The 53,774-nt window shown below is 71.3% G+C and carries 58 protein-coding genes and 1 pseudogene (2 of these 59 running past the window's edge); 30 read left to right on the forward strand and 29 right to left on the reverse strand.

All coding sequences use genetic code 11. The features are described from left to right. Positions 1–406, reverse strand: partial view of an AlkA N-terminal domain-containing protein gene (locus ACT2CW_RS30115; RefSeq protein ID WP_445518895.1) — the 5' end (the start) only. The gene continues 1,100 nt to the left of window position 1, outside the view; 406 of the gene's 1,506 nt are visible here — the first part of the coding sequence; its start codon is at positions 404–406; the stop codon falls past the left edge of the window. A 369-nt stretch (positions 407–775) separates the two neighbouring features. Here ACT2CW_RS30115 and ACT2CW_RS30120 point away from each other — a divergent pair, with 369 nt between their 5' ends. The 3 genes from ACT2CW_RS30120 (at position 776) to ACT2CW_RS30130 (ending at position 2,022) form a co-directional block, all read left to right on the forward strand. Then, on the forward strand, positions 776–1,204 hold the full coding sequence (locus ACT2CW_RS30120; RefSeq protein ID WP_182472789.1) for a VOC family protein: 429 nt from the start codon (positions 776–778) through the stop codon (positions 1,202–1,204). 85 nt (positions 1,205–1,289) lie between these two features. Then, positions 1,290–1,703 carry a hypothetical protein gene (locus ACT2CW_RS30125; protein WP_445518896.1) on the forward strand — a complete coding sequence of 138 codons (414 nt, stop codon included), beginning with the start codon at positions 1,290–1,292 and terminating at the stop codon, positions 1,701–1,703. A gap of 79 nt (positions 1,704–1,782) precedes the next feature. Beyond that, complete coding sequence (locus tag ACT2CW_RS30130; protein WP_138913007.1) at positions 1,783–2,022, forward strand: hypothetical protein; 240 nt, start codon at positions 1,783–1,785, stop codon at positions 2,020–2,022. A 99-nt stretch (positions 2,023–2,121) separates the two neighbouring features. Here ACT2CW_RS30130 and ACT2CW_RS30135 read toward each other — a convergent pair. Then, positions 2,122–3,040 (reverse strand): annotated as a pseudogene (locus ACT2CW_RS30135) (LysR family transcriptional regulator); the annotation flags it as partial. A gap of 131 nt (positions 3,041–3,171) precedes the next feature. Between ACT2CW_RS30135 and ACT2CW_RS30140 the strand changes: the two are divergent. Together ACT2CW_RS30140 and ACT2CW_RS30145 are read left to right on the forward strand one after the other, a co-directional pair. Beyond that, positions 3,172–4,293, forward strand: a complete 1,122-nt coding sequence (locus tag ACT2CW_RS30140) for a diaminopropionate ammonia-lyase (protein WP_445518897.1) — start codon at positions 3,172–3,174, stop codon at positions 4,291–4,293. An 11-nt stretch (positions 4,294–4,304) separates the two neighbouring features. After that, the gene (locus tag ACT2CW_RS30145) at positions 4,305–4,592 is read left to right on the forward strand and encodes a M20/M25/M40 family metallo-hydrolase (protein WP_445519006.1); all 288 of its coding nucleotides are present in this window, start codon (positions 4,305–4,307) and stop codon (positions 4,590–4,592) included. A 12-nt stretch (positions 4,593–4,604) separates the two neighbouring features. Here the strand turns inward: ACT2CW_RS30145 and ACT2CW_RS30150 are convergent, their stop codons facing one another. After that, positions 4,605–5,345: a type 1 glutamine amidotransferase domain-containing protein gene (locus tag ACT2CW_RS30150; RefSeq protein ID WP_445518898.1), complete on the reverse strand. Its 741-nt coding sequence runs from the start codon at positions 5,343–5,345 to the stop codon at positions 4,605–4,607. A gap of 79 nt (positions 5,346–5,424) precedes the next feature. After that, positions 5,425–6,252 (reverse strand): endonuclease I family protein, encoded by an 828-nt coding sequence (locus tag ACT2CW_RS30155; protein WP_445518899.1) that lies wholly within the window; start codon positions 6,250–6,252, stop codon positions 5,425–5,427. A 226-nt stretch (positions 6,253–6,478) separates the two neighbouring features. On the opposite strand from ACT2CW_RS30155, the gene ACT2CW_RS30160 reads away from it, so the two are divergent. Next, positions 6,479–7,192 (forward strand): ribonuclease H family protein, encoded by a 714-nt coding sequence (locus ACT2CW_RS30160; RefSeq protein ID WP_445518900.1) that lies wholly within the window; start codon positions 6,479–6,481, stop codon positions 7,190–7,192. Positions 7,193–7,205: 13 nt separating this feature from the next. Here the strand turns inward: ACT2CW_RS30160 and ACT2CW_RS30165 are convergent, their stop codons facing one another. Then, positions 7,206–8,063, reverse strand: coding sequence for a maleylpyruvate isomerase family mycothiol-dependent enzyme (locus tag ACT2CW_RS30165; protein ID WP_445518901.1), 858 nt, complete (start codon positions 8,061–8,063; stop codon positions 7,206–7,208). 85 nt (positions 8,064–8,148) lie between these two features. Further along, positions 8,149–9,111 (reverse strand): zinc-dependent alcohol dehydrogenase family protein, encoded by a 963-nt coding sequence (locus ACT2CW_RS30170; RefSeq protein ID WP_445518902.1) that lies wholly within the window; start codon positions 9,109–9,111, stop codon positions 8,149–8,151. A gap of 148 nt (positions 9,112–9,259) precedes the next feature. Between ACT2CW_RS30170 and ACT2CW_RS30175 the strand changes: the two genes are divergently transcribed. Then, a complete protein-coding gene (locus ACT2CW_RS30175) occupies positions 9,260–9,895 on the forward strand; it encodes a TetR/AcrR family transcriptional regulator (RefSeq protein ID WP_445518903.1) in 636 nt (211 codons plus the stop codon). Positions 9,896–9,976: 81 nt separating this feature from the next. After that, positions 9,977–10,885 (forward strand): squalene/phytoene synthase family protein, encoded by a 909-nt coding sequence (locus ACT2CW_RS30180; protein WP_445518904.1) that lies wholly within the window; start codon positions 9,977–9,979, stop codon positions 10,883–10,885. A 45-nt stretch (positions 10,886–10,930) separates the two neighbouring features. Here the strand turns inward: ACT2CW_RS30180 and ACT2CW_RS30185 are convergent, their stop codons facing one another. After that, positions 10,931–11,581: a hypothetical protein gene (locus ACT2CW_RS30185; RefSeq protein WP_445518905.1), complete on the reverse strand. Its 651-nt coding sequence runs from the start codon at positions 11,579–11,581 to the stop codon at positions 10,931–10,933. A 202-nt stretch (positions 11,582–11,783) separates the two neighbouring features. On the opposite strand from ACT2CW_RS30185, the gene ACT2CW_RS30190 reads away from it, so the two are divergent. The 3 genes from ACT2CW_RS30190 to ACT2CW_RS30200 all read left to right on the forward strand — a co-directional run bounded on the left by ACT2CW_RS30190 (position 11,784) and on the right by ACT2CW_RS30200 (position 14,939). Further along, positions 11,784–13,019, forward strand: coding sequence for a cytochrome P450 (locus tag ACT2CW_RS30190; RefSeq protein WP_445518906.1), 1,236 nt, complete (start codon positions 11,784–11,786; stop codon positions 13,017–13,019). A gap of 24 nt (positions 13,020–13,043) precedes the next feature. Then, the gene (locus ACT2CW_RS30195) at positions 13,044–13,691 is read left to right on the forward strand and encodes a TetR/AcrR family transcriptional regulator (RefSeq protein WP_250852674.1); all 648 of its coding nucleotides are present in this window, start codon (positions 13,044–13,046) and stop codon (positions 13,689–13,691) included. Positions 13,692–13,829: 138 nt separating this feature from the next. After that, positions 13,830–14,939, forward strand: a complete 1,110-nt coding sequence (locus ACT2CW_RS30200) for a zinc-binding dehydrogenase (protein WP_445518907.1) — start codon at positions 13,830–13,832, stop codon at positions 14,937–14,939. Positions 14,940–14,970: 31 nt separating this feature from the next. On the opposite strand, the gene ACT2CW_RS30205 is transcribed toward ACT2CW_RS30200, so the two are convergent. After that, positions 14,971–15,768, reverse strand: coding sequence for an aminoglycoside adenylyltransferase domain-containing protein (locus tag ACT2CW_RS30205; protein WP_445519007.1), 798 nt, complete (start codon positions 15,766–15,768; stop codon positions 14,971–14,973). A gap of 117 nt (positions 15,769–15,885) precedes the next feature. Here ACT2CW_RS30205 and ACT2CW_RS30210 point away from each other — a divergent pair, with 117 nt between their 5' ends. After that, on the forward strand, positions 15,886–17,262 hold the full coding sequence (locus ACT2CW_RS30210; protein WP_445519008.1) for an MFS transporter: 1,377 nt from the start codon (positions 15,886–15,888) through the stop codon (positions 17,260–17,262). A 39-nt stretch (positions 17,263–17,301) separates the two neighbouring features. Here ACT2CW_RS30210 and ACT2CW_RS30215 read toward each other — a convergent pair whose 3' ends face one another. The 4 genes from ACT2CW_RS30215 to ACT2CW_RS30230 are packed head-to-tail and all read right to left on the reverse strand — an operon-like array spanning position 17,302 to position 21,909. Continuing rightward, positions 17,302–18,069: a hypothetical protein gene (locus tag ACT2CW_RS30215; RefSeq protein ID WP_445518908.1), complete on the reverse strand. Its 768-nt coding sequence runs from the start codon at positions 18,067–18,069 to the stop codon at positions 17,302–17,304. A gap of 52 nt (positions 18,070–18,121) precedes the next feature. Next, entirely contained in the window at positions 18,122–20,350 is a 2,229-nt protein-coding gene (locus ACT2CW_RS30220) for a xanthine dehydrogenase family protein molybdopterin-binding subunit (protein WP_445518909.1), read from the reverse strand. Positions 20,351–20,359: 9 nt separating this feature from the next. Beyond that, positions 20,360–21,343, reverse strand: a complete 984-nt coding sequence (locus ACT2CW_RS30225; protein WP_445518910.1) for an FAD binding domain-containing protein — start codon at positions 21,341–21,343, stop codon at positions 20,360–20,362. Further along, positions 21,340–21,909 carry a 2Fe-2S iron-sulfur cluster-binding protein gene (locus ACT2CW_RS30230; RefSeq protein WP_445518911.1) on the reverse strand — a complete coding sequence of 190 codons (570 nt, stop codon included), beginning with the start codon at positions 21,907–21,909 and terminating at the stop codon, positions 21,340–21,342. Before ACT2CW_RS30230 ends, ACT2CW_RS30225 begins: the two co-directional genes overlap by 4 nt. 306 nt (positions 21,910–22,215) lie before the next feature. Between ACT2CW_RS30230 and ACT2CW_RS30235 the strand changes: the two genes are divergently transcribed. Both ACT2CW_RS30235 and ACT2CW_RS30240 read left to right on the forward strand, forming a co-directional pair. Beyond that, positions 22,216–24,765 carry an ATP-dependent Clp protease ATP-binding subunit gene (locus tag ACT2CW_RS30235; protein ID WP_445518912.1) on the forward strand — a complete coding sequence of 850 codons (2,550 nt, stop codon included), beginning with the start codon at positions 22,216–22,218 and terminating at the stop codon, positions 24,763–24,765. Between the two features lie 291 nt (positions 24,766–25,056). Further along, positions 25,057–25,227: a DUF6480 family protein gene (locus ACT2CW_RS30240; RefSeq protein WP_445518913.1), complete on the forward strand. Its 171-nt coding sequence runs from the start codon at positions 25,057–25,059 to the stop codon at positions 25,225–25,227. Positions 25,228–25,379: 152 nt separating this feature from the next. On the opposite strand, the gene ACT2CW_RS30245 is transcribed toward ACT2CW_RS30240, so the two are convergent. Next, on the reverse strand, positions 25,380–25,613 hold the full coding sequence (locus ACT2CW_RS30245) for a hypothetical protein (RefSeq protein WP_445518914.1): 234 nt from the start codon (positions 25,611–25,613) through the stop codon (positions 25,380–25,382). A gap of 153 nt (positions 25,614–25,766) precedes the next feature. Between ACT2CW_RS30245 and ACT2CW_RS30250 the strand changes: the two genes are divergently transcribed. From ACT2CW_RS30250 to ACT2CW_RS30265, 4 genes are all read left to right on the forward strand, one after another. Next, entirely contained in the window at positions 25,767–26,285 is a 519-nt protein-coding gene (locus ACT2CW_RS30250) for a DUF6328 family protein (RefSeq protein ID WP_445519009.1), read from the forward strand. 40 nt (positions 26,286–26,325) lie between these two features. Continuing rightward, positions 26,326–27,804, forward strand: coding sequence for an aminotransferase class I/II-fold pyridoxal phosphate-dependent enzyme (locus tag ACT2CW_RS30255; protein ID WP_445518915.1), 1,479 nt, complete (start codon positions 26,326–26,328; stop codon positions 27,802–27,804). A gap of 193 nt (positions 27,805–27,997) precedes the next feature. After that, positions 27,998–28,975 carry an iron-containing redox enzyme family protein gene (locus tag ACT2CW_RS30260; RefSeq protein ID WP_445519010.1) on the forward strand — a complete coding sequence of 326 codons (978 nt, stop codon included), beginning with the start codon at positions 27,998–28,000 and terminating at the stop codon, positions 28,973–28,975. A gap of 136 nt (positions 28,976–29,111) precedes the next feature. Continuing rightward, the gene (locus tag ACT2CW_RS30265) at positions 29,112–30,164 is read left to right on the forward strand and encodes an acyl-CoA dehydrogenase family protein (RefSeq protein ID WP_445518916.1); all 1,053 of its coding nucleotides are present in this window, start codon (positions 29,112–29,114) and stop codon (positions 30,162–30,164) included. 9 nt (positions 30,165–30,173) lie between these two features. Here ACT2CW_RS30265 and ACT2CW_RS30270 read toward each other — a convergent pair whose 3' ends face one another. From ACT2CW_RS30270 to ACT2CW_RS30280, 3 genes are read right to left on the reverse strand one after another with little or no spacing between them, the layout of a single operon-like run. Further along, entirely contained in the window at positions 30,174–30,302 is a 129-nt protein-coding gene (locus ACT2CW_RS30270; RefSeq protein ID WP_445518917.1) for a hypothetical protein, read from the reverse strand. A gap of 32 nt (positions 30,303–30,334) precedes the next feature. Further along, a complete protein-coding gene (locus tag ACT2CW_RS30275; RefSeq protein WP_138913024.1) occupies positions 30,335–31,210 on the reverse strand; it encodes a sugar phosphate isomerase/epimerase family protein in 876 nt (291 codons plus the stop codon). Beyond that, positions 31,207–31,377, reverse strand: a complete 171-nt coding sequence (locus ACT2CW_RS30280) for a hypothetical protein (protein WP_445518918.1) — start codon at positions 31,375–31,377, stop codon at positions 31,207–31,209. Before ACT2CW_RS30280 ends, ACT2CW_RS30275 begins: the two co-directional genes overlap by 4 nt. A gap of 261 nt (positions 31,378–31,638) precedes the next feature. On the opposite strand from ACT2CW_RS30280, the gene ACT2CW_RS30285 reads away from it, so the two are divergent. After that, complete coding sequence (locus tag ACT2CW_RS30285) at positions 31,639–32,634, forward strand: LacI family DNA-binding transcriptional regulator (protein ID WP_445518919.1); 996 nt, start codon at positions 31,639–31,641, stop codon at positions 32,632–32,634. A gap of 12 nt (positions 32,635–32,646) precedes the next feature. Here ACT2CW_RS30285 and nac read toward each other — a convergent pair whose 3' ends face one another. Further along, positions 32,647–33,546 (reverse strand): nitrogen assimilation transcriptional regulator NAC, encoded by a 900-nt coding sequence (gene nac, locus ACT2CW_RS30290; protein WP_445518920.1) that lies wholly within the window; start codon positions 33,544–33,546, stop codon positions 32,647–32,649. Between the two features lie 333 nt (positions 33,547–33,879). On the opposite strand from nac, the gene ACT2CW_RS30295 reads away from it, so the two are divergent. From ACT2CW_RS30295 to ACT2CW_RS30325, 7 genes are all read left to right on the forward strand, one after another. Further along, complete coding sequence (locus ACT2CW_RS30295) at positions 33,880–34,710, forward strand: LamB/YcsF family protein (RefSeq protein ID WP_445518921.1); 831 nt, start codon at positions 33,880–33,882, stop codon at positions 34,708–34,710. A gap of 1 nt (position 34,711) precedes the next feature. Further along, positions 34,712–35,425, forward strand: a complete 714-nt coding sequence (locus ACT2CW_RS30300; protein WP_445518922.1) for a 5-oxoprolinase subunit B family protein — start codon at positions 34,712–34,714, stop codon at positions 35,423–35,425. Then, on the forward strand, positions 35,418–36,398 hold the full coding sequence (locus ACT2CW_RS30305) for a 5-oxoprolinase subunit C family protein (protein WP_182472817.1): 981 nt from the start codon (positions 35,418–35,420) through the stop codon (positions 36,396–36,398). The genes ACT2CW_RS30300 and ACT2CW_RS30305 overlap by 8 nt, the downstream gene beginning before the upstream one ends. A gap of 80 nt (positions 36,399–36,478) precedes the next feature. Next, on the forward strand, positions 36,479–37,795 hold the full coding sequence (locus ACT2CW_RS30310; RefSeq protein ID WP_445518923.1) for an MFS transporter: 1,317 nt from the start codon (positions 36,479–36,481) through the stop codon (positions 37,793–37,795). Positions 37,796–37,861: 66 nt separating this feature from the next. After that, positions 37,862–38,605, forward strand: coding sequence for an SDR family oxidoreductase (locus ACT2CW_RS30315; RefSeq protein ID WP_445518924.1), 744 nt, complete (start codon positions 37,862–37,864; stop codon positions 38,603–38,605). Continuing rightward, complete coding sequence (locus tag ACT2CW_RS30320; RefSeq protein WP_445518925.1) at positions 38,606–39,805, forward strand: aspartate transaminase; 1,200 nt, start codon at positions 38,606–38,608, stop codon at positions 39,803–39,805. 17 nt (positions 39,806–39,822) lie between these two features. Continuing rightward, a complete protein-coding gene (locus tag ACT2CW_RS30325; protein WP_182472821.1) occupies positions 39,823–40,497 on the forward strand; it encodes a 4-carboxy-4-hydroxy-2-oxoadipate aldolase/oxaloacetate decarboxylase in 675 nt (224 codons plus the stop codon). A gap of 50 nt (positions 40,498–40,547) precedes the next feature. Here the strand turns inward: ACT2CW_RS30325 and ACT2CW_RS30330 are convergent, their stop codons facing one another. Beyond that, entirely contained in the window at positions 40,548–40,835 is a 288-nt protein-coding gene (locus ACT2CW_RS30330; RefSeq protein ID WP_137976210.1) for a YiaA/YiaB family inner membrane protein, read from the reverse strand. A gap of 92 nt (positions 40,836–40,927) precedes the next feature. Continuing rightward, the gene (locus ACT2CW_RS30335; RefSeq protein ID WP_164423736.1) at positions 40,928–41,518 is read right to left on the reverse strand and encodes a TetR/AcrR family transcriptional regulator; all 591 of its coding nucleotides are present in this window, start codon (positions 41,516–41,518) and stop codon (positions 40,928–40,930) included. Between the two features lie 166 nt (positions 41,519–41,684). Between ACT2CW_RS30335 and ACT2CW_RS30340 the strand changes: the two genes are divergently transcribed. Continuing rightward, positions 41,685–42,704: an aldo/keto reductase gene (locus ACT2CW_RS30340; RefSeq protein ID WP_445518926.1), complete on the forward strand. Its 1,020-nt coding sequence runs from the start codon at positions 41,685–41,687 to the stop codon at positions 42,702–42,704. Here ACT2CW_RS30340 and ACT2CW_RS30345 read toward each other — a convergent pair. From ACT2CW_RS30345 to ACT2CW_RS30355, 3 genes are read right to left on the reverse strand one after another with little or no spacing between them, the layout of a single operon-like run. Further along, entirely contained in the window at positions 42,687–43,322 is a 636-nt protein-coding gene (locus ACT2CW_RS30345; RefSeq protein ID WP_445518927.1) for a hypothetical protein, read from the reverse strand. The genes ACT2CW_RS30340 and ACT2CW_RS30345 overlap by 18 nt on opposite strands. Then, positions 43,319–44,059 (reverse strand): MerR family transcriptional regulator, encoded by a 741-nt coding sequence (locus tag ACT2CW_RS30350; protein WP_445518928.1) that lies wholly within the window; start codon positions 44,057–44,059, stop codon positions 43,319–43,321. The genes ACT2CW_RS30345 and ACT2CW_RS30350 overlap by 4 nt, the downstream gene beginning before the upstream one ends. A gap of 33 nt (positions 44,060–44,092) precedes the next feature. Further along, positions 44,093–44,443: a hypothetical protein gene (locus tag ACT2CW_RS30355; RefSeq protein ID WP_445518929.1), complete on the reverse strand. Its 351-nt coding sequence runs from the start codon at positions 44,441–44,443 to the stop codon at positions 44,093–44,095. A 77-nt stretch (positions 44,444–44,520) separates the two neighbouring features. Between ACT2CW_RS30355 and ACT2CW_RS30360 the strand changes: the two genes are divergently transcribed. After that, on the forward strand, positions 44,521–45,531 hold the full coding sequence (locus ACT2CW_RS30360) for a methyltransferase (protein ID WP_445518930.1): 1,011 nt from the start codon (positions 44,521–44,523) through the stop codon (positions 45,529–45,531). Between the two features lie 57 nt (positions 45,532–45,588). Here the strand turns inward: ACT2CW_RS30360 and ACT2CW_RS30365 are convergent, their stop codons facing one another. The 4 genes from ACT2CW_RS30365 to ACT2CW_RS30380 form a co-directional block, all read right to left on the reverse strand. Then, on the reverse strand, positions 45,589–46,407 hold the full coding sequence (locus ACT2CW_RS30365; RefSeq protein WP_445518931.1) for a class I SAM-dependent methyltransferase: 819 nt from the start codon (positions 46,405–46,407) through the stop codon (positions 45,589–45,591). Positions 46,408–46,574: 167 nt separating this feature from the next. Next, the gene (locus tag ACT2CW_RS30370) at positions 46,575–47,786 is read right to left on the reverse strand and encodes a globin domain-containing protein (RefSeq protein WP_445519011.1); all 1,212 of its coding nucleotides are present in this window, start codon (positions 47,784–47,786) and stop codon (positions 46,575–46,577) included. Between the two features lie 122 nt (positions 47,787–47,908). After that, positions 47,909–48,358 carry an RrF2 family transcriptional regulator gene (locus ACT2CW_RS30375; RefSeq protein WP_182472830.1) on the reverse strand — a complete coding sequence of 150 codons (450 nt, stop codon included), beginning with the start codon at positions 48,356–48,358 and terminating at the stop codon, positions 47,909–47,911. Positions 48,359–48,449: 91 nt separating this feature from the next. Further along, positions 48,450–49,562: an AI-2E family transporter gene (locus ACT2CW_RS30380; RefSeq protein ID WP_445519012.1), complete on the reverse strand. Its 1,113-nt coding sequence runs from the start codon at positions 49,560–49,562 to the stop codon at positions 48,450–48,452. A gap of 340 nt (positions 49,563–49,902) precedes the next feature. Between ACT2CW_RS30380 and ACT2CW_RS30385 the strand changes: the two genes are divergently transcribed. Further along, a complete protein-coding gene (locus ACT2CW_RS30385) occupies positions 49,903–51,123 on the forward strand; it encodes a cysteine desulfurase-like protein (RefSeq protein WP_182472831.1) in 1,221 nt (406 codons plus the stop codon). 48 nt (positions 51,124–51,171) lie between these two features. Here ACT2CW_RS30385 and ACT2CW_RS30390 read toward each other — a convergent pair whose 3' ends face one another. The 3 genes from ACT2CW_RS30390 to ACT2CW_RS30400 all read right to left on the reverse strand — a co-directional run bounded on the left by ACT2CW_RS30390 (position 51,172) and on the right by ACT2CW_RS30400 (position 53,419). Next, positions 51,172–51,741 carry a TetR/AcrR family transcriptional regulator gene (locus ACT2CW_RS30390; protein ID WP_445518932.1) on the reverse strand — a complete coding sequence of 190 codons (570 nt, stop codon included), beginning with the start codon at positions 51,739–51,741 and terminating at the stop codon, positions 51,172–51,174. 69 nt (positions 51,742–51,810) lie between these two features. Continuing rightward, on the reverse strand, positions 51,811–53,223 hold the full coding sequence (locus tag ACT2CW_RS30395; protein WP_445518933.1) for an amidase: 1,413 nt from the start codon (positions 53,221–53,223) through the stop codon (positions 51,811–51,813). Continuing rightward, on the reverse strand, positions 53,210–53,419 hold the full coding sequence (locus ACT2CW_RS30400; RefSeq protein WP_445518934.1) for a hypothetical protein: 210 nt from the start codon (positions 53,417–53,419) through the stop codon (positions 53,210–53,212). The genes ACT2CW_RS30395 and ACT2CW_RS30400 overlap by 14 nt, the downstream gene beginning before the upstream one ends. Positions 53,420–53,535: 116 nt before the next feature. On the opposite strand from ACT2CW_RS30400, the gene ACT2CW_RS30405 reads away from it, so the two are divergent. Further along, positions 53,536–53,774 carry the start of an MBL fold metallo-hydrolase gene (locus ACT2CW_RS30405; RefSeq protein WP_445518935.1) on the forward strand. 667 nt of this gene lie beyond the right edge of the window, so 239 of the gene's 906 nt are visible here — the first part of the coding sequence; the start codon lies at positions 53,536–53,538; its stop codon lies beyond the right edge, outside the window.

Raw genomic sequence — 53,774 nt, forward strand, 5'->3', positions numbered from 1 at the left:
CGCGCTGGGCGCGGGCGAGCGCCACCGGCCCGGCACCGAGCTCGGCGGTCAGCTGCCGCTGCACCTGCCGGGCGCTGTACCCGAGCCGGGCGGCGAGCCCGGACACCCCCTCCCGGTCCACCACCCCGTCCCCGATCATCCGCATGGCACGGCCGACGGCGTCCGCCCGCGCGTTCCAGTCGGCGGAGCCGGGCACGGCGTCCGGCCGGCAGCGGCGGCAGGCCCGGAACCCGGCGCCCTGTGCGGCGGCCGAGGTCGGGAAGAACCGGACGTTCTTGCGCCGGGGTGTGGTGGCGGGGCAGCTCGGCCGGCAGTAGATCCCGGTCGTGGCGACACCGAAGAAGAACTCGCCGTCGAACCGCGCGTCGCGGCTGCACACCGCCTCGTACCTGCTGTCGTCGCTCATCACACCTCCACTGTGCGCCATGGGAGGGGAGGCGTGCTGGCGGAAATCGGACATGGCGCTCATCGGAGATGGCGCTCGCCCTCCCGGGCGCCGCCGGGGGAGTGACCAGGTGCCCGGGTCGCGGATGGGCTTGTGCGCGGCGCGGAGCCGGCGCGGGTACGGACCGCTGGGGCCGGACACGCGGGCGCTGCTAGAGTTGGCGATGTGACTGCCGGGTCGGCCATGGGCCACGCACGAGTGAGGCGCCCGGCCTCGGCGTGAGCCCGAGGCGGGCCAGAGGCCCGCCCCTTCCTCCGTGTCCTTCCTCCTGGCGCCCGTCCGTGTGGCGCCTGTTCCAACGGATTCCACGATGCGGAGACACCACCACAGATGTCACACCACGCCCAGCCCCAGCACGACTCCGAGTCCACGGCCACCGCCGTCCAGCTGAATCACACCGCCGTCTACGCCCACGACCGGGCGCTGTCCGCCGAGTTCATCGCCGCGATTCTGGGGGTGGAGGCCGGAGCCCCGTTCGGCCCGTTTCTGCCCGTCGATCTCGGCAACGGCGTGACACTCGACTACTACGAGAAGCGCGACGAGCCCATACAGCCGCAGCACTACGCGTTCCTCGTGCCCGATGAGCGGTTCGACGCCATGATCGCCCGCCTGGAAGCGGTCGGCGTCACCTACTACGCCGATCCCCACCACACCGACCCCGGCCGGATCAACCATCTCTTCGGCGGCCGTGGCGCGTACTTCGACGACCCCAGTGGCCACAACATGGAGATCATCACCCGGCCCTACATCCGCCCCTAGCCACCAGCCCGGGCCGCGCGGGGGGATGAGCCACAGGGAGCGTCCGAAAGGGCGCCCCCTGCGGTTCTCGGGCACCGCGCACACGGTGATCCAGGCGCACACCATCCACGGCGGTATCCACTCCAACGAGGGCCACCACCCGTTCACCGGCGGTCGGCTCATAGGCCAGCTGCTGCTCGCGGGCTGCTCGACGGCGGTGGGCGCGAGTCTGCTCCTCTGGACGCGGGATGGCGGCAACGCGCCCGCGCTGCCCGGTCCGACGCTCGGGGCGGTGGGCATCGTACTGGCCACGTACGGCGCGTGGCTGGCGGTGCACGCCATCGTGCGCCACCGCCGGTCCAGGATCCTGTGGGGCGACCGTTCCGGCCCGGAGCTCAACGCGGCGGCCGAGCGGCTCGCGGGCGCCGTACGCGAGCAGTTGGGCCGTGAGGAGCGGCTGCGCCGCCTCCAGGATGTCCCCTTTCCCGCCGCCATCCACCAGGCGTTTCCCCGTGGATGAGCGAATGCCACCCCTGGCCGGGCCATGATCCGGTGCCCCCTAGACTGTCTCGCAATCCTCACGTTGATCGGAGCACGACATGCGTCGCCTTGCCCTTGCCCTCCTGGCATGTTCAGCAGCCCTCACACTCGCCGGGTGCGCACAGGACTTTGATCGGGGCCCTGACGGGACCGTCACCGACAAGGTCAAGGACGGGAAGAAGTTCTACCTGGTCGTGGATCCGGCCAAGGGCGGCGAGGAGAAGAAGTTCCGGGTCAGCAAGTACGACTACCACGACTGCAACCGTGGCTCGAAGTACCCCAAGTGCGTTGACGACTAAGGGCCGTTGAGCCTGAGCGTACTCATCGTCGGCCCCCGACCGTCCGCGGTCGGGGGCCGACGACTTTCGTTTCACCCGTCGGCCGAGGTGGCCACCGTCCGCGGCCGCCTGCCGCAGCGCGTGGCGGCAGGCCATGATCGCTGGGTGCCTGGTGCGGCCCCGGCGTACGGCGGTGAAGACACGGCGGGTGCGCCAGCCCCGGGGGAGCTGTCGCAGCGCGACGGTCGGGGGCGCTCCGTTCCATACGAGGCTGGGGAGCAGGGCGGCGGCGTGGCCCTGCTCGACGAGGCGGAGGTGGATCAGGAGGTCCGTGGTCTCGAACCGCACATCGGGCTCGAAACCGGCGTTCCGGCACAGGGTCATGGCCCAGTGGCGGGCGGCCGTGCCCTCGGGCTCCATGGCCCAGGGATGGCCGGCAAGCGAGCGCAACGAAGCCGTGGGGCCGCCCTTGGGGCCGGGCCCGGTGTCGCTCCGCCCACCGGCCGGTGCGGGCAGTGCGAGGTGGAGGGGGTCATCGAGCAGATCCTCCTGCTCCAGGCCGGGCGGCCGCGGGTTGGGGTTGCCCGGGTACTCCTCGGCGACGACCAGGTCGAAATCGCGGGCGTGAAGCGCGGGGATGGCCGTCTCCGGTGGCATCTGCGTGATGTGCGCCCGCAGGCCGGGATGACGGTCGCGCAGCAGGCTCAGCATGCCGGGCCCTCAGGGCGAGAGTGGCCGTCTGGAACGAGGCGATGCGCAGGGTGCCGGTCAGATCGGTGAGGGAAGTGGCGATGTCCGCCTCGGCGTGCTCCAACCGCTCCAGCACCGCCTCGGTATGGGCGACGAGGATCTCCGCCTGCTCGGTGAGCCGCACCCGCCGGCCCACCGGCTCCAACAGCCGGACACCGACCTCAGCCTCCAGCTGGGACAGCTGCTGGGAGACGGACGACGGGCTGTAGGAGAGGGCCGCGGCGACGGCCGCGAGGGTGCCGCGGTGCTTGAGCTCGCGCAGCAGACGCAGTCGGTGCAGGTCGAACACGGGGCTCCCGCTCTCCTCCCTGTGCAGGGCTCAATTGCCGTGAAGGGCTCACCATTCGTCGGTTCTGCCGATGAATATAGATGGGAAACATTCGCTGGACCGATGGGAGGTGCGGGCCGCACGCTGGCCACGTGTCCGCATACGCTTCCTCCACCGCCGAGCCGCCGTGGTTCGCCCGCCCCGCCGCAAGGGGCTGGACCTGTCCGCCCGCCCCCACCGAGGTACGGGATTTCCACGCCTCCCTGTCCGGTTACGCCCCCACCCCGCTGACCGAACTCCCGCCGCTGGCTGTCGAATTGGGGGTCAGGCGGGTCTTCGTCAAGGACGAGTCGTGCCGTCTGGGCCTGCCCGCCTTCAAGGCCCTGGGCGCGTCATGGGCCGTGCACCGCGCCCTCGCCGCGCGGGCCGCACGCGGCGATGCCACCGCATCCGTCGTCCTGGTGACCGCCACCGACGGCAACCATGGCCGCGCCGTGGCCCGGACGGCGCGTCTGCTCGGCCACCGTGCCCGGATCTTCGTGCCGCGAGGTGTCCATCCGGAGGCCGTGGCGGCCATCGCCGCGGAAGGGGCGGAGGTCTCCCAGGTCACGGGAGCATACGACGAGGCCGTGCGCCAGGCCGCCGAGGCGGCCGCCGAACCGGGTGCGTTCCTGGTCCAGGACACCGCCTGGCCCGGCTATGAACGGATACCGGGCTGGATCGTCGAGGGCTACTCCACCCTCTGTGCCGAAATCGACGAGCAACTCGCGGCCGCCGGAGCGGGGACACCCGGCCTCATCGCCATCCCGATGGGCGTGGGTTCGCTGGCCCACGCCGTCGTCACCCACTACCGCAGCCGTCCGGGCGGGCCGCCCACGGCGCTGCTGTCGGTGGAACCCACGGCCGCCCCCTGCGTCATCGAGAGCCTCACCCGTGGCGAACCGGTCAGCGTCACCACCGGCGAGACCATCATGGCCGGACTGAACTGCGGCACCCCCTCCAGCATCGCCTGGCCCCATCTGCGCGACGGTCTCGACGCGGCCATCGCCATCCCCGACGCCGCGAGCGCCCGCGCGGCGGGTGACCTCGCCCGGTTCGGCATCTCCAGCGGCCCCTGCGGCGCCGCCTCACTCGCCGGGCTGCGCGCCGCGCTCACCGGCGACGGCGCCGACGAGCGCCGCGCCGCTCTGGGCCTCGGCCCCGCCTCCACCGTGGTGCTGCTGAGCACGGAGGGCGCCGCGGCCAACCCCGTCGCCACCACCGCGGACATCTGACCCCCATCCGCATCCGACCCCCATGGGAGAACGAACATGACTTCGACGAGCGCGTCCAGAAGGTCATCGCCCAGGCCGCCGACGACCACGGCCTGGAACACCTCTCCCTGCTCTCCGGCGCCGGACACGACGCCCAGGAGATCGCCGCGCTCTGCCCCACGGCGATGGTCTTCGTACGCGGTGAGTACGACGGGATCAGCCACAACCCCCGCGAGTACTCCACCCCCGAAGCGTGCGCCCACGGTGTCGACGTCCTCGCCACCACCCTGCTCCGGCTGGCCATGCAGGGACCGCCCTGATGGGCGCGCCGGTCAGGCGAGCATCGCGGCGAAGCGCCGCGCGAAGAGATAGGCGTCGCCGGGCCAGCGGGCGGAGAGGTAGTTGCGGTCCCTCACGACGAAGGCGGGGGTGTCGTCGGTGGCCGTGCCACGGCGCCGCAGCTCGATGGGCCCGCGTTCGAACTGGGCGGGGTCGTCGAGAGCGGCCACGACCTCGTCCTGGACGTAGGCCGGGTACGTGCGGTAGTAGCGGCCACGGCGCCAGGCCGTGAGGTAGTACGCGGTCCGCTCCATGTAGCCGGGCAGACAGGTGGTGCGCCGGTCGGCGAGGAGGCCGCGGCCGGTGTCCGGGGCGCGGGTGCGGGCCAGGACGAGGACACCGTGGCATATGGCACCCACCGGGCGGTCCAGCCGCCAGAACTCCGCGACCTTCTCGCGCAGGAGGCCGGAGCCGAGGTACTGGCGCATCCCGGGCGCGTGGCCGCCGGGCAGGATCAGCCCGTCGTACGCCTCGGGCCGGAGGTCCGCCCAGGCCACGGGGCGACGGAAGGCGGCCTCGCCGGTCAGCTGCCCGTAGAACTCCCTGGGCTCGGGCTCCGCGCCGAGTTGCCCGAAGAGCACTCCGGTGAGCAGCAGCGGATCGGCCGCGGGTGGACCGTCGCCGTGTTCGGTGGCGAACACCACCTCATGGCCGAGGTCGGTCAGCAGTTTCCACGGCACGGCCACCTCGGTGACGTCGAAGTCCCGGTCGGGCAGGGGGAGGAGGATACGCACGAGGACTGCCTACCACAGGACCGGCGCCCCCGCCCCGACGCGCCTTCGCACCGGGGCAGGGGGAGGGTCGATTGCTGGACTACTTCCAGATGGAGTCGACCCACTCCGGGTGGTCGATGAACGGGTTCCGGTTGTGCTGGAAGCTGTCGTAGATGACCTCGTTGCGGTTCTTCTCGAAGTCGTCGGGCGGGTCCTCGGCGCTCCACTTCTTCAGTACGGACAGACGGCCGATGTTGGGCGCGGAACCGTTGTCGACCTTGTCGTTGGGCTCGAGGTCGGGGAAGCCGTCGTCTCCGTCGTAGCGGACGGCCATGTAGAGGATCATCCGGGCGATATCGCCCTTGACCTGGTCACGCGGTTCGAAGGAGTCGTCGTCGGTGCGGTTGCCCGGGGCGTCGGGCACCTCCTCGCCGCCGTTGTCGAAGTCCTTGTTGCCGCGGGTGCTGTTCACCTTCACATTGGCCGGGCGCAGATGGTGCAGATCGGTGCCGGGCCCGGTGGCCGTGCCGAAGTCGCCGTGCGACTTCGCCCAGACGTGCTCGCGGTTCCAGTCGTCGGGGTCGCTGCCGTTGGCGTCCTTGGCCTGGGAGCGGCCGGAGTAGAGGAGGATGACGTTCGACGGGTTGTCCGGGTCCTCGTCCGTGGACTTCAGCGCGTCCCACACCTCGTCGTAGGACAGCTTGGTCTGCTCGCTGATGATCGTGTGCAGCGCCGCCTTCAGCTCCGGGCCGCTCTTGCCCGTCGCGTCCTGGTAGTAGTCGTCGGGCGCCTGCACGGCCGTGGGCCGGGTGGTGTCCGCCGTGGCCGGTGTGTTGGCGGCGGCGACCGAAGGGGCGGCCACACCGGCCGCGGCCACGACGGCCAGCAGAGGAAGGCGCCGTGACCGGCGCGCGCGATGAGTGGACATGATGTGGGGGGTGTCCTCTCCGAGACGAGTACCCGGACCGCCAACTGGCGCCGCGGGTACGGATGTTCAAGGCACAAGCTCTCGGAGACTCGCATGTGTGACGCCCGAACGCGTGTACGCGATGTGCCCGTTCCGCGTGAATCCGGTGAACGCCCTGGGGCCGTGGAGGGGGCCGGCCGACGGGTCTGCCGTCGGGCCTGATCGGCGGAGCTGGCAGTATCGGCGTATGGCTGAACAGATCATCGCCGCGTGTGACGGGGCATCGAAGGGAAACCCCGGGCCCGCGGCCTGGGCATGGGTCATCGCGGGTACGGACGGTGAGGTGGAGCGCTGGGAGGCCGGGCCGCTGGGCACCGCGACCAACAATGTCGCCGAGCTGACCGCGCTGCGCGAGCTGCTGGAGTCCACCGACGCGGGCGTGCCGCTGGAGGTGCGCATGGACTCCCAGTACGCGATGAAGGCGGTCACCACATGGCTGCCCGGGTGGCGGAGGAAGGGGTGGAAGACCGCCTCGGGGTCGCCGGTGGCCAACCGCGAGCTGGTGATGCGCATCGACGAGCTGCTGGACGGCCGCACGGTGGAATTCGTGTACGTTCCGGCGCACCAGATCGACGGCGACCCGTTCAACGCCGCCGCCGACCGGGCGGCCAGCCACACGGCCCGTACCCAGCAGCCCGTGGGCACCTCGCTGGGCTCCGCCCTGCCACCGCCCGAGGCCCAGACGGGGACGCGCCCGGCCGGTCGTGGTGGCGCGGCCCGCCCGCGTACGGCGGCGGCGCAGGGGCGGGGGCGGAGCACCGCCGCGAAGAAGAGCACCGGCTCAAAGGGGTCCATCAAGGCGAAGTTCCCCGGCCGGTGCCGCTGCGGTACGCCCTACGCCAAGGGCGAGAGCATCAGCAAGAACTCCGACGGCTGGGGTCATCCGTCCTGCGCCACCTGAGCCACGGGGTGGATCAGGGCGGGGAGAAGAGCGCGGGGAAGCGGGGTGCGAGCCAGGGCCTGCGGCCCCAGGTGAGGACGCGGCCCGTGGCGACGGCGCTCCACGGTCCGAGACGGCCCAGCGCCATGAGGAGGAAGGCCGCGGGCTCGGTGAGGATGGTGCAGTCCGGGCGGCTCGGCGGGCTGGGTGTGACGGTCACCGCGCCGTCGGTGAAGGTGGCGCCGAAACAGGCGCCACCCCTCAGGCGGATGGCGTAGCGGGCGGTGAGCCCGGCGGCGGCCGTGGTGTCGAGCACCCGCGGCATGGCCGTGATCAGGAAGGGCAGGGTCAGCTCGACCCGGGCCCGGCTGAGCATGTGCGGGCGGCCCAGCGCACGGGCGAGGTCATAGCCGTGGCCGAGCATATGGGTCAGCAGATACGACCCCAGTACGTCGAGGCTCATCGGGCCCATCGGCGTGACCAGTTCGCCGTGTGACGCGTATGACGTGGGTGACGCGGTTGACGTGTTTGACGCGGGCCGGGCCGCGGACTGGAGGAAAGCTTCGGCCTGCTCCACGATCATGGCGGCCAGCGGCTCGGCCCGGCGCTCGGCGAACGCGGCGAGCGCGCGCTGGTTCGCCTCCGCCAGCCCCTGCGGTGTGCCGTCCCCGTAGCCGCGCTCCTTGCCGTCCGCGAGGTGTGCCATCAGCTCATTGGCCTGCGCCAGATGCGCAGCCGCCTCCCCGACCGTCCACCGCGACCCGGGCACCGGAGCCCCGGTGTCGGATGCGCCGCGCAGCGTGGCGGCGATGTCGGCCGCGGTGGTACGTATCGCCTCGTCCAGCCCCGCGGGCCACGTGCCGCCGTCGCCCTGCCCGTTCACCGGTGCCACGCGCCCTCCCCACACCTGACCGGGAAGATCCCCCGGGATACGTACGGTGCCATGTGACCCACGGTCGCTGGTATCGCATCGCGGGTTACGGTGTCAGTACGATCCTGCCGAACACCTCGCCGGTGTCCATCTTCCGGTGCGCCAACACGGCTTGCTCCAACGGCAGCAGCTCGTGCACCACCGTGTGCAGTTCGCCGCGGCTCGCGGCGTCGAACTGCTCGGTCCGCACGGCACGACGATCGGACTCGGCCACGGTGTCGGAGCTGAACGTGGCGAACGACATGGACTTCCGGAACGCCGCCATCATCGTCATGCCGAAGTCCTGCGGTGGCATGCCTCCGACCGCGCCGACGGCCACCATGCGACCGTTCGGATTGAGCTTGGCGAAGAAGGACGGCAAGTCCGCACCGGCGACGATGTCGATGATGACGTCATGGCCGGAGGGAGCGTCGTCGCCTCCCGCGCCGGAGCGGTCCAGCACATGGGTGGCGCCGAGCTTGCGCAGCCGATCGCCACGCTCGGCCGACGACGTCGTGACCGCCACCGCCCCGGCGCCGCCACGCGCCGCGAGCTGGACCGTCATGATCCCGAGGCTACCGGCCGCGCCCCGCACCAGCACCGACTCGCCGGGAGCGAAGTGGGCATGGGACAGACCGAAGTGGGCCACGACTCCGGAGCTTCCCAGCGTCACCGCGTCGACGGCGGAGAGGCCCGCGGGGAGGGGGAGGATCTCCTCGACCGCGGCGATCGCCTGTTCCACGTAGCCGCCGCCCACGCCGGTGAACGCCCATACGCGTCGGCCGACCCATGACGTATCGACGCCGTCGCCGACCGCGGTCACGGTGCCCGCCACCTCGCTGCCGGGGATATGGCCTTCCTGGAAGCCATAGGCGGCGAGAGTGCCGCGCCGGATCACGGCGTCGGAGCCGCCGACACCGATCGCCTCATTGGCGATCAGCACCTGTCCGGCGGCGGGAGTCGGGACGGGGAGGTCGATCACCGCCAGACCTTCGGGAGGCCCGAACGCCTGGATCGCGACTGCCTTCAAGGTCGTCTCCTTGCTCTGGGATGGATGGGGTCGGTGGGATCGACGGGATCAGTGAGCTCGACGGGCTCGACGGGCTCGACGGGAGCGATCGGAACCGGCCCGAGGGACGCTAACGGACGCCCCCGTCCACTTGGCTAAAGTGAGAGCGGTGACCGACCGTTTGCCTCACACGCTGCGCTCCGACGCCTCGGACAACCGGGAGCGCATCCTCGACGCGGCCCGCGCGCTGTTCGCCACCGAGGGGCTGAAGGTGCCGATGCGGGAGATCGCCCGGCACGCCGGGGTCGGCCCCGCCACGCTGTACCGCCATTTCCCGACCAAGCAGATGCTGGCCACCGAAGCTTTGAGGGACGAGATGCGCGTATGCCGCGCCATCGTCGACGAGGGGCATGGCGAGCCGGATCCGTGGCGCGGCTTCTGCCTCGTGATCGAGAAGACCTGTGAGCTGCACGCCCGCAGCCGGGGCTTCACCGAAGCCTTCATGTCGACCTTCCCCGATGCGATGGACTTCGCCGCGGAGCGCGCGTACGCGCTGAGATCGATGGCCGAACTGGCCCACCGCGCCAAGGACGCCGGCCATCTGCGCCCCGACTTCGTCCTGGACGACCTGGTCCTGATGCTGATGGCGAACAGGGGCATCCACACCTCGTCGAAGGCGGCCCGGGTGGCGGCTTCCCGGCGCTTCGCCGCGCTCGTGATCCAGGCGTTCCAGGCCTCGCCGCAGCACTCACCGCTGCCGCCGGTGGCACGCTTGGCATCCGCGGCGCCAGGCGAGATCACCTGACGACGCGGCTCAGGGCCGGCCGGCCCGCGTAGTTTTCTGGCGGTCGGCCGCCGGAAGACCGAGGAAGCTGGAGGGTCGGGCATGGGCCTGTGGGACAGGGCGCTGGATGCCGCGGGGGTCAGCGATCCCGATCTGCGGGAGGACTACACGCGGCAGCGGAAACTGGTCGCGGGCTACCGGCGCAGTTCCTACCTCGCCGTGCGTCTGCTGCTGCCTCCGCCGTTGCTGCCACATGTGATCGCGGCCACCGCCTTCATGCACCACACCGACACCCTCCTCGACAGCGGCCCCGTCGCGGAGCGAGCCGGGGCCTGCGCGAAGTGGGTGAAGGAGGTGCGTGACGGCCTGGCCGGTGGCGAAAGCGCGGATCCCGCCGTACGGCCGCTGCTGCACACCGTCTCCGCGCACCCCGGGATGCGCGGCCGGGTCGAGGACTTCCTCGACGCGGCCGCCATGGAACTGGAGTTCACCGGATTCGCCACCGAAGCGGACTACCAGCGCTACGTCGACGCCTACGCTCTCCCGGCGTTCATGCTGATCGCGGGCCTGATCGCCGGAGAGGACCCCGCACCGGACTACCGCGAGGCGTGCCGCATGTACATCGACGGCAGCCAGCGCCTGGACTTCGTCAACGACCTGGCCGAGGACCTCGCCGACGGGCGCCTGAATCTGGTGCGGGAGACGCTCGACGCTCACGGTGTCACCCGCGCCGACCTGGAGAACGCCCGGGACACCACCGCGATCCGCGGCCTTCTGGCGCACCTGCTCGGCGAGGCCCGTGAGTGCCTGTCCACCAGCCGGAGCATGGTCGGCCTCGCACCGCCCGAGGGCCGACCGCTCTTCCGCGCCATGATCGAGATCGAGCTCCTCACGACCACGGCAGCCGCCACCAAGGGCCCGGGCCTTCTCCGCGCCCCCGCCCGTCCGCCGCTACCGGCCACCGCGCGGGTCCTGCTCCGGGAGCGCCGCGGCGCCCGTCACCTGCGCTGACCCCTTGTCGTCCGTGGCACCTTCCGTGGCATCTTCCTTGGCACCTCAGGAAGCGCGCGCCTCGCCGGTCTCGCCCGCATCGGCGGCCGCATCCGTGGTGGCCGCCGAATAGAAGACGGACTTCTTCTGCTTGGTGCGGTGTGCCTGCCCCTTGGCGACGAGTGATTCGAGAGTGCCGCGCACGACCGTGATCTTGATCTCACGCTCCGGAAGAGCCTTGCTCAGCGCGGCGGTCACCTCTGCCGCCGAACGGGGCTCACCGTGCTGGGCCAGGTCATTGCTCACCAGCTCCCGAAGCGTGGGCACCCCCGATCCCCGCACCCGCTGACGACGCGGACGGCCTCCGTCCGACTCCGCCCTCTTCCTCTTGCCACCGGCCGCGTTGGCCTTCTTCCTCGCCTTCCGCGTGGCGGACAGCGCCGCGACCTCTCGTTGCGCGTCCGGTTCCCCGGAGCCACTGCCGCCACCGCTCTCCGTGGCGCCACCGGTACCATCGTCACCAAGGGTCTGCCGCATGCTGAGCAGCAGCGCCCGGTTTTCCTCCAGCACCGCCAACTGCTCTTGCAGCGCCGCGATTTCGGCGCTGAGGCGTTCGTGCTCGGCGGAGTTGCGTTCCAGGTCGGCCGCGACCTGAGCCGCGTACTGGGACTTCAAGTTGGCGCTCTCGGCAGGAGTGTCCACTACGAGCTCCCTCATCTGGGCTCATTGCACGTTGGTGGTGGATGGTACATCCGCGTGAATGCCACGTGCCTCTGACGGTTTATCAAGCGTGGCTCCTCCGGTAGTCGTCGTTCGGGTTCAAAGTCTCTTGTACCCGTTAAGGTGACACTCGTAAGGTGATATCCGTAAGGCTAATCAAGAGGCAGTCCTCCACCCCGCAACAACCGAGGAAGGCGCGATGACGACTACGACATCCGGGACCGCTTCCGCCGAGGAAGCACCGTTCTTTCCCGCCCCGCGAAGCTGTCCGTTCAGCGCGCCTCCGCAGCACACCGCGTTCCGGGAAGCGGGTGGGCTGCACAAGGTCACCATCTGGGACGGTTCCACGCATTGGCTGGCCACGCGGCACGCGGACATCCGGGCCGTTCTCTCCTCCCCGTCGTTCAGCGCCGACGTACGCCACCCGGACTTCCCGCTGGTTCACTCCAATCAGCCCGAACACGAGGGCGGTCTGTTTCTGCGGCTGGACGACCCGGAGCATGCCCGGCTTCGGCAGATGCTCACCAAGGAGTTCAGTGTCAGGCGCACTCAGGCGATGCGCGAGCAGTTGCTGCGGATCACGGATGAACTGATCGATGGCATGCTCGCCAAGGGCGGTCCGGTCGACTTCGTCCAGGACTTCGCGCTGCCCCTGCCCTCGCGGGCCATCTGCCTCGTCCTCGGTGTCCCTTACGAGGACCACGCCCTCTTCGAGCGGCACGCCAACGCCGGGACGGATCTGGACGTCAGCCACGAGGAGCGCGCCCGTACGCAGCGGGAGGCGTTCGCGTACTTCGAGGCCCTCGTGGAGCGGAAGCGCCGTGAGCCCTCGGACGACATGATCAGCCGGTTGCTGGAGCATCACACCGGGCCGGACGGGTTCGCGCCCGAGATGTTGCCGGTCCTGGTCGGGATTCTGGTCGGCGCCGGGCATGAGACCACCGCCAATATGCTGGGCCTGGGCACGGTGGCGCTCCTGGTCAACCCCGAGCAGCGGGACCGGCTGCGGGACCGCCCGGAGTTGGCGCCGAGCGCCGCGGAGGAGATGCTGCGCTACTGGAGCATCGTCTCCACCGATCCGCGGCGTGTGGCCCTCGAGGATGTCGAGGTGGGCGGGCAGCTCGTCCGCGCGGGGGAGGGAGTCATCGTCTCGCTGATCGCGGGGAACCGGGACCCCCGTGTCTTCGGCGCCAACGAGGGTGAGAGCCCCGCGGACACGCTCGACATCGGGCGCGACGCCCGCCGCCACGTGGCGTTCGGATTCGGCTCCCACCAGTGCCTGGGGCAGAACTTGGCGCGGGTGGAGATGCAGGTCGCCTGGCCACGGCTCTTCGAACGCGTCCCCGGGCTGCGGCTCGCCATCGCCGAGGACGAGCTGCGCTTCAAGAGGAACTCCATCGTCTATGGCCTCACCTCCCTTCCGGTCACCTGGTGAGCGGCGTACCGGAGAATGTGACGCATGAACGAGGACACCGCCACCGACACCACACGTAGGCGCAATCCCCGTGGCCAGGGGGACCGGCTCCGCGCGGAGATCCTGGCCGCCGTGGCGCGGCTCCTCGACCAGAAGCTCAGCGGAAACCCCCTGCCGGTGTCCCTCCGGGAGGTGGCACGCGAAGTCGGCATCGCCGCACAGAGCATGTATCTGCACTTCGCCGACAAGGACCAGCTCGCCCGCGCCGTCGCCGAGGACGGCTACCAACGTGTCGTCGCCGCCATGCGCGACGCCGACACTCAGGCAGCTGCCCAGGGGGCCGACGCCGGTGAACGCCTCCGCGCCCAGGCGCACGCCTTCTGCACCTTCGCCCGCACCGAGCGCGGTGTCATCCGGCTGATGTTCGGCCATAACTCGTCCAGCTTCGGTGAACCCGGCCGGACCCACCCGGCCCGTCTGCTGTGGCGGCAGTGGGTCGATGCCATCCACAGCTGCGAGGCGGAAGGGCTGCGCCGGCCGGACGGCGCCGAACAGACCGCGATGCTCCTGTGGTCCGCCCTCTTCGGCCGTTTCGCGCTGTGGACCTCCAGCTTCGGGCGGCAGGACGCGCGGGAGCTCGCCACCTTCGCCGACCGCGTCGTCGACACGCTGCTGCGCGACGCGCAGCGCTGACCGGGTAGTGGAACGCGGCGTGTGCCGCATACGGCAGACTGCGTGCGGCATCATGATCACTCGCCGTTCCCGGACTTCCCGTACCGGCGCGGTGATCGGCCCGCCGCCAACCGGCCAAGCACGTGAAAGGAACCACGGATGACCTTGGACGCACGACCGATACCCACCGACACGGACTCAACGGCAGACGCGGTGGCGGACGACCTCCCGGCCACGATGCGCGCCGCGCGGTTCGACACGGCGGCGGGCACGTTGAAGGTCGAGGACGTGCCGGTGCCACGGCCGGGAGCGGGCGAGGTCGTGGTCAAGGTGGCCGCGTGCGGCATCTGCCAGTCCGACCTGAGCCAGCTCGACGGCCATATCCCGCCCCGGCTGCCGGTGGTCACCCCCGGGCACGAGGCATCGGGCGTGGTGGCGGCGGTCGGCGACGGCGTCGGGCACTGGAAGGCGGGGGACCGGGTGGTCCTGGGCGCGGGGAAGGCGTGCGGCACGTGTCCCGCCTGCCGGTTCGGCGGTGGCACGAACACCTGCGAGGACCTCCAGGTGATGGCCTTCCACTACGACGGGGCCTGGGCCGAGTACGTCCTGACCGACGCCACCACGCTCATCACCGTGCCCGACTCCGTACCCCTGGAACACGCCGCCGTGCTCGCCGACGCCGTCTCCACCCCGTACGGCGCCATCGACACCGCCCGGCTGCGGTCGGCCGAATCCGTGGGCATCTGGGGGCTGGGCGGTCTGGGTACCCACCTCGTGCAGCTCACCCGTATCTGCGGAGCCTCCCCGATCGTCGCCCTCGACCCCCTCCCCGCCGCGCGCGAGCGCGCCCTCGCCCTCGGCGCCGACTTCGCGCTCGACCCGACCGACGGTGACACCAAGGTCAGGCTGAAGGAGATCACGGGCGGCAAGGGCCTGGACGTCGCCTTCGACTGCGTCGGCCGTACGCCCTCCTTCACCCAGGCGGAGCGTGCCCTCGGCCACCGGGGCCGTCTGGTGCTCGTCGGGATCTCGCCCGACCCTCTGGCCGTGGGCCCGGAGCTCCACTTCGTCCGCAACCGCCATACGGTGATCGGACACACCGGGTATCGCATGGAGCATCTGGAGGACCTGGTCGAACTCACCGCCCGGGGCCGGCTGGACATCTCCGGGTCGGTCAGCGCGATCCTGCCCCTGGAGGAAGTGAACGAGGGCATCCGGCGGTTGCGCGGGCGGGAGGGCAACCCGATCCGCATCCTGCTGCGGCCCTGAGCGCGAGGCCGGGGCGACGGCCGGACTCCGCTCAGGCCCCGGCCGCCCGGGCGGTCTGATCGACCCGTGCGCGTACCCAGGCCATGAAGGCCCGCACCTCGGCGGTGGGCAGCGGGAGCGCGGAGGAGCGGGGGCGCTCGAAGCTGCGCACCGCGGTCTCGATGAGCGGCCGGAACTCCTCCTCGGCCAGGGCGACTTCCCGCGCCGCCGTGCGCTTGGCCGACCAGCGGCCCGTACGGCAGAACACCACCGAGCGGCAGCCGTTGAGCACACGGTTGTCGGCGAGGTGACCTTCGCCGTCGCTGTGCTCACGGACGGAGGCCCGGATCGCGGCGAGCAGATCCGGGCGGTCCGGTGCGGCGACCACCTCCCGGGCCGGGCGGCCGTACAGCGTCAGCCCGGTCTGGTGGGCGACGGAGCGGTCGATGACGTACCAGAACGCCGGGGACCGCGCCGCTTCGACGTCGGCCCGGCTCGGCAGCAGCGGGCCGGTGTTGAGGTCCAGAAGGTACTTGGCAGCGCCCGAGGGACGGCGGACGAAATCCGTTCCGTAGACCACCAGTTCCAGCCCCGCCGCCGGGCAGGGCAGCTGCGGGTGGGCGAGGGCCCCGGCGAGGTCGTGCAGTGCGGGTCCGGGCAGTGCAGGCTCCACGACGACCGTCACATCGACGTCGCTGCGTCCATGGCGGTAGTCCCCGAGCGCGAGGGAGCCGACCGCGAGGACGCTCACCAGATGGGGCCCGCACACCGTGCGGGTGCGCCGGACGAGTTCTGCCAGATAGGGCCGCAGTTCGGTGGGGAGGGACCGGGGCCGCGGATCCTCGCGCATGTGAGCCACGTGCTCAGTATCCCTTCCCGCCATGTGGGTCATTCATCCCCTATTGTGCCGTTTGTTGTAGAGCCTTCGTGAGCGGGATGGAGTCGGGACGTGGCCTTCGTGTCCGGCATGGGGTCCCTGGTACCGCTGCTGGCCGTGTGTGCCGGGTACTTCATGGTCATCCTGGATGTGACGGTCATCAATGTGGCCGTGCCCGTGATCGGCCGGGAGCTGTCGGCCTCGCTCACCGGCATCCAATGGATCACCGACGGATACACCCTGGTCTTCGCCGGGTTCCTGCTCAGCGGCGGTGCGCTGGGGGACAGGCTGGGAAACCGCCGGATCTTCTGCGCCGGCGTGGTGGTGTTCACCGTCTCCTCGGCTGCGTGCGCCTTCGCGCCGAGTGCCCCCTTCCTCGTCGCCGCCCGGGTGGTGGAGGGCCTCGGCGCGGCGCTGATCGTGCCCGGCTCGCTGGCCCTCCTCCAGCAGGCGTATCCGGCTCCGGCCGCCCGCTCGCGGGCCTTCGGGGTGTGGGGTTCCGTCGCGGGGATCGCGGCCTCGGCGGGACCGCTGCTGGGCGGGCTGCTGGTGTCCACCGTGGGCTGGCGGTGGGTGTTCCTCGTCAATCTGCCCGTCGGCGTCGCCTGTCTGGTCCTGACGCTGCGTCGGGTGGCTCCCTCCGACCGGCTCACCACCCGGCCCCTCGACTGGCCGGCGCAGTGCGCCGTCGTGGCGGCGGTGGCCCTGCTGACCGCCGCGCTCAACGAGGCGGGCCGGCGCGGATGGTCCGATCCGGCCGTCCTCGCCGGGGTGGGACTGTCCGTACTGGCCGCCACGGCGTTCGTGGTGCGCGAGCGACTGGCCCGCTTCCCCGCCGTGCCGACGAGCCTGCTGCGCTCCCGTGCGCTGGGCGGCGGAGCCGTCATCGGCCTGCTGTTCAACTTCGGCTTCTACGGCATGGTGTTCACCGCCAGCCTGGACTTCCAGCACCAGCGCGGCTACAGCGCCCTCGTCACCGGCCTCGCGCTCTTCCCCGCGGTGGCGATGACCATGTTCGCGTCCATCCTCTCCGGGCGGCTGGCCCGCACGACCGGCGACCGTCCGCTGGTGTGCACCGGCATGCTGCTTGCGGCCCTGGGCCTGGCGGGCTGGGTCGCGGCGGGAGCCGAGCCCGCCTACCCGCTGCTGGTGGTCCCGATGATGGCAGCGGGATTCGGCACCTCCTTCGCGCTCACCGGCTCCGCCTCCACCGTCATGGGCGCCGCGCCCCCGGCGTACTCGGGGACCGCCTCCGCCCTGTTCAACACCACCCGCCAACTCGGCAGCGCCACCGGCGTGGCGCTCGGCGGCACCCTGCTCGCCACGGCCGCCGACTACGGCGAGGGGCTGCGCACCAGCATGGCCATCGGCGCCCTCGCCTATCTGACCGCCGCGGGTCTCGCGTGGTTCTGCGTACCGCCCATGTCCCGGAACCAGGCACCTGACGCGGAGGCCCACCCGGGCTGAGCGGTCCACGAGGTCCCTCCCCCCCGCCTCACCGACTCACTACTCGGCTCCTCCGGCGAAGCCATAGTGAAGCCCGCGGCCGGGGACCGGCAGTCCCGCGGGCAGCCGTGCACCGGAGAGTTCGGGCACGGCGACGGCGCCCCAGTCCACACCCCCGTCCGCGAGGTGCGGGCCGAGGTCGAGCGAGCCCACCTCCGCGCCGTCCACATAGGCGGTCAGGGTGGGTTCGCCACCGATGCCGCCCTCGGCCGACGTGAACCACTTGTCGCTCGCCCAGCGGATCTCATCGGCGTCGGACGCGACGATGGTCGCGCTGTGCCGCACGGAGCCGCTCCATGCCTCGTCCTCCATGACGTAGAAGCTGTACGTGTCCTCCGCCGCGGGCTTGTCACCGACACCGAGGAGTATGGCCAACTCGTCCAGCCCGGCCTCCGCGCGGCGGTCGGGACCGGCCGCGCGTATCCGGGCGTACAGCTGCTCCGCCTCGATCTGCCGCCGTTCGACGGTGCTCTCGTCCTCCCCGTACCACTTCATGACGTCGGGGTTCATGTCCAGGCACGCCTCCCAGTAGGAGATCTGCTGGGCAAGGCGCCCGGTCAGCAGGGTCAGAGCCGCGACATCATCGGGGCGCGCCTCCACGGCGGCGCGCAGCCAGGGCTCTTCGGGCCAGGTCGGCTCGCCGTCCCCGGGCTCGGCCGGGTCCGCTGCCGTCAGGCACAGCAACCGCCCCAGCCGCAGCGCTGCTTGGGCATCGCCCGCGGCCGCCGCGGTCCGCAGCCGTGTGAGGGTCTGGTCGGTGATCGTCATGGGACGACGCTACGCCCCACCACCGCGCGGCCGACGGGATATGCCCAGGGAGTCAGACCATGGCCGGCAGTTTGGGCAACAGCTTCTCGATCGTGATGGGGAAGTCCCGCACCCGCACTCCGGTGGCGTTGAACACCGCGTTGGCCACCGCCGCACCGGATCCGCAGATGCCCACTTCACCGATGCCCTTCGCGCCGAGGGCATTGGCCTTGTCGTCGTATCCCTCCAGGACGACGGCGTCGATGTCGGCGGGGATGTCGCCGTGGACCGGCACCAGATACCCCGCGAAGTCCCGGTTGACGAAGGCGCCGGACCGCGGGTCGACGACGGCCTCCTCCTCGAGGGCCGCGCCGACGCCCCAGATCATGCCGCCGATCAGCTGCGAACGGGCCGTCTTCGGGTTGAACACACGGCCCACCGAGAACACGCTGAGCATCCGCCGCAGACGGATCTCGGCGGTGTCCGCGTCCACGCCCACCTCGGCGAAATGGGCCCCGTAGGTGTTGATCGAGTAGTCCGAGTAGTTCGGATCGTCGCCCATGAAGCGGGTCTTGCCCTCCGCCTCCACACCGTCGGGATGGTGGCGCGCGACGATCTCGCGCAGCGCCTCGGACGCATCACCGATGGCCACGTCGCCGTCGGAGAACACGGCGTCCGCCGGGTCCCGGCCGTGCAGCGGGGAGCGGGTGTCGCCGCACGCCGCGTCCAGCAGTCTCGTGCGCAGGGCCGCGCACGCCCGGTGCACCGCGGTGGACGAATTGGTGGCGCCCCACGAGCCGCCCGATCCCCAGCTGGAGGGGTGATCCGAACGTCCGAGGTCGATCCGCACCCGTTCCAGCGGGAGTCCGAGTCCCTCGGCCCCGACCTGGGTGAGGATGGTGTACGTGCCCGTGCCGATGTCGGTCATGTCCGTCTGGATGACGGCGGTGCCGTCCGGCTCCAATCGCACCCGCACCGTCGTCGGCCCCTGGAAGTGTCCCCGGATGGCGGCCGACATGCCGTAGCCGATCAGCCACTGTCCCTCGCGCACACTCGCGGGCGTGGCCGGGCGGTTCTCCCAGCCGAACCGGCGCGCGCCCTCGCGCAGGCACTCCACCAGGTGCCGGTCGCTGTACGGCACGTTCCGCTCGGGATCGACGGTGGGCTCGTTGCGGATCCGCAGCTCGACCGGGTCCATCCCGAGCGCGTCGGCCAGCTCGTCCATCGCCGACTCGACCGAGAGCATGCCCGGCGCCTCGCCCGGCGCGCGGACGTCCGTCCCACGCGGCAGGTCGAGCGCCGTCAGCCGGTGGCTGGTCAGCCGGTGCGGCGCGGCGTAGAGGCTGCGGACGGTGGCGGCGGTCTGCTCGGCGTACTCGACGTCGGGGTTGGTGTGCATGGTGACGTCGTGGGCGATCGCGGCCAGCCGTCCGTCGCGCCCCGCGCCCAGCCGGACCCGCTGGTTCGATATGGGGCGCATACCTACGAGCTGGAAGACCTGCTGCCGGGTCAGGGTGAGCTTGACCGGCCGGCCCAGTGTGCGGGCGGCGAGCGCCGCCAGGATCGTCTCGGAGTGGATGCCCAGCTTGGAGCCGAAGCCGCCGCCGACGAAGGGCGTGACGATGTGCACCCGTTCCGGATCCATCATCAAGGTGGCGGCGACCGAGTCCCGCGCCGCGTCGGTGATCTGGCAGCTGACGTAGACGACCAGGTCCTCGCCGCGCGGTGCCACCATGGACGCGTTCGGTTCGATCGGCAGCGAGAACTCGTACGGCGTCGTGTACTGCTCGTCGACCTTGACCTCCGCACCGGCGAACCCGGCGTCGAAATCACCCACCGCGGTGTCGGTGGGCAGACCGGCGTTGACCGTCTTCGGGATGTAGGTGTCGTCCTCGAACTCGCCGAAGTCGAAACGGCCCCGCCCGGCGCGGTATTCGACCTCGACCAGGTCGGCCGCGTCCCGGGCCTGCTCGAAGGTCTCGGCGACGACCAGTGCCACCGGCTCGCCGTAGAAGTGGACGTCCGGACCGGTCAACATCGGCTGCGCGCGCCAGTATTCGAAGGGAATGGACTCGTCGCGGGGGCCCTGCGCCGGGGCGTTGAGGTAGGTCATCACCAGCTGGACACCGGGCGCGCCCTCCGCGTCCTCGGTGTCGATCCGGGTGATGCGGCCCTTGCCGATCGTCGCGCCGACGATGAAGCCGTAGAGTGGCTGACCGGCCTCCCAGTGCTCGTACGCGTAGGTGGCCCGGCCGGTTGCCTTCAGCGGGCCGTCGACGCGGTCCACAGCTTGCCCGATCATCCCGCCTCCTCAGCTCGCCCCGGCCGCTTGCGCCAGCGTGCGGCAGAGTGTGCGCTTGGCCAGCTCGATCTTGAAGTCGTTGTCACCCCGCCCGACCGCGCCGCGCAGCGCCGCCTCGGCGGCGGCGCGATAGGTGTCCATCCTGGCCGGACGGTCGGTCAGCGCGTCCTCCGCCTCGACGGACCGCCACGGCTTGTGCGCCACACCGCCGAACGCCACCCGCGCCTCCCGGATCGTTCCCTGGTCGGTCGAGACGACGGCCGCCACCGAGACCAGCGCGAACTCGTACGACGCCCGGTCGCGCACCTTGCGGTAGATCTGCCGGCCCGGCAGGGGTTGCGGCAGCAGCACGGCCGTGATCATCTCGTCGTCACCCAGTACGTTCTCGATGTGCGGCGTATCGCCCGGCAGCCGGTAGAAGTCCGTGATGGCGACGCGGCGCTCCGAACCGTCGGCCCGCAGCAGCTCGATCTCCGCGTCGAGCGCGGTCATCGCGACGGCCATGTCCGAGGGGTGGGTGGCGATGCAGGACTCGCTCGCGCCGAGGATCGCGTGGATCCGGTTGAACCCGCCGATCGCCGCGCACCCCGATCCGGGGTTGCGCTTGTTGCAGCCCGCGGCCGTGTCGTAGAAGTAGGGGCAGCGCGTGCGCTGCACCAGATTTCCCCCGGTGGACGCCTTGTTGCGCAGCTGGCCCGAGGCGCCCGACACCAGCGCCTCGGACAGCACCGGATAGTGGGTGCGCACGCGGGGATCGGCCGCCACATCGGAGTTCCGCGTCTGGGCGCCGATGCGCAGTCCACCGTCCGGCAACTCCTCGATGTCCCGCAGCGGAAGCCGGCTGATGTCCACCAGATGGCTGGGGTATTCGATGTCGAGCTTCATCAGGTCGAGCAGATTGGTGCCGCCGCTGATGAACTTCGCGCCCGGCTGGGCCGCCGCGGCGACGGCGGCCCGGGTGTCCGTCGCCCGCTCGTAGGTGAAGGACTTCATATGGCGCCTCCCTCCGCGCTGTCGCGGATGGCCGCGACGATGTTCGGATAGGCGGCGCACCGGCAGATGTTGCCGCTCATCCGCTCGCGGATCTCGTCATCGGTCAGGGCGACCCGGGGCGAGGACACGTCGGTGGTGGCATGGCTGGGCCAGCCCGCCTTCACCTCGGCGAGCATGCCGACGGCCGAACAGATCTGGCCGGGGGTGCAGTAGCCGCACTGGAAGCCGTCACGCTCGACGAAGGCCCGTTGCATGGGGTGCAGATGGCCGGGATCGCCCAGGCCCTCGATCGTCATGATCTCGTCGTCCTCGTGCATCACGGCGAGTGTCAGACAGGAGAGGACGCGCCGACCGTTGATCAGCACCGTACAGGCGCCGCACTGCCCATGATCACACCCCTTCTTGGTCCCGCTCAGGCGCAGATGTTCGCGCAGCGCGTCGAGCAGCGAGGTCCGCGGATCCACCTCGAGCTGCCGCACCTGGTCGTTGATGTTCAGCTTGATCGCCGAGGGCGGGACCGGCTCGACCTGGTCCCGCCGCATGGCGTGCGTATCCGAAGCGCTCATCACGGCCCGCCTTCCTCGCTAGGTGCAGGTGTCACCCCGGATGTGCGGCGCGACTGCCGGGCACGCTCCCTGCCTACAGGCTCTCCCAAGAAGGCGGACGGCGCACCGCGAGAATGGCGGTGACGGTGTGTTCATCGTTGATGACCGAATGTGTGGAGGTGGCGCCGGGTGCCGTGGCCACGCGCGCTCCGGCGACCGCAGGTGTAACAGGGGTGCCTCCCGGGCACCCGCGCCCAGAAAGGATCAAGCCTCTCAAGAGAGCGGGCCCGGTCCGGACATCTGGCCGGGACCGCGGAACGGAAGGCCATGAGCAGCGGTTTCATGGGTCCGGGGGACTTCGGTCCAGATCCGTTCGAGGAATTCATGGCGCGATTTCTCGGCGGCGGACCGCGCCCCGGCCTCCGCCATATCGACATCGGCCGCCTGATGAGCGACCCCGCCCGGCAACTCGTCGCCGACGCGGCCACCTACGCCGCCGAGCACGGCAGTGCCGATCTGGACACCAAGCATCTGCTGCGTGCGGCGCTGGCCACCGAGCCGACCCGGGGGCTGCTGGCGGGGGCGGGCGCCGACACCGACGCGCTGGCCGCGGAGATCGACCGGATGAGCGGCGAGGGGCCGCGGCGGACCCAGCTGTCCGTCACCCCCGCGGTCAAGCGCGCCCTGCTGGACGCACACGAACTGGCCCGTACCAACGGCGCCTCCTACATCGGCCCCGAGCATGTGCTCGGGGCGCTGGCCGCCAACCACGACTCCACGGCCGGCCGCATCCTCAACTCCCTGCCCTTCGACGCCGCGGCGGGCCGGGGCGGACCGCAGAGCGCACCGGGCCGGCCGTCGGTCAGCAAGGCGGCCGGTCAGCAGTCCGGCCGACGGCGGGACACGCCCACCCTCGACAAGTTCAGCCGCGATCTGACCGACCTCGCCCACGCGGGGCGGATCGACCCGGTCATCGGCCGTGAGCAGGAGATCGAGCAGACCGTCGAGGTGCTGTCCCGCCGGGGCAAGAACAACCCCGTACTGATCGGCGACGCCGGTGTCGGCAAGACCGCCATCGTCGAAGGACTCGCCCAGCGCGTGGCCGAGGGAGACGTCCCCGACATCCTCCTGGGCCGCCGGGTGGTCGCCCTGGACATGTCCGCGGTCGTCGCCGGCACCCGCTACCGCGGCGACTTCGAGGAGCGGCTGAGTGGCATCATCGACGAGGTCCGCACCCACTCCGAGGAGCTGATCGTCTTCATCGACGAGCTGCACACCGTGGTCGGCGCGGGGTCGAGCGGCGCCGAGGGCGGGTCCATGGACGCGGGCAACATGCTCAAGCCCGCCCTGGCCCGTGGCGAACTCCATGTCATCGGCGCCACCACGCTGGAGGAGTACCGCCGCCACATCGAGAAGGACGCGGCGCTGGCCCGGCGCTTCCAGCCCATCCTGGTCCCGGAGCCCTCCGCCGCCGACGCGGTGGAGATCCTGCGCGGCCTGTGCGACCGCTACGAGGCCCATCACCAGGTCCGCTTCACCGATGAGGCGCTGCTCGCCGCCGTGGAGCTGTCCGACCGCTACCTCACCGACCGGTTCCTGCCCGACAAGGCCATCGACCTGGTGGACCAGGCAGGCGCCCGGGTGCGGCTGCGCTCGCGTACCAAGGGCACCGACGCCCGCACCCTGGAGCGCGAGGTCGAGCAGCTGACCCGGGACAAGGACCAGGCGGTGGCCGCGGAGGAGTACGAGCGGGCCACCCAACTGCGCGACCGCATAGGCGAGTTGAACCGCCGGATCGAGGCCGACGGCGGCACCGAGCCCGACGACGGGCAGAGCCTCGAGGTCACCGCCGAGAACATCGCCGAGGTGGTCTCCCGCCAGACCGGGATCCCGGTCAGCAGCCTCACCCAGGAGGAGAAGGCCCGCCTGCTCGGTCTGGAGGAACACCTGTCCGAGCGGGTCATCGGGCAGGGCGAGGCCGTGAGCGCCGTCGCCGAGGCGGTGCTGCGCTCCCGGGCCGGTCTCGCCGACCCCGGCCGCCCCATCGGCAGCTTCCTCTTCCTCGGCCCGACCGGCGTCGGCAAGACCGAACTCGCGCGGGCGCTGGCCGAGGCGCTGTTCGGCAGCGAGGACCTGATGGTCCGGCTGGACATGAGCGAGTACCAGGAGCGGCACACCGTCAGCCGGCTGGTCGGCGCCCCGCCCGGATACGTCGGCCATGAGGAGGCCGGGCAGCTCACCGAGGCGGTGCGCCGCCGCCCCTACGCGCTGCTCCTGTTCGACGAGATCGAGAAGGCGCATCCGGACGTGTTCAACACCCTGCTCCAGGTGCTCGACGACGGCCGGCTCACCGACGCCCACGGCCGTACGGTGGACTTCCGCAACACGGTCGTCGTGATGACCAGCAACCTCGGCTCCGAGGCCATCGGCGGGCGTGGCGCACTCGGCTTCGGGACCGCGGACGCCGAGACGGACGAGCAGGCCCGGCGCGAGCGCGTCCTGCGACCGCTGCGCGAGCACTTCCGGCCCGAGTTCCTCAACCGCGTCGACGAGATCGTGGTCTTCCGGCAGCTCACGGACGAGCATCTGCGCCAGATCACCGATCTGCTGCTGGAGGACACCCGACGTCGGCTGCACGCCCAGGACGTCACCGTGGAGTTCGCCCCGGAGGCCGTCGACTGGATCGCGCGGCGGGGCCATGAACCGGCTTACGGTGCCCGGCCGCTGCGCCGCACCATCCAGCGGGAGGTGGACAACCGTCTGTCGCGGCTACTGCTGGACGGCGAGATCTCGTCCGGCGACCGGGCCCGGGTGGAGGTCGCGGACGGACGGCTGGTGTTCCACACCGACACCGCCTCGAACGCCGGGCAACCGTGACGCTCACGGTGTGCCGCGAACGCCGGGCCGTGCCCGGCCACTCTTCCGCCGTATGGGCCGTAGGGGCCGTACGGTGGGAAGAGTCCACCGGGGACGGCGCCCGAAACGGGGCGGCGGACCGGGGGAGCCGGCGCGCCGCGGGCGGAAAGGAGCGCATCGGACATGGACCAGCAGAATCCGCACCCTGACCGCACTCCCGGCCCTGCCGGATCTCCCGGGCCTCCCGGAACTCCTGCGACGCCCGGAGCTCCCGGATCTCCCGGAGCTCCCGGACTTCGGCCGAGCGTGGGCGTGCCCCCGGGCGAGACCCCACCGGGCGAGGGCAGCCTCTCGGAAGCGGGCCCCCGCGAGACGTACAACCCCACGAAGGGCTGGTCGAAGGGCCCCACGATCGTCATTTGGCTCTTTGTGGCGCTGTTCGTGACCTTCTGCATCGCGTTCGCGATCGCCGTGCTGGGGTGATGCCTCGCTGGTGACCTGGGGTGAGCCGGGGTGAATGCCACCGGCCGTCCCCGTCCGTCGCGGCATGCCACGGCCCCGAGGGCCAAGCCCTCGGGGCCGTCGTAGATCTTTCGATCAGCTTCGATCAGCTAGGAGAACTTTCCATCAGCGGATCAGCTGCCGAAGCGGGCCTTCAGGAGCTGCTTGCCCAGCTCGGCTCCCTTGCGGCTGTCCGCCTGGGCCTTGCGGAACAGCTCCGCGACCTCGGTGTCCTTGTCCCGTTCCGCGTCCTGGATGTAGGTCTCCATGCGCAGCGCGTTGCTCAGGCATGCCTCGACGTACCAGATGAGGTTGTAGTCCTTGTCCTTCGTGCCGGTGGCCTCGCCGGTCTCGGCGGTGTGGGTCATGGTGTCTCTTCTCCTTTCCACTGACTGGGGGCCGAGTGCCCCTGACGGCCCGGGTGATGCATGGATCGGCCGCGCTCGCGCCGCTGATCGCGGTGATGTTCGCTTTTCGGAGTGGCTGGGAACACGGGGGTGGACGCGAAGGAGGCCACGCTGATGCACGACGACCACGAAGCGCCGGGAAACGGCGGCCGTGAGGCTCCTCGGTCCGGCCGTGTGGAGACCCGCGAGGAGCGGGCCGACCGCAAGTGGGCCGAGTTGCTCCAAGAGGTGAGGGTGACGCAGACGGGCGTGCAGATTCTGTTCGCGTTCCTGCTCACGGTCGCCTTCACCCCGCGCTTCCACGACCTGGACCAGGTGGACCGGGCCATCTACGTCGTGACCGTCCTCCTGGGGGCGGGGGCCACCGGTGCGTTGATCGCACCCGTCTCCTTGCACCGGATCGTCACCGGACGCCGGCTGAAGCCGGAAACGGTGGACTGGGCCTCCCGCTTCACCGTGGCCGGGCTGGTGCTGTTGCTGTGCACGGTGGCGTCGGCGCTGCTGCTGATCCTGCGTGTCGTCGTGGCCGATGCCACCGCGTTGTGGCTGGCGGCCGCGGCCCTGCTCTGGTTCGTGGTCTGCTGGTTCGTACCCGCGGCGTGGCTCTTCCACCGCTCGCGCAAGCAGCGCTGAGCAACGGTTTTCTCCGCAGGTGGAAGGGGACTCGTCCGCCATGGATCACACGCAGGCTCCGATTCTGGAGGCCCTGGCTCGCTACCACGAGCGTGGGGCCCTTCCGTTCACCCCGCCCGGGCACAAGCAGGGCAGGGGCGCCGACCCGGAGGTCGTCAAGGCCCTGGGGGACGAGGTGTTCCGCGCCGACCTCCTGGCCTTCGGTGGCCTTGACGACCGGCTGGGGTCGGGCCGTGTGCTGGAGTGCGCGGAAGAGCTGATGGCGGACGCGGTGCGCGCCGAGCACACCTTCTTCTCGACCTGCGGCAGCTCGCTCTCCGTCAAGGCGGCGATGCTGGCGGTGGCCGGCCCCCACGAGACGCTGCTGGTGGGCCGGGACGCGCATAAATCGGTGGTCTCCGGCCTGATCATCTCCGGTGTCCGGCCGATCTGGGTGGACCCCGAATGGGACGGTGCCCGCCATATAGCGCATCCGCCGTCGGCCGCGTCCTTCGAGCGGGCATTCGACGAGCACCCGGAGGCCAGGGGCGCCCTGGTGACCAGCCCCACTCCGTACGGATCCTGCGCCGACCTGGTGGGGATCGCCGAGGTCTGCCATCGGCGTGGCCGCCCGCTGATCGTCGACGAGGCGTGGGGAGCGCATCTGCCGTTCTGCTCCCAGCTGCCGAGCTGGGCCATGGACGCGGGCGCCGACGTCTGCGTGACCAGCATCCACAAGATGGGCAGCGGTCTGGAGCAGGGCTCGGTGTTCCACCTCCAGGGCGACCTGATCGAGCCGGCCGTCCTGAAGTCCCGCGCCGATCTGCTCGGCACCACGAGTCCGTCCGTACTCCTCTACGCGGGGATGGACGGGTGGCGTCGGCAGATGGTGCTGCACGGCGAGAAACTGCTCGGCGCGGCGCTGCGCCGGGCGCATGCGGTGCGCGACGAGATCGCGGCCATCGACGGGCTGCGTGTGGACGGGCCCGCGGACTACGTGGGCCCCGGTCTGGGCAGTGACTTCGATCCGTTTCCGGTCGTCATCGACCTCACCGGGCTCGGGGTGAGTGGCTACCGGGCGGCCGACTGGCTCCGGGAACAGCACGACGTCAACGCCCATCTGGCCGACCACCGGCGGATCAGCACCCAGCTCACCCACGCCGACGACCCCTCGACGACCGGTGCGCTGCTGACGGCGCTGCGCGAGCTGGCCGGCCACGCGGAGGATCTGCGGCCCGCTCCCGAGGTGGCCGTACCGACGCCGGACGAGTTGCGGATGGAGCAGTCCTGTCTGCCGCGGGACGCCTACTTCGGCGCGGTGGAGGACGTGCCCGTGGCCCGTGCGTCCGGGCGGGTGGCGGCCGAGATGATCACCCCCTACCCGCCGGGTATACCGGCCGTGCTGCCCGGCGAGGTGCTGAAGCGGCCGGTCCTGGACTATCTGCGCTCCGGGCTGAAGGCCGGGATGAACCTCCCCGACGCGGCCGACACCGGGCTGGACACCATCCGGGTCCTGGTCGAAGGGACCGGAGCCGACTGACGCCCGGGCGCCACACTGACCACGTTGCTGTCGGCCACCTCGGTGACCCGGATGCGGCAACCACGCCGCGATTGCGGCAGGTGGTAGGGGGAACCCGGCCCCACGAAGGCGAAGCCGAGGCCCGACCACGACAGCGGCGGACGGAGCGGAACGAACGGTGAGCGCAACGCATCCCGCGACGACGACCCGGCCGATGCCCCTGCCCACGGCACGGGGAGAGGTGTCCGGCGCGCTCGTCGACGCCCTCGCCCGCGAGCCCGGCCGGGCGACGCTGTCCGCCGGCCGGTCGCTCCGGGAGGCCGAGCCGTACGGCGACGATCCGCAGCTCGCGCTCTATATGTGCTACGAACTCCACTACCAGGGCTTCTCCGGTGTGGACGACGCATGGGAGTGGGACCCCGGGCTGCTCCGGATGCGGCAGGCGCTGGAGCGGCGCTTCCTGGACGCGCTGCGCTCCGACGCCACCACGCACGACGACCCGGACGCCGCCGTGTCCGGGCTGCTGGTGGAGCCCGCCGATGGCACGGGCGTGTCGCACTTTCTCCGGGACGAGGGCGAGCTGTGGCAGCTGCGTGAGTACATCGCGCATCGGTCGCTCTACCAGCTCAAGGAGGCCGACCCGCATGTGTGGGTCCTGCCACGGCTGCGGGGCCGGGCCAAGGCGGCGATGGCGGCCGTGGAGTACGACGAGTTCGGGGCCGGGCACGGGGACCGGGTGCACGCGGAGCTGTTCGCCGATCTGATGGCCGACCTGGGTCTGGACCCGGCGTACAACCACTATCTGGACGCCACGTCGGCGCGGATGCTGGCGGCGGTCAACATGATGTCGCTGCTGGGCCTGCACAGAGCGCTGCGCGGCGCCCTGGTGGGGCACTTCGCCACCGTCGAGATCACCTCCTCGCCCGCCTCCGACCGGCTGGCCCAGGCGCTGCGACGGCTGGGCGCGGGCGAGGCGGCGGTGTTCTTCTACACCGAGCACGTGGAGGCCGACGCCGTACACGAGCAGGTCGTACGCCATGGCGTGATCGACGACCTCCTGAAGCGCGAACCCGGGCTCGCCGCGGACGTGGCGTTCGGCGTCGATGCCACCGTGTTCCTGGAAGACCGCTTCGCCGATGAGGTTCTGGACACCTGGCGGAAGGGCCGGTCCTCACTCCGCGTCCCGCTGTGATCCCGGCCGCCCCACCTCCTCGGACTCAGAACGAGGTAGGCTGCCGGCTCGTGAGCGCGAAGCCGGACGGGAGCACGGGAACGGACGCGGACCAGGGGAAGAGGGTCCTGGACCCCGCTCTCGACCGGGAGCCGTCATGACCGCCCCGGCCACGACGCTGATCGAGGCGGCCCGGCGCCTCGCCCACGATGTGCTGGCGCCCGGCGCCGAGGCCGCCGACCGCGAGGGCGTCTCCCCGGCCGCGATCGCCGAGGTCAAGAGGTCCGGGGTGCTCGGTGTGAGTGGCCCGGCGGCGTACGGCGGGGCGCAGGCGCCGGACGCGGTGGCCCGCGAGATCGCCGAAATCCTCGCCGGGGCGTGCTGCTCCACCTACTTCGTCCAGGCTCAGCACCACAGCCCGGTCAGGATGCTCGCCGCCGCCGACTCCCCGGCGCGCGAGCGGCTGCTGCGGCCGCTGTGCGACGGCACGCTGCTGTCCGGTATCGCCTTCTCCCATCTGCGGGCCTTCCCCCGCACACCGGTGCGGGTCACCCGGGTCCCGGGCGGTAGGCGCTTCGACGGCCGGGTGCCGTGGTACACCGGCTGGGGTCTGAACGATGTGATGCTGCTCGCCGGGGTCACCGACGACGGCGAGGCGCTGTTCGCCTTCGCGGACGCCCGTGAGCAGCCCGGGCTGCGGCCCACGCCACCGCTCGAACTCGCCGCGCTGACCGGCACCCGCACGGTCGGCCTGGAGCTGGACGGCCTGGTGGTGCCCGAGGAGGCGGTGGTCTGGAGCCGTCCCCACGAGGAGTGGGCGGTCGCGGACCGGCCGAAGAACACCAACCCCAACCCGGCCGTGTTCGGCGTGGCCGGCGCGGCCCTGGACCTGCTGGAGGCCGCCGGGGACGCGGAGGCGAAGGAGACGGCGCAGGTGCTGGGCGAGCGGCTGCGCGAGGTGCGCCGGGAGGCGTACGCGCTGGTGGACGAGGTTCCCCCGGGCGAGCGCCTGGCGGACCGGCTCGCGGTGAAGACCCGGGCCTACGACGTGCTGCGCGCCGCCACCACCGCGGCGATCGTGGCGGGCGGCGGCAGGGCCTTCGGCCTCGGCAGCCCGGCCCAGCGGCTGGCCCGGGAGGGCCTGTTCCTGGTCGTGCAGGGTCAGACCGCGGATGTCCGCAGCGCGCATCTGCGGGCGCTGCGCGGCTGACCCGCCCGCCTACTCCAGGCCGGAGGCGCCGAGGATGCCCCGGGTGGCCGTGTCGTCGGTGCGCACCCGGCGGACGCGTACGGGACCCCGTACCGTCAGCCAGCCGCCGCCCGCCGTCACCCGCGGTGGCCGCAGCACGCAGCGTCCGCCTTACGCCGCCCCCACCACCTTTAACGGGATTCTTGCGCGAGCTCCTTGCGGATGCGGTTCAGCATGAAGGCGGAGGACTCCCGCGCCCGTTCCTCCCAGGCGAACACGCAGGAAGTGGCGACACCGTCGAAGTTCAGCTCGCGGAGGGTGCCGAAGAAGGTGTCCCAGTCGACCTCGCCCTGGCCGATGTCCAGGTGCTGATGGATACGGGCCGGGGTGCCGGGCGGGTTGAGGATGTAGCGCAGCCCGGAGGAGCCCTTGTGGTTGAAGGAGTCCGCGATGTGCACATGCTGGAGCTTGTCGCCCGCGTAAGCCATCATCGCCGCGATGTCCGCCGTCGGCTCGGCACCGGAGAGATGGAAGGTGTGCGGAGCGCAGTAGAGGTAGTTCACCCACGGCTTGTTGATGGCGCGGACCAGGTCGACCGCGGGGGTGTTCTCCTCGCAGAAGTCGTCCGGGTGGGCCTCCAGGTTGAGGGCGATGCCCTCGCGTTCGAAGAGCGGCAGCAGCTCCTCCAGCGAGCGCCAGAAGGCGGCCTCGCTCTCGGCGGCGCGCTCGGGGCGGCCGTTGAACTCCGAGTTCATCAGCGGGCATTCGAGGTCGGCGGTGATCTCGATCATCCGCTTCCAGTAGCGGACGGCGGTCTGCCGCTCGGTCTCGTCGGGCGAGGACCACTTGTACAGCGGCAGCACGGAGGAGAGCTGGACGCCGTGCGTGCGCAGGGCCCGCTTCAGCTCCGCGACGCGCGCGTCGTCCGCCCTCGGGTGGAGGAAGAACGGCATGAAGTCGTCGCGCGGGGACAGCTCGATGTATTCGTAGCCGAGTTCGGCGACCGTGCGCACCATCTCGTCGAGCGGCAGCGCGCGGAGCATATAGGGGTCGAGGGCGATCTTCACGAGGTGGCTCCGTAGCATGCGGGGCGGGGCTTGATGGCGACGGTGATGATCTGGCCGCCCGACTCCAGGGACTGGACGGCGGCATCGGTGATGACGGTGGCGGCGTAGCCGCGCTCGGCCTCCACGATGCGCGGACAGTCCTCGGCGGCCACCTGGAGCCCAGGCACAGAGTGCCCGCGGTGGTGCGGAGAGGAGATGGCGCCGTTGCCATGGCGTTGTCCTTCTGCGGAGGGGGGAGGAGACGGGTTCGCGGATCGGGGACGGGGTCGGCTTGCGCGCTCTACTAGCGCGCTCCAGTCGAGTACGATGGCCGCTGTCCGAATGTCATGTCAATAGCGTGTTGCCGGGGGATTTCACGACTGCCCGTAAGGTTGGGCCGCGTCGGAGGGTGATCACAGGTGGAAACATCGGGCAGGCGGCGGCCCACCATGGCGGACGTCGCCGAGAAGGCGGGCGTGTCCCGGGCTCTGGTCTCGATCGTCTTCCGCGATCAGCCGGGGGCGAGCCCGCAGACCCGCGACCGGGTGCTGCGCGTCGCCGACGAGATCGGCTACCGGCCCGACAGCGCGGCCCGGCTGCTGGCCCGTGGCCGCAGCCGCACGCTCGGCGTGATGTTCACCGTGCGCCAGCCCTTCCACGCCGACCTCGTCGAGGGCATCTACCCCGAAGCCGAGCGGCTCGGCTATGACGTCCTGCTCTCCGCGACCGCTCAGGGTCGTGGCGAGGCCAAGGCCGTCGAGGCGCTGCTCGGCCACCGCTGCGAGGCGGTGATCCTGCTCGGCCCCGACGCCCAGCCCGCGGACATCGACGCGCTGGGACACCGCACGGTCGCCGTCTCCGTCGGCCGCCGGGTGCGCCACGCCCGCGTCGACAGCGTGCGCACGGCCGAGGGCAAGGGCGTACGACAGGCCATGGGGCACCTCGTCGAACTGGGCCACCGCGGGATCGTGCACATCGACGGCGGCCGCGGACCGGGCTCGGCCGAGCGCCGCCGCGCCTACCGGGCCGCGATGCGCCGCCATGGCCTGGAGCCGGAGCTACGGGTGATCCCGGGGGAGCACACCGAGCAGTCGGGCATCGACGCGGGACGGCTGCTGCTGGCCGAGCGCGATCACGGCCGGCCGCTGCCGACAGCGGTCCTCGCGGGCAACGACCGTTGCGCGATGGGGCTGTTGATGACCCTGGCGCAGGCGGGTGTCGAGGTTCCGCGCGATCTGTCGGTCGTGGGCTACGACGACAGCCACCTCTCCCATCTGATGCCGATCGGCATGACCACGGTCCGCCAGGACGCGGTGCTCATGGCCGAGTACGCGGTGCGGTTCGCCGTGGAGCGGCTGGAGAACACGGTGTCGGAGCCGAGGGAGGCGGTGCTGGACCCCAAGCTGACGGTACGGGGCACCAGCGGACCGCCCCCGGGTGGGTGACCGCGAGGCGGGTCAGCCGAAGTCGGTGATCAGCTCGTGGAACAGGTCGTGCACGGCATGGGCGGGCTCCGACAGCGGCTGATGGTCGGAGGTGCAGAGCGAAAGCTTGACCTGGATGACTGGCTCGACGATCCGCCGTACCTCCAGATTGCGCACATCGAGGATGGCGCGCGCCGCCGACCACGGCAGCACCGTCGCCCCCAGATCCGCGCCCACGGCGCTGACCAGGGTCAGAACCGATTCGAGCTCACCGATCACCCGGGGCTGGAGCGACGCCTGCTGGAACGCGGCTTCCACCACCTGGCGGATGGTGTGAATACGGCTGGGCAGCAGCAGGCCGACGTCGACCAGCTCCTTCAGCGCCACCTCACCCTCCCCGCCCGGAATGTCCGCGCCCGGCGCGGCGATCAGATACAGATCCTCGGTGCGCAGCGGCTCGAACTGCACTCCCCGGAGCGGACCCGCCCCGTAGATGAACGCCATGTCCATCCGGCCGGTCATGATCGCCTCGCTGATGACCCCGCCGAAGTTCTCGTTGATGTGCAACAGGATCTCGGGGTAGCGCTCGCGCACGCTCCTGAGCAGGGGAAGCGCGAGCGCCGCGCCCATGCTGTACGGGGCCAGGCCCACCGAGACACTGCCGGCCGGGGTCCGGCCCGAGACATCGACCGCCGCATGTGCCAGATCGACCTGGCGCAGGATGAGCTGCGCGTGCCGGTACAGCGCCCGGCCCGCCTCGGTGGGTGCCACCCCGCGTTTGCTGCGGATCAGCAGTTGCTGTTTGAACTGGGCTTCCAGCATGGAGAGTTGCTGGCTGAGCGCGGGCTGGGCGATATGCAGGATGTCGGCCGCGCGCGTGATGCTCCCGGCGTCGACGATCTTCACGAACGAGTACAGACGCCTGGTGTCCATGGAGCGGCCTCCAGCCTCGGCGGGGTCTCATCGTAGGCCCATGGCGCCCGGCGGACGGTGGCGCGTGTGGGCCAGGTCATATCCAGTGGTGATTACGTCAGATCGAACGCGTATTTGCCGCCACTCGACAGCGGGATTAGGTTCACCGAAACACGGATTCCGGGGCCGTTGGACCGCGGGAATCCGTGTCATTTCCGCGGTGACCGCGGAAATTCCGACGACCCAGTTGACGCCGTGAACGCGAGCCGGGAGTGGGCGCGGACCAGCCAGTCCGCGGAGCCGAAAACGAAGAAGCGGCGATATCGCCTTTTCTTCCCTTGTCTGGAGGACGTCATGAAGCACATGGTCGATCTCGTGGCAGATCTGGGCGAAGGGTTCGGCGCCTACACCATGGGCGACGACGAAGCGCTGCTGGACGTGTTGACATCGGCCAATATCGCATGTGGATTCCATGCGGGAGACCCGCGGATCATGGACGCGACCGTCCGCCACTGTGTCCGGCGCGGTGTCGCCGTGGGCGCACACCCGAGCTTTCCCGATCTCGTCGGATTCGGCCGCCGGGCGATGGACCTGACTCCGGACGAGGTCAGGACGGACACGCTGTACCAGATCGGGGCCCTGCGGGCGTTCGCCACCGCGCACCACACCCGGGTGCGCCATATCGCGCCGCACGGCCGCCTGGGCAACCTGGTGGCGACCCGGCCGGACTACGCGGAGGCGGTGGCCGACGCCGTCGAGTCGCTCGACCCGTCGCTGATCGTCCTGGCCCAGGACGGCGCCCTCGCCGACGCCGCCCGCGGCCGTGGCCTGGGGGTCGGCATCGTCGGGATCGCCGACCGGGCCTACCGCGACGACGGCACACTGGTGCCCAGGAGCGAACCGGGCGCCGTGATCCACGACCCGGGGGAGATCGCCGAGCGGACCGTCCGGATGGTCACCGAGGGGGTGGTGCGCACCGTCGGCGGGCGTGACCTCCCGGTCGAGTGCGACACCGTGCTGCTGCACGGCGACACCCCCGGGGCCATCACACTCGCGCACCGGATACGCGGCGAACTTCTCGCCGCCGGTGTGCGGATCGCCCCGCTGACCGACGTATTGGACGCCAAGGCGGGCGCCAAGGCAGGCGCCACGACCGACGCCACCACGACCGGTGTGAGCGCCTGAGATGGGCGGCGACATCGTGATCGAGGACTGCGGTGACTCGGCCGTCGTGGTCAAGGCCGTGGGCGCGGACACCGCCCGTGCCTGGCACACCGTGCACGCCTTGGCCGACGCGTTCGAGGCGGCCCGGCCCGGCGGGGTGTACGGCATCGTGCCCGCCTACGACTCGCTGCTGATCGAGTTCGACTGCTGCCACACCGATCACACGACGGTACGGCGTGCCCTGCGCCATGCGGCCGGCCGCATCGGCGAGCGGTCCCTTCCGGCCACACCCTCCCGGCGCTTCGTGGTGCCGGTGGTGTACGGCGGTGAACACGGCCCCGATCTGCCTCTGGTCGCCGAGCAGTTGGGGCTGACCGAACACGAGGTGGTGGCGTTGCACTCCGCCGCCCCGCTGACCGTACGCTGCCTCGGAGCACCGGCGGCGGCCCCGATGATGGACGGCCCGGCCTTCCCGGGGCCCGTCCCACGGCTGGCCTCGCCACGCGTCAGCGTCGTGCCCGGCTCGATCGCGGTGGCCGGGCGGCAGGCGGTCATCTCGCCCATGCCCTCGCCCGGCGGCTGGCCACTGCTGGGCCGTACCCCGCTGCGCGTCCTCGACCTCGACGCCGAGCCACTGGCCCCGTACCGGCCCGGTGACACCTTCCAGTTCGTGCCGATCGACCCGGCGCGGTGGGACGAGCACGCGGGCACACCCCTGGCGGCCGCCCATGGCTGACACCCTGACGGTCCACCGCGCGGGACTCGCCACCGTGCAGGACCTCGGCCGCTTCGGCCACTCCCGCTACGGACTGCCGGTCAACGGAGCACTTGACCAGCACTCCGCCCGTGTGGCCAATGTGCTGGCCGGGAACGACGAGGGCGCGCCGCTGATCGAAATCACCGCATTGGACTTCAGCTGTACCCCCTCCACCGATGTGCTCATCGCGGTGACCGGCGCGCCCGCCGAGGTGACCGTGGGCGGCGTCCGGCGCAACCAGTGGGAGCCGGTGTCGGTACCCGCCGGGGAGACCATCGCCATCACCGGCATCCGGCTGGGTCTGCGGGTCTACCTGGCGGTTCTCGGCTCCGTGGAGACCCCGTCCCTGCTCGGCAGCTGCGCCCCCGACACCATCCTCGGCTTCGCACAGACCCTGCGCGGTGGCGATGAGCTGGCCTTGCGTACGCACTGCCCGCCGATCGACCACCCGGTGTTCCGGATACCGCTGTTCCGGCTGAACGTGCCCGTGGCGCGCTTCGGCGACTCCTGGACCATCGATGTGACCGACGGCCCCGACCTGGAGGAATTCGGCGACACCGCCGAGCGGCTGTTCCGGTCGGCGTTCACCGTGACCCCGCGGAGCAACCACATCGGGCTGCGGCTGAGCGGCGATGTGCCGCGGCGGGTGACGAGCGGCGAGCCGCTCTCCCGGGGGGTGCCCGTCGGCGCGGTCGAGGTGCCCGCGGGCGACGAACTGCTCGTCCTGCACCGGGGCCGGGGCGTCACCGCCGGATACCCGGTGCTCGCGGTGGTCACGGCCACGGGTCTGTCCGCGCTCGGGCAGGCCAGACCCGGCCAGTCCGTGCGATTCAGGCGCCGTACGGTCGCCGACGCCGTGCGCGCCCACCGGGCCCAGCGACACGCCGTCCACGCGCTCGAGGCCCGTGTGCGCACGGTCTTCGACGCCCTCCGCATCCCCGCCACTCCCTGAGCCCTTCTTCTGGCCCGTCCCCTCCCAGCTGTGCGTGATCGTCCCCACCAGCCCCGCCCCGCCGGCAGAAAAGAGACATCATGACCGCCGTCGCCGCTCAGCCGGCCTCCCATGCCGTCGATCCCAGAACCGCGAGGAAGGTGACGCTCGCCGGGTGTGTCGGCATCTTCGCCGAGCTCTACGACAACGGCATCTTCGGGTTCATGGCGGGCACGTTGGGCGCCGTCTTCTTCCCGGACGCCACCAACGCGGTACAGGTGCAGCTCGTCTTCCTCGGCTACGCCGTCTCGTTCTTCTTCCGCCCCCTCGGCGGCATCATCTGCGGCCACCTCGGCGACCGCATGGGCCGGCAGCGGATGCTCGTCTTCGTCATCATGCTGATCAGCGTGGCGACGGCGGCGATCGGCCTCCTGCCGACGTACGCGAGCATCGGTGTGGCCGCGCCCGCGCTGCTGATCCTGCTGCGGGTGCTCCAGGGCTTCTCCGTCGGCGGCGAGGCATCGGGCGCGATGACCTTCCTCGCGGAGCACGCCCCCGAGGGCAAACGCGGCCTGTACACCAGCTACGCGCAGATCGCCTCCTTCCTCTCCCTGCTGACCGGCACCCTGATCGCGGCGGGCATGACCAGCGGCCTCGGGGCGGACGCCATGGAGTCCTACGGCTGGCGCATTCCGTTCCTGCTGGCCATTCCGCTGGGCATCGCCGGGCTCTACATCCGCAAGCGCATCAGCGACACGCCGAACTTCACCCGGCTGAGGGAGGAGGGCGGACTGTCCAAGAACCCGCTCAAGGAGGCGTTCTCCTCCGCCGAGCACCGCCGCGCGATGCTGCTGGCCCTGTTCATCCCGCTCATGAACGGATCCGGCTACTACGTGCTGTTCAGCTATATGCCGACCTTCATGAGCGGTGAGCTGCACTTCGGCAAGGTGCAGAGTCTGCTGGTCACCGCGGCCAGCCTGGTGACCATCTCCCTCGCCATCCCGTTCATGGGCGCGCTCTCCGACCGGATCGGGCGGAAGAAGGTGCTCATGGCCGCGGCCATCGCCATGGCCATCGCCGGTGTGCCCTGTTACCTGCTCATCGGCACGGGCAACGTGGCGCTGGCCGTCATCGGCGCATGCGTCATGGCCGCCATCTTCGCGGGCCACACCGGCGTCATCCACATCCTGCTCGTCGAACTCTTCCCCACCCGGGTGCGCTACTCCGCCTACGGCCTGGGCTACAACATCTCCTCGGCCCTCTTCGGGGGCACCGCGCCCTTGCTGATGGCCTTCCTCATCAGCCGTACCGGCAACGTCACCATGCCCGCCTTCTACGCGGTCATCACCGCCCTCGGCACGCTCATCGCCGTCTCCCGGGTGTCGGACAGGGCCCATCTGCCGCTGCGTGACACGTAAGGCCGGGCCGCTCCACGACCCGGACCATCCCCACCCCCACCCCCACCTCCAAGGAGTGCAGGCCACATGCCCTTTTCCGACTATAAGACCGCACTGGTGACCGGGGCCTCCACCGGCATCGGAGCCGTGGTGGTCGAACGGCTGGCGAAGCAGGGCCTCAAGGTCCACGCGCTCGCCCGCGACGCCGGGCGGCTGGACGACCTCGCCCGGCGGACCGGCTGCGTTCCGCACGCCGTCGACATCACGGACACCTCGGCGCTCACCGGGGAACTGCACGGCATCGACGTCGATCTGCTCGTCAACAACGCCGGGGTCTCGCGCTCCGGAAACATCCTCACCGCCGACGAGTTCGCCATCGACGAGCAGATAGCGGTCAACGTCCAGGCCGTTCTGCACCTGGTGCGGCTGGTCATGCCCGGGATGGTGGCACGCGACCTCGGACACATCGTGAACATCAGCTCCATCGCCGCCGTCTACAACTTCGGCGGGAACACCATCTACCACGCCACCAAATCGGCCGTGCACACCCTCTCCCGCCAGCTCCGGGTCGACGCGTACGGCCGCCGTATCCGGGTCACCGAGATCTGCCCCGGGCGGGTGGAAACGGAGATCTTCGGCCGGCTGCTGGGGGACATGGAGGAGGCGCGGCGGCGGTACTACGACGGCTACGAGTCGCTGAAGCCGGAGGACATCGCCGACGCCATCGAGTACGCGGTCGGATCGCCGCGCCACGTGAACATCGGCCATGTGGAGATCCTGCCCACCTTCCAGGTGCCCGGTGGCCTCAACTTCGAGCGGAGGACGGACTGAATGAGCACCGCGCAGCGCGTGCGGCGCATCAAGCCCTCACCGAGCACGGCGGCCGCCCAGCGGGTCCGCGAGCTGAAGGCCCAGGGCCTGGACATCCTCGACCTCACCGTGGGCGAGCCCGACTTCGACACCCCCGCCCATGTGAAGGACGCCGCGGTCGAGGCGATGCGGCGGGGCGCCACCAAGTACACCCCCGTCAACGGCACCCCGCAGCTGCGGGCCGCCATCGCGGACCGGCTCCGGCTGCGCCACGGACTCGACTGCCCCGGAGACCGGATCGTGGTCGGCGGCGGCGGGAAGCAGGTCATCTTCCTCGCCCTGATGGCCACCCTGGACGCGGGTGACGAGGTGGTCATCCCGGCCCCGTACTGGGTGTCCTATCCGGACATGGTGCTCGCCAACGACGGCACACCGGTCATCGTGGACTGCCCGGAGGCGGACGGATTCAAGCTGACCCCGGAGCGGCTCGCCCCGGCCCTCACCGACCGCACCCGCTGGGTCGTCCTCAACTCCCCGGGCAACCCGACGGGCGCCGCCTACACCGCCGGGGAACTGCGCGCGCTCGCCGAGGTACTGCTCGACCACCCCCATGTCCAGGTGCTCACCGACGAGATCTACGACGAGATCTGGTACGGGCCGGGACACGTCCCCAGCATGGCGGTCATCGAACCGCGCCTGACCGAACGGGTGTTCCTCACCAACGGCGTCTCCAAGACCTACGCGATGACCGGCTGGCGGATCGGATACGGAGCGGGCAACGCCGAACTCGTCGGCGCCATCAACACCCTCCAGTCGCAGATCTCCTCCTGCCCCTCGTCCATCAGCCAGGCCGCCGCCACCGCCGCGCTCACCGGCGACCAGAGCTTCGTCCGCGACTGCGTGTCCGTCTACCGCGGGCGCCGCGACGACGTGGTCAAACGGATCAATGACACCCCCGGCCTCTCCTGCGCCCCGCCCAGCGGTGGCTTCTACGCCTTCGTCAACTGCGCAGGAGTCATCGGCAGGCGCACCCCGTCCGGCGACGAGATCCGCGACGACGAGGACTTCGCCGCCCATCTGCTGGAGTCACGGCGGGTGGCGGTGATCCACGGCGCCGCGTACGGCGCACCGGGGTACTTCCGTATCTCCTTCGCGACCTCCCACGACATCCTCACCGCGGCCTGCGACGGCATCGCCCGCGCCTGTGCGGACCTTTCCTGAACCCCTGAAGGAGCCATATGCTGCGCGTCACCACCCGGTTCGACCGGCCCGACCCGGCTCTCGTCGACCAGCTGAGCGGGTACTCCGCCGCCACCGTCCACGAGGCCCAGGGCCGCCTCGGGGCACTGGACTCCACCATCAAGCCGATCGATCCCACCATGTCGGCCTGCGGCCCCGCCTTCACCGTGCGCTGCGCGCCACGGGACAACATCATGCTCCAGGTGGCCATCGCCCACGCCCGTCCCGGCGATGTCATCGTGGTCTCCGCGGGGCAGTACGCCGAGGCGGGCTCCTTCGGCGATGTCCTGGCCAACGCGTGTGTGGCCAAGGGTCTCGGCGGCCTCGTCACCGACACCGGTGTCCGCGACACACAGGAGCTGCGGAAGCTGGGCTTCCCGGTGTTCTCGTACAGCGTCAGCATGAAGGGCACGGTCAAGGAGACCGTCGGCCCGATGGCCGAACCCGTCCTGATCGGCGGCGAGATCGTCCGCCCGGGAGACGTGGTGCGCGCGGACGCCGACGGGGTCGTGGTGGTGCGCCGCGAGGACCTGAAGGAGGTCATAGCCAAGTCCCGGGCCCGCGTCGACGCGGAAGACGCGTACATCGCCGACTACCGCGCGGGGAAGAGCGTGATCGAGGTCAGCCGGCTGGCGGCGGTGCTCGAGGCCAAGGGGCTCGTCATCGACGAGTAGCGCCGGGCGGCGCGCGGCAGGTCCACGCCTTCCCGAAGGGATCGTGGGGTCTACAGCTTCTCGAAGGGGTCGTGGTTCGCGAGCAGCTTCTCCACCCGCGCCTGATCGACCCGGCTGACGATCTGCCCGGCCTCCTGCCGGTCCCGGATCACCTTGGCCAGAGTGAAGGCGGAGGTCACCAGGTAGAGCACGGAGATGGCGAGGAAGCCGCGCACCCAGGCGTCGGCGCTCAGCTGGAAGATGCCGATGGCGGTGGCGGCCATGGCGACGGCGAAGGAGGCGATCGCCTGACCGTAGAACGCGGCCGTGCTCTGCTGCTTGACCGGTGTCTCACTCATGCGGACAAGGATGAGCGGATGCGAATCGGCCCCGCATCCGTCCGGATACTCAGGTACGTACTCAGAAATAGCGTACTCAGCAATCCGTGCCGTCAGTGCGGTTGGCGCAGTCCCGCGATGAGGAGCGCGACCAGCCGGCGTGCGTCATAGTCAGGGTCGTGCTCGGCGCCGATGCAGAGGTTTCCGACGCCGCGCATGAGCTCGAGCGCCTTGAGATCGGACCGGATCTCTCCGGCTTCGGCCGCCGCGTCGAGCAGTTGGGTGCACACGGGCAGGAGGCGGTCGATGAAGTACGAGTGCAGCGTGTCGAAGCCCGCGTTGTCGGACCGCAGCACGGCGGCGAGGCCGTGCTTGGTGACCAGGAAGTCGACAAAGAGATTGATCCACTGGCCCAACGCGGCATGCGGCGTCTCGCTGCTGGCCAGCAGGGCCGGACCGGCCTCGGCGCAGGCCTCGACCTGGTGTCGGTAGACGGCGATGATCAGGTCCGCGCGCGTCGGGAAGTGGCGGTAGATCGTGCCCACCCCGACACCGGCCTCGGCCGCGATGTCGCGCACCGGAGCTTCCACGCCCGAGGTGACGAAGACCGAGGCGGCCGCGTCGAGCAGGGTCTTCTGGTTGCGCCGGGCGTCCGCCCGCTTGGACCGGGCCGAGGGTCCCGCGCCCTTGTCGCCGTCGTTCACCGCGCACTCCCTCCACCGCCGCGCTTGCCATACGGAACAGCGTTCCGTATCTTTACCGGAGCCAGGTTCCGTTTGCTTATGATGCCAGAGCGGGGACCCGGCAACCAAACCGCGCATTGCCGTCGCGCAATGCCACCACGCTTCCCCGCAGTGGAGGAACACGCTCATGCAGTACCGCACCTTGGGCCGCACCGGTGTGCAGGTCAGCTCCCTCGCGCTCGGCGCGATGAACTTCGGCAGGATCGGGCGCACCACCCAGGACGAGGCCACCGCTCTCGTCGACGCCGCTCTCGAGGCCGGGATCAACCTCATCGACACCGCCGACATGTACAGCGCCGGTGAGTCGGAGGAGATGGTCGGCAAGGCCATCGCCGGCCGCCGCGACGACATCGTGCTGGCCACGAAGGCGGGCATGCCCATGGGCGACGAGCCCAACCACCGGGGCAGCTCACGCCGCTGGCTGGTCACCGAGCTGGACAACAGCCTGCGCCGGCTCGGCGTCGACCATGTCGATCTCTACCAGATCCACCGATGGGACCCGGCCACCAGCGACGAGGAGACGCTGTCGGCGCTCACCGACCTCCAGCGCGCGGGGAAGATCCGCTACTTCGGCTCCTCGACCTTCCCCGCCTACCGCGTCGTACAGGCCCAGTGGGCCGCCCGCGAGCACCGCCTGGGCCGCTATGTCACCGAACAGCCCAGCTACTCGATCCTCCAGCGGGGAATCGAGCGCGACGTTCTGCCCGTCACCGAGGAGTACGGACTCGGCGTGCTGGTGTGGAGCCCGCTGGCCTCGGGCTGGCTGTCGGGCGCCATCCGTGCGGGCCAGGCCATCACCACCAGCCGCTCGACGATGATGCCGGAGCGCTTCGACGTCACCATCCCCGCCAACCGGGCCCGGCTCGACGCCGTCGAGCGGCTGGCCGAGGTCGCCGACGAGGCCGGTCTGACCATGATCCAGCTCGCGCTCGGATTCGTGACCGCGCATCCCGCCGTGACCAGCGCGCTCATCGGCCCCCGCACACTGGACCATCTGCGCACGCAGCTCGCCGCCGCCGACACCGTGCTCTCCGCCGATGTGCTGGACGCGATCGACGCGATCGTGGCCCCCGGCACCGACCTCGCCGCACACGAGAAGCACGACACTCCGCCCGCGCTGCTCGACCCGTCACTGCGGCGCCGCTGACGGGTCCGGCGCCGCCTCCCTCCGGGTGCGGGTGAGCGCGGCGACCGCTTCCCGGGGGTCGTCCGCGTGGAACCGGAGGGTACGGGCGACGCCTTGGCGCCCGAGGGGCCGTACGAAGGTCACCGGCTCCGTCAGCTCCACCGTCACCGTGGTCTGGCTGCCCACCGCGAGGTCGAGCACCCCGTCCGGGCCCAGCCGCACCAGCCGTGCGTCCGGATAGCGCCGGTCGACCCGGGCGGCGGCGATGGTGGCGGCCGGAACCCGCAGGTCGAACAGTGCGCCGTAGCGGATGCGTAGCGAGCCGTCGGACCCCACGACATGCGGCCGGACCACACAGGCCGCGTGCAGGGCGAGGGCCAGCACCACCCCGTACACATCGATGACGAGCGTGATGGCGTGCACGACCGGCCAGGGGATGATCAGTGCCAGCCCCACCGTCTCGATGACCGACACGAAGATCATCCCGTACATCATGGCCGTCTGGGGTCCGGTGTAGGGGACGGCCAGTGACCCCTCGGGGACCTGGTGGCGGCGGCACAGCACCCACAGTCCGAGGCTGTGCAGGGCCCGGGCCTCGTGCATGAGGAGCCGGCGCGCGACCAGCGGGGCCCGGCTCATGACGCCCTCCTGGCCAATCGGCCGGTCAGCCGCTCCATCACCCGGCGCACCACCGCGGCCTGGGCGGGCGAGTAGTCGTCGAGCAGTGCCTGCTCGAAGCCGGTCGCCGTCGGGCCGCCGTCCGGGATGGCCGCCAGCACCTCGTCCGGTACGGCGGCGGACAGCTCATCGGCCAGCGGCGCGATCCGGGGATCGTCCGCCGCGGCCCCCTCCAGTTCGTCCAGCCGCTCGTACAGCGGGAGCACGGCGGGGTCCTCGGCCAGCGGGCGCAGCGCCGTGTACACCGCGTCCCCGCCGATCATCCCCTCGAGCAGCATCAGGTGCTCGCGGTCCTTGGCGGCGGTCGGCGAGGAGGTGGCGGGCGCCACCTTCAGGAGCTCGACGAGCGCGGGGGAGAGCGGCGCGTCCGGTGTGAGCGGGCCGTCCAGCAGCGCCGCCAGCACCTTGCGGCGCTGCTGGATCTCGTGTTCCTGGCGGGCCAGATCGGCGTCCAGCTCGCCCAGCACCTCGGCCAGCTCACGCCCGGCGTCGTCGGCGAGGACGTCCCGCACCTCGTCCAGGGCGAGCCCGAGCTCGGTCAGCCGCCGGATCCGGGCCAGCAGAACGGCGTCCCGGAGGGTGTAGACCCGGTATCCGTTGGCGCGCCGCCGGGGCTCGGGCAGCAGACCGATGTGGTGGTAGTGCCGCACGGTCCGGGAGGTGACTCCGACGAGCGCGGCGATTTCTCCGATGCGCATGTGGCCAGTAGAAACCCTGCCGCTGCGACAAGGTCAAGCGCGGCCGCCCGGCGGCCCCTCGACGGCGCCGATGTCGGGGCGGCCGCGGTAGAGCGGGGCGCCACGGTAGTCACGGCCACCGTTGTCCGGGACGACGGTGCCGGTGCCGATCAGCGGTGAGCCCGGCCGGGGGGCGAAGCCCAGCGCGGTGCCCAGCCGTGGTCCGCTGTCGGCCGTGCCGTACGGCCCGGACACCTCGGGGTTCACCAACAGTGGGTCGCCCGTGCGCGGGGTGGGGTCGGTGGCGGGGACGGGCAGCGGTCCGCGTGGTCCGTGCGGTGTGCGCGGCGGCGGGGTGCGCGACCAGCGTGGCCCCGCGCCGAGAGCGACCCGTGTAGGGGGCAACGGGACGGTAGCGTAAGGAGGTCCACATACGGTCAGGTGCGGCGAGAGCGCATATCCGGGAACAGTGAGGGAGCCTTATGCGGCACGAGATCAGCCCAGAGCCCATTCTTGAGGTCGGGCTCGGCTTCATGGCGTCGAAGGCGCTGCTCACCGCGGTGGAACTGGATCTCTTCTCCCGGCTCGCCGAAGCCCCCCGCACCGGCGGTGACCTGGCCGAGACGCTCGGACTGCACCCGCGCGGCGCCGCCGACTTCCTCGACGCGCTGGTGGCCCTCGGATTCCTGGAGCGTTCCGACGGCGTGTACCGCAACAGCCCGTCCGCCGACACCTTTCTCGACCGCAACAAGGCCACCTACGCGGGCGGCATCCTGGAGATGGCCAACAGCCGGCTGTATCCCTTCTGGGGGTCGCTCACCGAGGCGCTGCACACCGGGAAACCGCAGAACGAGCACAAGCACGGCGGCGACGTATTCGACGCCATCTACCACGACCAGGAGGGCCTTGAGCGATTCCTGCACGGAATGACCGGGCTCAGCATGGGCAAGGCGATGGCGATAGCCGAGCGGTTCCCCTGGGCCGACTACCGGACCGTGCTGGACGTCGGCGGAGCGGTGGGCTGCGTCCCGGTGGCGGTGGCCCGGCGCCACCCCCATATGAGCGGCGGTGTCTTCGAGCTGCCCCGGGTGCGGCCCGTCTTCGAGAAGTACGTGGCGTCCTTCGGCCTGGAGGACCGGCTCACCTTCCACGGTGGCGACTTCTTCACCGATGACCTGCCCGGCGCCGATGTGATCGTGCTGGGCCAGATCCTGCACGGCTGGGGCCTGGAGGAGAAGCGGCTGCTGCTGAAGAAGGCGTATGACGCGCTGCCCGACGGGGGAGCGGTCCTCGTCTACGACGCCATCATCGACGACGACCGCAAGGAGAACACCTTCGGCCTGCTGGCCAGCCTGAACATGCTCATCGAGACCCGGTCCGGCTTCGAGTACACGGCCGCCGACGGCCGCGCCTGGCTGGCGGACACGGGGTTCAGCGACAGCCGGGTCGAACCGCTGACGGACGGCTACTCCATGCTGGTGGGCATCAAATAGCGGTGACCTGGCCGCTCGGCCCGGCGCCGGGACCAACCCGGCGCCGGGCCGGAGCCGCTAGAAGCGGTAGCGCAGGATACGGCCGACATCCCGGAAACCGGGCAGATGCGCCATCACCCGCATGCTCATCCGGCCGGAGGCCGGCATCTTCTCCACCCCCGGCATGTCCACGCTGCGCACCGCGTCGAGGCAGGTCAGCCCCGGGTGCCAGTTCTCCACCTCATGGGGGTCGTCCAGGCCCCAGTGGAGAGTGGCGCCCGCGTTGCGCACCGCGGGGACCATCTTCTGGAGCCGGATGCCCAGCGGCCCGTAGACATCGAAGAGCAGCTGGCCGCTGGGGAACCGCTCGGTGATCCGCTGGATCAGCCGCTTGCCCTCCTCCTTGCGCAGATACATCGTCAGCCCCTCGGCGACGACCACGGTGGGCCGGTCGTCCGGCACCTCGCGCAGCCATGCCTCCTCGGTCACCGAGGCGCCGACCATCTCGTAGTTCCCCGACGGCTCGGGAAGCAGCCGCCGGCGCAGATCGATCACCTCGGGGTAGTCGACGTCGAGCCAGCGCACCGACGACGGCGGGTCGAGGCGCTGCACCCGGGTGTCGAGACCGCACGCGAGATGGAGCACGGTCGCCTTCTGATGCTCGGCCAGGAACTCCATGGCCCAGTCGTCGAGCTGTTTGGCCCGCAGGGCGATGCCGACCGCCGTCGTGTCCGTCATCCCCGTTTTGTCGAAGTCGTAGGCCACGCGCTCCACGGCCTCCCGGGCCGCGTGGTCGTGCAGGATGGAGTCGGGTGAACGGCTGTCCACCGCCCTGCCGTACAGCGTGGCGAGCAAGGTTTCCTGAGCGCCGCTGAGAGTGATCTTTTCGCGATCCATGGTTCCTCGTCGATGTGGGGGTACCGGACGGACCATTCCGTACGGTTGCGCATGGAATGGGCAGAACCCGTGTCCGTACGGTCCCACGTTCCCCCCGGCAAAAGCGACCGGCCCCTGGGCCATTCGAGTTCATCCGGCCAACATCGGGCGGACGGGCGCGGTGAGCGTCAGTGGTCCTCGCCGTCGTCCCGCGTCAGCCACAGATCGGGTCCGAAGACCTCGTAGTGGATCGCGGAGGGGTGCACACCCCGCTCCAGCAGTTGGGTCCGCACCGACCGCATGAAGGGCATCGGCCCGCACAGATACGCCCGCACGCCGTCCGGGATCTCGATGCCGGACAGGTCGGCGCGGCCGGTGCGCTCGGCCGGCCAGTCGCCCTCGGGCCGCTCGTACCAGGTATGGGCGGTGCCCCGCGCCAGCTTGGTGACCAGCCGCTCCTGGTCCTCGCGCAGGGCGTGGTCGGCGGGGGAGCGGTCGGCGTGGACGGCGATGACCGGGGCCTGGTGTCCGCGGGCCGTCAGCTCCTCCAGCATGGCCACCATCGGGGTGCAGCCGATCCCGGCGGAGGCGAGCAGCAGCGGTGTGTCCGTGCCGTCGAGCACGACATCGCCGTAGGGCGCGGAGACGGTGAGCTCATCGCCCTCGTGGACGTGGTCGTGGAGGTGGCCGGAGACCTCACCGGCCGGGCCCACGCCCGCGGCCTCGCGCTTGACGGAGAAGGAGCGCACGGTGGCGCCGGGGGCGTTGGTCAGGCTGTACTGGCGGATCTGCCGCGCCCCGTCGGCCAGTTCCACCTGCACCGAGACATACTGGCCCGCCTTGAACGCCGGGGCGGGGCGGCCGTCCGCCGGACGGATCCGGAAGGTGGCCACATCCGCTGTCTCCCGGACCCGCTCGACCACCTCCCACTGCCGCCAGGTCCCGCCGGCCAGCACGCCCTGCTCCGCGTACAGCCGCCGCTCGATCTCGATCAGGGCGTTGGCCATCAGCCAGTACACCTCGTCCCAGGCGGCGGTCACCTCCTCGGTGGCCGCGTCGCCGAGCACCTCCGCGATGGCGGCGGACAGATGACGGTGCACCACCGGATACTGTGCGGCGCTCACCCCGAGCGAGGCGTGCTTGTGGGCGATCCGGCTCAGCAGGGCGTCGGGGCGGGTGCCCGGCCGCTCCACCAGGGCGGTGGCGAACGCGGCGATCGCGCCCGCGAGGGCCTGCCGTTGGGTGCCCGCGGCCTGGTTGGCCCGGTTGAACATGTTCCTCAGCAGTTCGGGGTGGGCCGTGAAGAGCTTCCGGTAGAACAGCTCGGTGATGGTGCCGATGGCCTCACCGACGGCGGGAAGCGTGGCGCGGACGGTCTCGGCGGACTTCTGGGAGAGCATGAGCGGGCCTAACTGGTATCTCAGATTCGTATTCAACGGCATGGGTGAACCGGGCATGGTGACCTCCATGTCGGCACAGCTCGGTGGGATGGGATCCGGGGTCCGTAACCCGGACGGCGGCCTCATGGGGACAGTCCGGGCGCGCGCCCGACCAGCCCCAGCAGTACCGGGCCGGTCGGGGACGCCACCAGATCGTCGACCGTGAGGGGGTCGAGCGAGGCGAGGAACGCCTCCTGTGCCCGGCGCAGCGCCATCCGCAGCCGGCAGCCCTGCCGCAGCGGACACGGCACATCCCCCTCGCAGTCGACGACATCGCCGACCCCTTCGAGCTCCCGGACCAGCTGGCCGACCGAGGCGGTGCGCCCGGTCGTGGTGAGCGTCAGCCCGCCGCCCCGTCCGCGCCGTGTCTCGATCAGGCCCAGGTGTTGCAGCCGGGCCGCCACCTTGGCCAGATGGCTGTACGGCACCTGCATCTCCCCGGCGACCTGCCGGGCGGTGCAGGGCTCGGCGCCGGTGACCGCCAGCCGCATGATCGTGCGGAGCGCCAGGTCCGTTGACTTCGTCAGCCGCATGGCGGCAGATTACGATAAAGCGAATCTGAGATGCAATTTATAGGGACGTGTTCCGGCCTCCGGCGCACGGGTGTTCCGGCCACGGCGCCGGTCAGGCCTCGCCGGGCGGACGCCCGCGCAGCGCCCGCGTCACCGACCAGGCGACGGACACCATGGGCACGGCCACCACCGCCCCGACCACCCCCGCCACGATGCTCCCGGCGATGACCGAAATCGCCACCACCACCGGATGGAGCCGCACCGCCCAGCTCATCACCAGCGGATGCAGCACATGGCCCTCGAACTGACCGACCGCCACGATCAGCAGCAGCACCACGGCCGCGACGGCCGGACCCCGCCCGGCCAGGGCCACCACCGTCGCCACCGCCAGCGCGATCGGCGAACCGATCAGCGGGACGAACGTCGCGAAGAAGACCAGCAGCGTCAGCGGCAGGGTCAGCGGCACCCGCAGCAGGAACAACGCGATGCCGACCAGGGCCGCGTTGGAGGCCGCCACGACGATGATGCCCCGGGTGTACCCGGCGAAGGTGGTCCACGCCGCCCGCGCCGCACGGTCCCACGGGGAGCGGGCGCGCTCGGGCAGCTGACCCCGGAACCACTGCCACATCCGGTCGCCGGAATGGATGAAGAAGATCGAACAGAACAGGGCCAGGAACAGTGCCGTGCCCGCCTCCACGACCCGCCCGGCGCTGCTGAGCGCCCTGCTGATCAGCGTCGCGCGATGCCGTGACACAAAGGCGGTGATCTTGTCGTGGGCCCCCGACAGCACCCCGTGCCGCACATGGAACGGCGGCCCCTCCAGCCACCGCTCGATCCGGCCGATCCCGCCGCGCAGCTCACCCACCAGCCGGCCCGCCTCCCCGGCCGCCGCGTTCCCCACCAGCGCCAGCAGCCCCAACACCGCGAACAGCGTGCCGAACACCGCCAGCGCCACCGCCAGCGGCCTGGGACACACCCGCGCCAGCAGATCGGCCAGCGGGCGCAGCAAGGCGGTGGCCACCAGCGCAAGGAACACCGCGATCGCGACGAGCTCGAACCGCCCCAGCACCCTGAACGCCAGATAGACGGCCACCCCGATGACCATCAGACGCCATGCGTACGCGGCGGCCAGCCGCAGCCCGGGATGGACCCGTCCGTTCTCGTCCCCCGCCCGGCGCACCGCCGCCGTCAGGGCCGCGGAGCCGGAGCGGCGGGCCCGCGCCACCGCCCGCGAGGCCCGCCCCGCCGGTCCGCCCGCCACGCCACGCCGAGGGCGTACGCCCCGGCCTCCCGGTCGCTCGGGCGGGGGAGGAGAGTCGCTGCTCACGTCGGCGCCACCGCCTTCTGCGTCCGGTCCTGCGCGGCGGAAGAGGATGGTGATTCATCCCGCTACGTACAGATTCAATCAGGGCTGCCGTCCGGGCGCCGGACACCTCTTCCCGGCGCGGCGGCCTGCTGCCCCCCCCGGCGCGGCGGCCGTCCTCGCCCCCTGCCGTTCCGCACCCGGGCCCGCCTAAGATCGCCCTGGTCACCCGCTCGCCAAGGCACTCTGCAAGGAGCCGCTCGTGACATACGACATCACCGCCATCCGCGCACAGTTCCCCGCGCTGAAGGCCGGGTCGGCCCACTTCGACGGCCCGGGAGGCACCCAGACCCCGCTCCCCGTCATCGAGGCCATCTCCGACGCGCTGGCCAACCCCCTGGCCAACCGCGGCCACCTCACCGCGGGCGAGCGCAACGCCGAGGCCCTGGTCCAGTCGGCCCGGCACGCCATGGCCGATCTGCTCGGCGCCGACCCGGCCGGGGTCGTCTTCGGGCGCAGCGCCACCGCCCTCATCTACGACTTCTCCCGCACCCTCGCCAAGACCTGGTCGCCGGGCGACGAGGTGGTGGTGTCCCGGCTGGACCACGACTCCAACATCCGCCCCTGGGTCCAGGCCGCCGAGGCCGCCGGGGCCACCGTGCGCTGGGCCGACTTCGACCCCGCCACCGGCGAGCTGACCCCCGATGACATCAGCGCCCAACTCGGCGACCGCACCCGGCTGGTCGCGGTCACCGCCGCCTCGAACCTGATCGGCACCCGCCCGGACATCCCGGAGATCTCCCGGCGGGTGCACGCGGCCGGGGCGCTGCTCCACGTCGACGGCGTGCACTACGCCGCCCACGCCCATGTCGACATCCGGCGGCTCGGAGCGGACTTCTTCGTCTGCTCCCCCTACAAGTTCCTCGGCCCCCACCTCGGCGTGCTGGCAGCCGACCCCGGGCTCCTGGAGACCCTGACCCCGGACAAGCTGCTCCCGTCGACGAACGCCGTCCCCGAGCGCTTCGAATTCGGCACCCTGCCCTATGAATTCCTCGCCGGCACCCGCGCCGCCGTCGACTTCCTCGCCACCCTGGACCCCGGCGCGGAAGGCAGCCGCAGGGAGCGGCTGGCGTCGTCGTTCGCGGCCCTCGAGGAGCACGAGGCCACGCTGCGCGGGCGCATCGACGAGGGGCTGGCCGCCCTGGACCCGCTCACCATCCACTCCCGTGCCGTGGACCGCACCCCGACCGTGCTGCTGACCATCGACGGCCGCGACACCACCGACGCCTACCGCTACCTCGCCGGCCGTGGCGTCGACGCCCCCTCCGGTTCGTTCTACGCGGTGGAGGCCTCCCGCAGGCTGGGCCTGGGCGACACCGGAGGGCTGCGTATCGGCCTGGCCCCCTACACCAGCACCGAGGACGTGGACCGGCTGCTCGAGGCGCTCTCGGACTTCCTGCGCACTCCGGCCCCGCGCGGCTGACGGCCCCGGCGCCCACCGGCCGGTCTCACGTCCCGGCGGCGGCCGGCGTCATGTCCCGGCGGCGTTCCCTTCGAGGAGCTCCGCCACGAGTCCGCGGGCATGCGCCGCGTCGAGCCCGGCGGGGCGGAAGAGGATGCGGTACATCAGGGGCGCCACGATGTGGTCGACGACCGTCTCGACGCCGGGGGTGTCCTCCCCGCGTTCGGCCGCGCGGGTGAGGATGACATCGACCTGGTCGGCGGCGTAGGCCGAGCACTGACCGGCGTTGCTGCCGTCCGGGTCGCCGAGCAGGGCGTCACGGATGTAGGCACGCCCGGCCGGGGAGGCCATCTCGTCGAGGAACTGCTCGGCCCAGGCCGTCAGATCGGACTCCAGACCGCCGTGGTCCTGGGGCGTGGTCTCGGGCCGCAGACGCTCGACCGCCACATCCGACAGCAGTTGGCTGAGGTCTCCCCAGCGGCGGTAGATCGTGGAGGGGGTGACGCCCGCGCGCTGGGCGATCAGCGGCACCGTGAGACCGTCGCGGCCCACCTCCGCCTCCAGTTCGCGCACGGCGGTGTGCACCGATGCCTGGACCCGGGCGCTGCGCCCCCCGGGGCGCACCATCTGCCTGCTCATTCATCCCACCTTAAAGCAAATCTGTTGCTTCTCGGGAGGCGGTGCGCCCGGGGTCGCTCAGGGGACGCGTCAGGCCGCGGGCGCCGGTTCGCGGGCGGGCGGCGCCAGTTCGCGGGCGGGCCGCGTCCGCTCGTAGGCGTGACCGACCCGCAGCAGCACACCCTCCCCGAGCGGGCGCCCGAGCAGCTGCATGCCGATCGGCAGGCCCGCCGTGTCGTGGCCGACCGGGACGGAGAGCGACGGCAGCCCGGTGAGGTTGGCGGGGGCCGAGAGGCGCACATAGGCGTCCGAGACGGCCTCGACGGTGCCGTCCGGCCAGGTGACCGTCTCCTGACCGGCCTTCACCGCGGTGGCCGGGACCGTCGGGGCGGCGATCACATCGACGTCCTCCAGCATGCGCGCCCACTCCCGCCGCATCAGGGTCCGGGAGCGCTGGGCGCGCAGATAGTCCCCGGCGGGCATCAGTTCGCCCGCCTCCAGCAGGGTGCGCACATCCGCCTGGTACAGCTCCGGCGCCGTGCGCAGGGTGCGCTCGTGGTACGCGGTGGCCTCCGGCACCATCAGGCCCCACTGCGTGGCCTGGATGTAGCGGGTCATGGGGATCTCGACCTCGACGAGGCGGGCGCCGAGGGCCTCGAGCCGCTCGACGGCCCGCCGGACCGCGGCCTCCACCTCCGCGTCGACGTGCTCGAAGTAGTAGTTGCGCGGCACGCCGACGCGCAGTCCCGTCAGGTCCTCGGCCGCGCCCGGCCGGTAGTCCCGCGCGGGCACGTCCAGGGACGCGGGGTCGCGGGGGTCGTGCCCGGCCAGGACCGCCAGGACCAGGGCCTGGTCCTCGACGGTGCGGGTGAGCGGGCCGACGTGGTCCAGCGACCACGACAGGGAGGTGACGCCGTGGCGGGGGACGAGGCCGTACGTCGGCTTGAGGCCGACGACCCCGTTGAGCGCGGCGGGGACGCGGATGGATCCGCCGGTGTCGGTGCCCAGCGCGAAGGCCGCGGTGCCCGCGGCGACGGCCACGGCGGATCCGCCGCTGGAGCCGCCCGCGACCCGGCCGGGGTCCCAGGCGTTGTGGGTCTGCGGGGTGGTCAGCCCGTACGCGAACTCATGGGTGTGGGTCTTGCCGACCAGGACCGCGCCGGACGCGCTCAGCCGGGCGGCGACCGTGCTGTCCGCCTGGGCGCGGTGGTCGGCGCGGACCCGGGAGCTCGCCGTGGTGGCCACGCCCGCGACGTCGATCAGGTCCTTCAGGCCCATCGGGATGCCGTGCAGCGGGCCGCGGAGGCGGCCGGCCGCGGCTTCGTCCGTGGCCTCGCGCGCGGCCCGGCGCGCCCGCTCGGCCGTCACCGTGACGTAGGCGTTCAGCCGGGGTTCCAGCCGCTCGACGCGGTCCAGGACGGAGTCCGCCAGCTCGACGGGGGACAGCCGCCGGGTCCTGATCGCCTCGGCGGCCGCGGTGAGGGACAGCTCATACGGCCGCATCGCGCCGCTCCTCTCCCGCGCGGTAGGCGGGGGCGGGCGGGGTGTCGCCGAAGTCCAGCTCGCGCAGGACGGCGACGACGGCGTGGATGTGGTCGGCGGTGGCCGCCGCGGCGGCGTGGCGCTCGGCCGACAGCGGAAGCCCGGCGCGCGCGGCCCAGCGGGCCGCCTCCGGAGGGGTGAGTTCAGCGGCGGACAAGGTGTCTCCCTCAGCGAGATCTCATCGAGGCAAAAGCTAACTGTTTGCGTTAGTCGACTGTAGAGCCTACGGTGACTTAAGGCAAACGAATTGCGTTTAGAGAGAGCGGGCGGGTCATGCACACACCCCAGGCCATCGACATCCCCTTCTGGACCGTGGGCGACATCGCCGTCCACCGCATCGACGAGGTGCTCCTGCCGCCGCAGACCGGGCCATGGCTGCTTCCCGGCGCCACCACGGACGTGGTCTCGCGGCAGGACTGGCTGCGCCCCGACTTCGCCGACCAGGACGGCACCCTGCGCATCGCCAGCCACAGCTTCGCCTTCGAGATCGGCGGGGCCCGGGTCCTGGTCGA

It is taken from the genome of Streptomyces sp. NEAU-174 (assembly GCF_052665095.1).

What these genes read in the sequence shown, in the direction of transcription:
- ACT2CW_RS30120 (WP_182472789.1), top strand. Translation starts at nt 776, where the DNA reads ATGTCACACCACGCCCAGCCCCAGCACGACTCCGAGTCCACGGCCACC.
- ACT2CW_RS30130 (WP_138913007.1), top strand. Translation starts at nt 1,783, where the DNA reads ATGCGTCGCCTTGCCCTTGCCCTCCTGGCATGTTCAGCAGCCCTCACA.
- ACT2CW_RS30155 (WP_445518899.1), bottom strand. Translation starts at nt 6,252, where the DNA reads ATGTCCACTCATCGCGCGCGCCGGTCACGGCGCCTTCCTCTGCTGGCC.
- ACT2CW_RS30160 (WP_445518900.1), top strand. Translation starts at nt 6,479, where the DNA reads ATGGCTGAACAGATCATCGCCGCGTGTGACGGGGCATCGAAGGGAAAC.
- ACT2CW_RS30180 (WP_445518904.1), top strand. Translation starts at nt 9,977, where the DNA reads ATGGGCCTGTGGGACAGGGCGCTGGATGCCGCGGGGGTCAGCGATCCC.
- ACT2CW_RS30185 (WP_445518905.1), bottom strand. Translation starts at nt 11,581, where the DNA reads ATGAGGGAGCTCGTAGTGGACACTCCTGCCGAGAGCGCCAACTTGAAG.
- ACT2CW_RS30190 (WP_445518906.1), top strand. Translation starts at nt 11,784, where the DNA reads ATGACGACTACGACATCCGGGACCGCTTCCGCCGAGGAAGCACCGTTC.
- ACT2CW_RS30195 (WP_250852674.1), top strand. Translation starts at nt 13,044, where the DNA reads ATGAACGAGGACACCGCCACCGACACCACACGTAGGCGCAATCCCCGT.
- ACT2CW_RS30200 (WP_445518907.1), top strand. Translation starts at nt 13,830, where the DNA reads ATGACCTTGGACGCACGACCGATACCCACCGACACGGACTCAACGGCA.
- ACT2CW_RS30205 (WP_445519007.1), bottom strand. Translation starts at nt 15,768, where the DNA reads ATGCGCGAGGATCCGCGGCCCCGGTCCCTCCCCACCGAACTGCGGCCC.
- ACT2CW_RS30210 (WP_445519008.1), top strand. Translation starts at nt 15,886, where the DNA reads ATGGGGTCCCTGGTACCGCTGCTGGCCGTGTGTGCCGGGTACTTCATG.
- ACT2CW_RS30215 (WP_445518908.1), bottom strand. Translation starts at nt 18,069, where the DNA reads ATGACGATCACCGACCAGACCCTCACACGGCTGCGGACCGCGGCGGCC.
- ACT2CW_RS30220 (WP_445518909.1), bottom strand. Translation starts at nt 20,350, where the DNA reads ATGATCGGGCAAGCTGTGGACCGCGTCGACGGCCCGCTGAAGGCAACC.
- ACT2CW_RS30225 (WP_445518910.1), bottom strand. Translation starts at nt 21,343, where the DNA reads ATGAAGTCCTTCACCTACGAGCGGGCGACGGACACCCGGGCCGCCGTC.
- ACT2CW_RS30230 (WP_445518911.1), bottom strand. Translation starts at nt 21,909, where the DNA reads ATGAGCGCTTCGGATACGCACGCCATGCGGCGGGACCAGGTCGAGCCG.
- ACT2CW_RS30235 (WP_445518912.1), top strand. Translation starts at nt 22,216, where the DNA reads ATGAGCAGCGGTTTCATGGGTCCGGGGGACTTCGGTCCAGATCCGTTC.
- ACT2CW_RS30245 (WP_445518914.1), bottom strand. Translation starts at nt 25,613, where the DNA reads ATGACCCACACCGCCGAGACCGGCGAGGCCACCGGCACGAAGGACAAG.
- ACT2CW_RS30250 (WP_445519009.1), top strand. Translation starts at nt 25,767, where the DNA reads ATGCACGACGACCACGAAGCGCCGGGAAACGGCGGCCGTGAGGCTCCT.
- ACT2CW_RS30255 (WP_445518915.1), top strand. Translation starts at nt 26,326, where the DNA reads ATGGATCACACGCAGGCTCCGATTCTGGAGGCCCTGGCTCGCTACCAC.
- ACT2CW_RS30260 (WP_445519010.1), top strand. Translation starts at nt 27,998, where the DNA reads ATGCCCCTGCCCACGGCACGGGGAGAGGTGTCCGGCGCGCTCGTCGAC.
- ACT2CW_RS30265 (WP_445518916.1), top strand. Translation starts at nt 29,112, where the DNA reads ATGACCGCCCCGGCCACGACGCTGATCGAGGCGGCCCGGCGCCTCGCC.
- ACT2CW_RS30285 (WP_445518919.1), top strand. Translation starts at nt 31,639, where the DNA reads ATGGCGGACGTCGCCGAGAAGGCGGGCGTGTCCCGGGCTCTGGTCTCG.
- nac (WP_445518920.1), bottom strand. Translation starts at nt 33,546, where the DNA reads ATGGACACCAGGCGTCTGTACTCGTTCGTGAAGATCGTCGACGCCGGG.
- ACT2CW_RS30295 (WP_445518921.1), top strand. Translation starts at nt 33,880, where the DNA reads ATGAAGCACATGGTCGATCTCGTGGCAGATCTGGGCGAAGGGTTCGGC.
- ACT2CW_RS30300 (WP_445518922.1), top strand. Translation starts at nt 34,712, where the DNA reads ATGGGCGGCGACATCGTGATCGAGGACTGCGGTGACTCGGCCGTCGTG.
- ACT2CW_RS30305 (WP_182472817.1), top strand. Translation starts at nt 35,418, where the DNA reads ATGGCTGACACCCTGACGGTCCACCGCGCGGGACTCGCCACCGTGCAG.
- ACT2CW_RS30310 (WP_445518923.1), top strand. Translation starts at nt 36,479, where the DNA reads ATGACCGCCGTCGCCGCTCAGCCGGCCTCCCATGCCGTCGATCCCAGA.
- ACT2CW_RS30315 (WP_445518924.1), top strand. Translation starts at nt 37,862, where the DNA reads ATGCCCTTTTCCGACTATAAGACCGCACTGGTGACCGGGGCCTCCACC.
- ACT2CW_RS30320 (WP_445518925.1), top strand. Translation starts at nt 38,606, where the DNA reads ATGAGCACCGCGCAGCGCGTGCGGCGCATCAAGCCCTCACCGAGCACG.
- ACT2CW_RS30325 (WP_182472821.1), top strand. Translation starts at nt 39,823, where the DNA reads ATGCTGCGCGTCACCACCCGGTTCGACCGGCCCGACCCGGCTCTCGTC.
- ACT2CW_RS30330 (WP_137976210.1), bottom strand. Translation starts at nt 40,835, where the DNA reads ATGAGTGAGACACCGGTCAAGCAGCAGAGCACGGCCGCGTTCTACGGT.
- ACT2CW_RS30340 (WP_445518926.1), top strand. Translation starts at nt 41,685, where the DNA reads ATGCAGTACCGCACCTTGGGCCGCACCGGTGTGCAGGTCAGCTCCCTC.
- ACT2CW_RS30345 (WP_445518927.1), bottom strand. Translation starts at nt 43,322, where the DNA reads ATGAGCCGGGCCCCGCTGGTCGCGCGCCGGCTCCTCATGCACGAGGCC.
- ACT2CW_RS30350 (WP_445518928.1), bottom strand. Translation starts at nt 44,059, where the DNA reads ATGCGCATCGGAGAAATCGCCGCGCTCGTCGGAGTCACCTCCCGGACC.
- ACT2CW_RS30360 (WP_445518930.1), top strand. Translation starts at nt 44,521, where the DNA reads ATGCGGCACGAGATCAGCCCAGAGCCCATTCTTGAGGTCGGGCTCGGC.
- ACT2CW_RS30365 (WP_445518931.1), bottom strand. Translation starts at nt 46,407, where the DNA reads ATGGATCGCGAAAAGATCACTCTCAGCGGCGCTCAGGAAACCTTGCTC.
- ACT2CW_RS30370 (WP_445519011.1), bottom strand. Translation starts at nt 47,786, where the DNA reads ATGCTCTCCCAGAAGTCCGCCGAGACCGTCCGCGCCACGCTTCCCGCC.
- ACT2CW_RS30375 (WP_182472830.1), bottom strand. Translation starts at nt 48,358, where the DNA reads ATGCGGCTGACGAAGTCAACGGACCTGGCGCTCCGCACGATCATGCGG.
- ACT2CW_RS30390 (WP_445518932.1), bottom strand. Translation starts at nt 51,741, where the DNA reads ATGAGCAGGCAGATGGTGCGCCCCGGGGGGCGCAGCGCCCGGGTCCAG.
- ACT2CW_RS30395 (WP_445518933.1), bottom strand. Translation starts at nt 53,223, where the DNA reads ATGCGGCCGTATGAGCTGTCCCTCACCGCGGCCGCCGAGGCGATCAGG.